The organism is Achromobacter marplatensis, from assembly GCF_002209535.1.
GTDB lineage: Bacteria > Pseudomonadota > Gammaproteobacteria > Burkholderiales > Burkholderiaceae_B > Achromobacter > Achromobacter marplatensis.
Map to the genome: position 1 here is coordinate 1 of NZ_NJIG01000010.1, position 56,143 is coordinate 56,143.

The 56,143-nt window shown below is 66.7% G+C and carries 51 protein-coding genes (1 of these 51 cut by a window edge); 32 read left to right on the forward strand and 19 right to left on the reverse strand.

All coding sequences use genetic code 11. The features are described from left to right. Positions 1 to 358: 358 nt before the first annotated feature. From CEY09_RS21800 to CEY09_RS21830, 7 genes are all read left to right on the forward strand, one after another. Positions 359 to 2,710 (forward strand): bifunctional salicylyl-CoA 5-hydroxylase/oxidoreductase, encoded by a 2,352-nt coding sequence (locus CEY09_RS21800; protein ID WP_088590251.1) that lies wholly within the window; start codon positions 359 to 361, stop codon positions 2,708 to 2,710. Then, positions 2,707 to 3,498, forward strand: a complete 792-nt coding sequence (locus CEY09_RS21805) for an SDR family NAD(P)-dependent oxidoreductase (protein WP_088590252.1) — start codon at positions 2,707 to 2,709, stop codon at positions 3,496 to 3,498. The genes CEY09_RS21800 and CEY09_RS21805 overlap by 4 nt, the downstream gene beginning before the upstream one ends. 44 nt (positions 3,499 to 3,542) lie before the next feature. Beyond that, the gene (locus tag CEY09_RS21810) at positions 3,543 to 4,400 is read left to right on the forward strand and encodes an enoyl-CoA hydratase family protein (RefSeq protein ID WP_006226610.1); all 858 of its coding nucleotides are present in this window, start codon (positions 3,543 to 3,545) and stop codon (positions 4,398 to 4,400) included. 2 nt (positions 4,401 to 4,402) lie between these two features. Further along, positions 4,403 to 5,572 carry an acyl-CoA dehydrogenase family protein gene (locus tag CEY09_RS21815; RefSeq protein WP_006226611.1) on the forward strand — a complete coding sequence of 390 codons (1,170 nt, stop codon included), beginning with the start codon at positions 4,403 to 4,405 and terminating at the stop codon, positions 5,570 to 5,572. Positions 5,573 to 5,643: 71 nt separating this feature from the next. After that, complete coding sequence (locus tag CEY09_RS21820; RefSeq protein ID WP_088590253.1) at positions 5,644 to 7,284, forward strand: AMP-binding protein; 1,641 nt, start codon at positions 5,644 to 5,646, stop codon at positions 7,282 to 7,284. 21 nt (positions 7,285 to 7,305) lie between these two features. Further along, a complete protein-coding gene (locus CEY09_RS21825; protein ID WP_006226613.1) occupies positions 7,306 to 7,731 on the forward strand; it encodes an acyl-CoA thioesterase in 426 nt (141 codons plus the stop codon). A 50-nt stretch (positions 7,732 to 7,781) separates the two neighbouring features. Further along, complete coding sequence (locus CEY09_RS21830; RefSeq protein ID WP_050447060.1) at positions 7,782 to 8,189, forward strand: RidA family protein; 408 nt, start codon at positions 7,782 to 7,784, stop codon at positions 8,187 to 8,189. 368 nt (positions 8,190 to 8,557) lie between these two features. Here the strand turns inward: CEY09_RS21830 and CEY09_RS21835 are convergent, their stop codons facing one another. After that, positions 8,558 to 9,538, reverse strand: coding sequence for an AraC family transcriptional regulator (locus CEY09_RS21835; RefSeq protein WP_088590254.1), 981 nt, complete (start codon positions 9,536 to 9,538; stop codon positions 8,558 to 8,560). Positions 9,539 to 9,767: 229 nt separating this feature from the next. On the opposite strand from CEY09_RS21835, the gene CEY09_RS21840 reads away from it, so the two are divergent. From CEY09_RS21840 to CEY09_RS21865, 6 genes are read left to right on the forward strand one after another with little or no spacing between them, the layout of a single operon-like run. Further along, a complete protein-coding gene (locus CEY09_RS21840; RefSeq protein ID WP_088590255.1) occupies positions 9,768 to 10,946 on the forward strand; it encodes an ABC transporter substrate-binding protein in 1,179 nt (392 codons plus the stop codon). 47 nt (positions 10,947 to 10,993) lie between these two features. Then, positions 10,994 to 12,238: a dienelactone hydrolase family protein gene (locus CEY09_RS21845; RefSeq protein ID WP_088590256.1), complete on the forward strand. Its 1,245-nt coding sequence runs from the start codon at positions 10,994 to 10,996 to the stop codon at positions 12,236 to 12,238. A 9-nt stretch (positions 12,239 to 12,247) separates the two neighbouring features. After that, positions 12,248 to 13,591, forward strand: coding sequence for an aromatic ring-hydroxylating dioxygenase subunit alpha (locus tag CEY09_RS21850; RefSeq protein WP_088590257.1), 1,344 nt, complete (start codon positions 12,248 to 12,250; stop codon positions 13,589 to 13,591). Next, entirely contained in the window at positions 13,582 to 14,115 is a 534-nt protein-coding gene (locus tag CEY09_RS21855) for an aromatic-ring-hydroxylating dioxygenase subunit beta (RefSeq protein ID WP_088590258.1), read from the forward strand. Before CEY09_RS21850 ends, CEY09_RS21855 begins: the two co-directional genes overlap by 10 nt. Next, a complete protein-coding gene (locus CEY09_RS21860; RefSeq protein ID WP_088590259.1) occupies positions 14,115 to 14,723 on the forward strand; it encodes a cysteine hydrolase family protein in 609 nt (202 codons plus the stop codon). The genes CEY09_RS21855 and CEY09_RS21860 overlap by 1 nt, the downstream gene beginning before the upstream one ends. Before the next feature lie 13 nt (positions 14,724 to 14,736). Continuing rightward, the gene (locus tag CEY09_RS21865; protein WP_088590260.1) at positions 14,737 to 15,543 is read left to right on the forward strand and encodes an SDR family oxidoreductase; all 807 of its coding nucleotides are present in this window, start codon (positions 14,737 to 14,739) and stop codon (positions 15,541 to 15,543) included. A gap of 67 nt (positions 15,544 to 15,610) precedes the next feature. Here the strand turns inward: CEY09_RS21865 and CEY09_RS21870 are convergent, their stop codons facing one another. Next, positions 15,611 to 17,362, reverse strand: coding sequence for a DUF342 domain-containing protein (locus CEY09_RS21870; RefSeq protein ID WP_088590261.1), 1,752 nt, complete (start codon positions 17,360 to 17,362; stop codon positions 15,611 to 15,613). Between the two features lie 240 nt (positions 17,363 to 17,602). On the opposite strand from CEY09_RS21870, the gene CEY09_RS21875 reads away from it, so the two are divergent. Further along, a complete protein-coding gene (locus tag CEY09_RS21875) occupies positions 17,603 to 18,355 on the forward strand; it encodes a lytic transglycosylase domain-containing protein (protein WP_088590262.1) in 753 nt (250 codons plus the stop codon). 57 nt (positions 18,356 to 18,412) lie between these two features. Here CEY09_RS21875 and hemL read toward each other — a convergent pair whose 3' ends face one another. Genes hemL through CEY09_RS21890 form a run of 3 tightly spaced genes read right to left on the reverse strand, consistent with a single transcriptional unit; the run spans position 18,413 to position 21,167 of the window. Continuing rightward, positions 18,413 to 19,690: a glutamate-1-semialdehyde 2,1-aminomutase gene (gene hemL, locus CEY09_RS21880; RefSeq protein ID WP_006226625.1), complete on the reverse strand. Its 1,278-nt coding sequence runs from the start codon at positions 19,688 to 19,690 to the stop codon at positions 18,413 to 18,415. Positions 19,691 to 19,695: 5 nt separating this feature from the next. Beyond that, a complete protein-coding gene (thiE, locus tag CEY09_RS21885) occupies positions 19,696 to 20,361 on the reverse strand; it encodes a thiamine phosphate synthase (protein ID WP_088590263.1) in 666 nt (221 codons plus the stop codon). After that, complete coding sequence (locus CEY09_RS21890; protein WP_085946971.1) at positions 20,358 to 21,167, reverse strand: hydroxymethylpyrimidine/phosphomethylpyrimidine kinase; 810 nt, start codon at positions 21,165 to 21,167, stop codon at positions 20,358 to 20,360. The genes thiE and CEY09_RS21890 overlap by 4 nt, the downstream gene beginning before the upstream one ends. 156 nt (positions 21,168 to 21,323) lie before the next feature. On the opposite strand from CEY09_RS21890, the gene CEY09_RS21895 reads away from it, so the two are divergent. The 6 genes from CEY09_RS21895 (at position 21,324) to CEY09_RS21920 (ending at position 25,615) form a co-directional block, all read left to right on the forward strand. Continuing rightward, complete coding sequence (locus tag CEY09_RS21895; protein WP_003814980.1) at positions 21,324 to 21,488, forward strand: rubredoxin; 165 nt, start codon at positions 21,324 to 21,326, stop codon at positions 21,486 to 21,488. 153 nt (positions 21,489 to 21,641) lie between these two features. Further along, positions 21,642 to 22,229 carry a YqgE/AlgH family protein gene (locus tag CEY09_RS21900; protein ID WP_006226628.1) on the forward strand — a complete coding sequence of 196 codons (588 nt, stop codon included), beginning with the start codon at positions 21,642 to 21,644 and terminating at the stop codon, positions 22,227 to 22,229. Further along, positions 22,222 to 22,623 carry a Holliday junction resolvase RuvX gene (gene ruvX / locus CEY09_RS21905; RefSeq protein ID WP_006226629.1) on the forward strand — a complete coding sequence of 134 codons (402 nt, stop codon included), beginning with the start codon at positions 22,222 to 22,224 and terminating at the stop codon, positions 22,621 to 22,623. Before CEY09_RS21900 ends, ruvX begins: the two co-directional genes overlap by 8 nt. Before the next feature lie 21 nt (positions 22,624 to 22,644). After that, positions 22,645 to 23,568 carry an aspartate carbamoyltransferase gene (locus CEY09_RS21910; RefSeq protein WP_088590264.1) on the forward strand — a complete coding sequence of 308 codons (924 nt, stop codon included), beginning with the start codon at positions 22,645 to 22,647 and terminating at the stop codon, positions 23,566 to 23,568. Then, positions 23,565 to 24,875, forward strand: coding sequence for a dihydroorotase (locus CEY09_RS21915; RefSeq protein ID WP_088590265.1), 1,311 nt, complete (start codon positions 23,565 to 23,567; stop codon positions 24,873 to 24,875). Before CEY09_RS21910 ends, CEY09_RS21915 begins: the two co-directional genes overlap by 4 nt. After that, complete coding sequence (locus tag CEY09_RS21920) at positions 24,872 to 25,615, forward strand: lysophospholipid acyltransferase family protein (RefSeq protein WP_088590266.1); 744 nt, start codon at positions 24,872 to 24,874, stop codon at positions 25,613 to 25,615. Before CEY09_RS21915 ends, CEY09_RS21920 begins: the two co-directional genes overlap by 4 nt. A 1,126-nt stretch (positions 25,616 to 26,741) precedes the next feature. Here the strand turns inward: CEY09_RS21920 and CEY09_RS21925 are convergent. After that, positions 26,742 to 27,635 carry a LysR family transcriptional regulator gene (locus CEY09_RS21925; RefSeq protein ID WP_088590267.1) on the reverse strand — a complete coding sequence of 298 codons (894 nt, stop codon included), beginning with the start codon at positions 27,633 to 27,635 and terminating at the stop codon, positions 26,742 to 26,744. A gap of 213 nt (positions 27,636 to 27,848) precedes the next feature. Here CEY09_RS21925 and CEY09_RS21930 point away from each other — a divergent pair, with 213 nt between their 5' ends. Genes CEY09_RS21930 through CEY09_RS21955 form a run of 6 tightly spaced genes read left to right on the forward strand, consistent with a single transcriptional unit; the run spans position 27,849 to position 32,786 of the window. Beyond that, positions 27,849 to 28,523: an RraA family protein gene (locus CEY09_RS21930; protein WP_006226634.1), complete on the forward strand. Its 675-nt coding sequence runs from the start codon at positions 27,849 to 27,851 to the stop codon at positions 28,521 to 28,523. Continuing rightward, positions 28,520 to 29,737, forward strand: a complete 1,218-nt coding sequence (locus tag CEY09_RS21935) for an aminotransferase class I/II-fold pyridoxal phosphate-dependent enzyme (RefSeq protein ID WP_088590268.1) — start codon at positions 28,520 to 28,522, stop codon at positions 29,735 to 29,737. Before CEY09_RS21930 ends, CEY09_RS21935 begins: the two co-directional genes overlap by 4 nt. Positions 29,738 to 29,788: 51 nt before the next feature. Then, a complete protein-coding gene (locus CEY09_RS21940; RefSeq protein ID WP_006226636.1) occupies positions 29,789 to 30,616 on the forward strand; it encodes an ABC transporter substrate-binding protein in 828 nt (275 codons plus the stop codon). A gap of 28 nt (positions 30,617 to 30,644) precedes the next feature. Next, positions 30,645 to 31,346, forward strand: a complete 702-nt coding sequence (locus CEY09_RS21945; protein WP_006226637.1) for an amino acid ABC transporter permease — start codon at positions 30,645 to 30,647, stop codon at positions 31,344 to 31,346. A 1-nt stretch (position 31,347) separates the two neighbouring features. Next, positions 31,348 to 32,064 carry an amino acid ABC transporter permease gene (locus CEY09_RS21950; RefSeq protein WP_088590269.1) on the forward strand — a complete coding sequence of 239 codons (717 nt, stop codon included), beginning with the start codon at positions 31,348 to 31,350 and terminating at the stop codon, positions 32,062 to 32,064. Continuing rightward, positions 32,061 to 32,786, forward strand: a complete 726-nt coding sequence (locus CEY09_RS21955) for an amino acid ABC transporter ATP-binding protein (protein WP_088590270.1) — start codon at positions 32,061 to 32,063, stop codon at positions 32,784 to 32,786. Before CEY09_RS21950 ends, CEY09_RS21955 begins: the two co-directional genes overlap by 4 nt. A 1,133-nt stretch (positions 32,787 to 33,919) precedes the next feature. Here the strand turns inward: CEY09_RS21955 and CEY09_RS21960 are convergent. From CEY09_RS21960 to mpl, 13 genes are all read right to left on the reverse strand, one after another. Beyond that, positions 33,920 to 34,753, reverse strand: coding sequence for a symmetrical bis(5'-nucleosyl)-tetraphosphatase (locus CEY09_RS21960; protein ID WP_088590271.1), 834 nt, complete (start codon positions 34,751 to 34,753; stop codon positions 33,920 to 33,922). Next, on the reverse strand, positions 34,750 to 35,928 hold the full coding sequence (lptG, locus tag CEY09_RS21965; RefSeq protein WP_035213885.1) for an LPS export ABC transporter permease LptG: 1,179 nt from the start codon (positions 35,926 to 35,928) through the stop codon (positions 34,750 to 34,752). Before lptG ends, CEY09_RS21960 begins: the two co-directional genes overlap by 4 nt. A 91-nt stretch (positions 35,929 to 36,019) precedes the next feature. Further along, a complete protein-coding gene (mtgA, locus tag CEY09_RS21970; RefSeq protein WP_006226642.1) occupies positions 36,020 to 36,742 on the reverse strand; it encodes a monofunctional biosynthetic peptidoglycan transglycosylase in 723 nt (240 codons plus the stop codon). A gap of 5 nt (positions 36,743 to 36,747) precedes the next feature. Further along, positions 36,748 to 37,611 carry a shikimate dehydrogenase gene (gene aroE, locus CEY09_RS21975; RefSeq protein ID WP_088590272.1) on the reverse strand — a complete coding sequence of 288 codons (864 nt, stop codon included), beginning with the start codon at positions 37,609 to 37,611 and terminating at the stop codon, positions 36,748 to 36,750. Next, positions 37,608 to 38,540, reverse strand: a complete 933-nt coding sequence (locus CEY09_RS21980) for a TonB family protein (protein WP_088590273.1) — start codon at positions 38,538 to 38,540, stop codon at positions 37,608 to 37,610. Before CEY09_RS21980 ends, aroE begins: the two co-directional genes overlap by 4 nt. A gap of 117 nt (positions 38,541 to 38,657) precedes the next feature. Then, positions 38,658 to 39,746, reverse strand: coding sequence for an ABC transporter ATP-binding protein (locus CEY09_RS21985; RefSeq protein WP_088590274.1), 1,089 nt, complete (start codon positions 39,744 to 39,746; stop codon positions 38,658 to 38,660). Further along, a complete protein-coding gene (locus tag CEY09_RS21990; RefSeq protein ID WP_006226646.1) occupies positions 39,739 to 41,517 on the reverse strand; it encodes an ABC transporter permease in 1,779 nt (592 codons plus the stop codon). Before CEY09_RS21990 ends, CEY09_RS21985 begins: the two co-directional genes overlap by 8 nt. Before the next feature lie 150 nt (positions 41,518 to 41,667). Next, entirely contained in the window at positions 41,668 to 42,765 is a 1,098-nt protein-coding gene (locus tag CEY09_RS21995; RefSeq protein ID WP_088590275.1) for an ABC transporter substrate-binding protein, read from the reverse strand. A 129-nt stretch (positions 42,766 to 42,894) separates the two neighbouring features. After that, positions 42,895 to 45,378, reverse strand: a complete 2,484-nt coding sequence (locus CEY09_RS22000) for a sensor histidine kinase (protein WP_088590276.1) — start codon at positions 45,376 to 45,378, stop codon at positions 42,895 to 42,897. Continuing rightward, positions 45,365 to 46,036, reverse strand: a complete 672-nt coding sequence (locus CEY09_RS22005) for a response regulator transcription factor (protein WP_088590277.1) — start codon at positions 46,034 to 46,036, stop codon at positions 45,365 to 45,367. Before CEY09_RS22005 ends, CEY09_RS22000 begins: the two co-directional genes overlap by 14 nt. A gap of 963 nt (positions 46,037 to 46,999) precedes the next feature. Next, the gene (locus CEY09_RS22010) at positions 47,000 to 48,904 is read right to left on the reverse strand and encodes a ribonuclease catalytic domain-containing protein (RefSeq protein WP_088590278.1); all 1,905 of its coding nucleotides are present in this window, start codon (positions 48,902 to 48,904) and stop codon (positions 47,000 to 47,002) included. 73 nt (positions 48,905 to 48,977) lie between these two features. Then, on the reverse strand, positions 48,978 to 49,580 hold the full coding sequence (locus CEY09_RS22015; protein WP_088590279.1) for a YqiA/YcfP family alpha/beta fold hydrolase: 603 nt from the start codon (positions 49,578 to 49,580) through the stop codon (positions 48,978 to 48,980). A 29-nt stretch (positions 49,581 to 49,609) separates the two neighbouring features. Continuing rightward, on the reverse strand, positions 49,610 to 50,980 hold the full coding sequence (mpl, locus tag CEY09_RS22020; RefSeq protein WP_088590280.1) for a UDP-N-acetylmuramate:L-alanyl-gamma-D-glutamyl-meso-diaminopimelate ligase: 1,371 nt from the start codon (positions 50,978 to 50,980) through the stop codon (positions 49,610 to 49,612). A gap of 136 nt (positions 50,981 to 51,116) precedes the next feature. Between mpl and CEY09_RS22025 the strand changes: the two genes are divergently transcribed. From CEY09_RS22025 to CEY09_RS22050, 6 genes are all read left to right on the forward strand, one after another. Continuing rightward, positions 51,117 to 51,650: a TlpA family protein disulfide reductase gene (locus CEY09_RS22025; protein WP_006226653.1), complete on the forward strand. Its 534-nt coding sequence runs from the start codon at positions 51,117 to 51,119 to the stop codon at positions 51,648 to 51,650. An 89-nt stretch (positions 51,651 to 51,739) separates the two neighbouring features. Further along, positions 51,740 to 52,174 carry a type II 3-dehydroquinate dehydratase gene (aroQ, locus tag CEY09_RS22030; RefSeq protein WP_006226654.1) on the forward strand — a complete coding sequence of 145 codons (435 nt, stop codon included), beginning with the start codon at positions 51,740 to 51,742 and terminating at the stop codon, positions 52,172 to 52,174. An 87-nt stretch (positions 52,175 to 52,261) separates the two neighbouring features. Next, the gene (gene accB, locus CEY09_RS22035; RefSeq protein ID WP_006226655.1) at positions 52,262 to 52,717 is read left to right on the forward strand and encodes an acetyl-CoA carboxylase biotin carboxyl carrier protein; all 456 of its coding nucleotides are present in this window, start codon (positions 52,262 to 52,264) and stop codon (positions 52,715 to 52,717) included. Between the two features lie 9 nt (positions 52,718 to 52,726). Continuing rightward, on the forward strand, positions 52,727 to 54,073 hold the full coding sequence (gene accC / locus CEY09_RS22040) for an acetyl-CoA carboxylase biotin carboxylase subunit (protein WP_006226656.1): 1,347 nt from the start codon (positions 52,727 to 52,729) through the stop codon (positions 54,071 to 54,073). 138 nt (positions 54,074 to 54,211) lie between these two features. Then, positions 54,212 to 55,138, forward strand: a complete 927-nt coding sequence (gene prmA / locus CEY09_RS22045) for a 50S ribosomal protein L11 methyltransferase (RefSeq protein ID WP_006226657.1) — start codon at positions 54,212 to 54,214, stop codon at positions 55,136 to 55,138. Between the two features lie 23 nt (positions 55,139 to 55,161). Next, positions 55,162 to 56,143, forward strand: the 5' portion of a protein-coding gene (locus tag CEY09_RS22050) for a DUF3426 domain-containing protein (RefSeq protein ID WP_088590281.1). Its footprint extends 458 nt past the window's final position; 982 of the gene's 1,440 nt are visible here — the first part of the coding sequence; its start codon is at positions 55,162 to 55,164; its stop codon lies off the right edge, out of view.

A 56,143-nucleotide genomic window follows, 5' to 3' on the forward strand; every position in this document is an offset into this window, starting at 1 on the left:
CCGGCTGATGGATGACGACGTCCCATACCCCAGCGCCCTCCCCACTGCAGAGGGCGCACCCTCACCATACAAGGATGACGACGGGGCAGTCCGGAGCGAAGGCTCCGGACCGCAATCGTGGGCGCGCGCCGTCACGCCGACAGCGCCGATGGGCGACCTACGAAAACTTGCAACGCCGTTAACCGCCCCGCACCCCGCACCCCGTCCCCCATTCCCAAAAGCACTAATAGATTTCCCCCATTTGCGATCCCCCCACTTCAGGTATATATTTCAAGCCTAAACTATCCAGACCTAAATATCCGCGGCGCCCCGCTCCCGATAAACGAGCGACTGTCGCGTACCTCGGAGCGTTACGGCAATGAAAATAGTCTGCATCGGCGGTGGTCCCGCCGGCCTGTATTTCGGTCTGCTGATGAAATTGCAGAACCCCGCGAACGAAATCACCGTCATCGAACGCAACCGGCCGTATGACACGTTTGGTTGGGGCGTGGTGTTTTCGGATGCCACCATGCAGAACCTGCGTGAAGCAGACCCCGTTTCCGCCCAGACCATCGGCGATGCGTTCAACCATTGGGACGACATCGACATCAACTTCAAGGGCCGCAGCATCCGCAGCAGCGGCCATGGCTTCATCGGCATCGGTCGCAAGAAGCTCTTGAACATCCTGCAGGCGCGTTGCGAAGACGTCGGCGTCAAGCTGGTGTTCGAGAACTTCGTCCAGGATGACCAGGCCATCGCCCGCGAATACGACGCTGATCTTGTCATCGCTTCCGACGGCATCAACAGCCAGATCCGTACCCGTTACGCCGACACCTTCCACCCCGACATCGACCAGCGCCGCTGCCGCTTCGTCTGGCTGGGCACCAAAAAAGTATTCGACGCGTTCACCTTCGCCTTCGTGCAGACCGAGCACGGCTGGTTCCAGGCCCACGCCTACCGTTACGAAGACGGCATGTCCACCTTCATCGTGGAAACGCCCGAGGAAACCTGGCAGGCTGCCGGCATCGAGCAGATGAGCCAGGAAGAAGGCATCGCCTACTGCGAAAAGCTGTTCGCGCCCTGGCTGGACGGCAATGCGCTGATCAGCAACGCCTCGCACCTGCGCGGCTCGGCCATCTGGATCCGCTTCCCGCGCGTCATCTGCAACACCTGGGTGCACTGGAACACGCTGGAGACCGCCCGCGGCCAGCGCCGCGTGCCCGTCGTGCTGATGGGCGACGCCGCTCACACTGCCCACTTCTCCATCGGATCCGGCACCAAATTGGCGCTGGAAGACTCCATCGAACTTGCCCGCTGCTTGAGCGGCGCGGAAGGCAGCGTGGAAGCCGGCCTGAAGCACTACGAGGAAGTGCGCAGCGTGGAAGTGCTGAAGATCCAGAACGCCGCCCGCAATTCCACCGAATGGTTCGAAAACGTCGAGCGTTACGCGGAACTGGAACCCGAGCAATTCGCCTACTCGCTGCTGACTCGTTCGCAGCGCATCTCGCACGAAAACCTGCGCTTGCGCGATCCCGCCTGGCTGGAAGGCTTCGAACGCTGGATCGCGGAGCGCGCCGGCGCACCGGCGGCAGCCGGCAAGCGTCCCGCCATCCCGATGCTGACGCCGTACCAGGTGCGTGGGGTGCGCCTGAAGAACCGCATCCTGGTGTCGCCGATGGCCATGTACTCCTGCACCGACGGCGTCCCAGGCGACTTCCATCTGGTGCACCTGGGCGCGCGCGCCATGGGTGGCGCCGGCCTGGTCATGGTTGAAATGACCTGCGTGTCGCCCGACGGTCGCATCACCCCGGGCTGCCCGGGGCTGTGGAACGACGAGCAGACCCAGGCCTTTGTCCGCATCGTCAATTTTGTGCACGGCAACAGCGACGCCCGCATCGGCGTGCAGTTGGGCCACGCCGGGCGCAAGGGTTCCACCCAGCTGGGCTGGCAGAAGATCGACCACCCGCTGGCTGAAGGCAACTGGCCGCTGCTGTCGGCGTCCGCCTTGCCCTACATCGAAGGCGTGTCGCAGACGCCGCGCGCGATGACGCGCGCCGACATGGATGCGGTGCGCGACAACTTCGTGGCCGCCGCCCGCCGCGCCACCGAAGCCGGCTTCGACTGGCTGGAACTGCACTGCGCCCACGGCTACCTGCTGTCCAGCTTCATCTCGCCGCTGACCAACCGCCGCGAAGACGAATACGGCGGCAGCCTGGAGAACCGCCTGCGCTTCCCGCTGGAAGTCTTCCACGCCGTGCGCGCCGTGTGGCCCGAAGACAAGCCCATGTCCGTGCGGATTTCCGCCAGCGACTGGGTCGAAGGCGGCATCACCGCGGACGACGCGGTAGAGATCGCGCGCTACTTCAAGGCGGCCGGCGCCGACATGATCGATTGCTCGTCGGGCCAGGTCAGCAAGGAAGAAAAGCCCGTCTACGGCCGCATGTTCCAGACCCCGTTCGCCGACCGCGTGCGCAACGAAGCCGGCATCCCCACCATCGCGGTGGGTGCCATCTTCGAAGCCGACCACGCCAACGGCATCATCGCTTCGGGCCGCGCCGACCTGTGCGCCCTGGCGCGTCCCCATCTGGCCGACGCCTCCTGGACGCTGCGCGAAGCGGCGCGGGTGGGTTATACCGACGTGGCCTGGCCCAGCCAGTACTTCGCCGGCAAGCGCCAGCTGGAAACCAATTTCGAACGCGCCGCCGCCATGGCGCAACTGGATATCAAATGATGACTTCCCCGCAACCCCTTGCCGGGCGCCATGCGCTGGTGACGGGCGGCGCCCGCGGCATCGGCCTGGCCAGCGCGCGGTCGCTCCTGGCGCGCGGCGCGCGCGTCACGCTGCTGGGCCGCGACGGCGCGTCCCTGGAGGCGGCCGCCGACAGCTTGGCCAGCCTGGGCCAGGTGCAGACCGTCAGCGCGGACATCGCCGACGAAGCGTCGGTGCGCGCGGCGTTCGCGCAGGCCGAAGTGGAATTCGGCCCGGTGCTGGTGCTGGTGAACAACGCCGGCCAGGCGGTGAGCCAGCGCTTTGACCGCACCGACGCGGCGCTCTGGCAGCAGATGATCGCCGTCAACCTGACGGGCACGTTCCACTGCATCCAGGCGGCGTTGCCCGGCATGCTGCAGGAAAAGTGGGGGCGGGTGATCAACGTGGCCAGCACGGCAGGCCTGATCGGCTATGGCTATGTCAGCGCCTACTGCGCTGCCAAGCACGGCGTGATCGGCCTGACCCGGTCGCTGGCGCTGGAAACGGCGCAGAAGGGCGTCACCGTGAATGCGGTGTGCCCCGGCTACACCGAAACCGACATCGTGCGTGGCGCGGTGACCAATATTGTGGACAAGACCGGCATGACGCCGGAAGCCGCCCGGGCCAAGCTGGCCGAGCGCAACCCGCAGGGCCGCCTGGTGCAGCCCGAGGAAGTGGCCGAGACGGTGGCCTGGCTGGCGCTGCCGGCGTCCGCCTCCATCAACGGCCAGGCGATCGCCGTGGACGGCGGCGAAGTGATGACCGGCTGAGGCCGGCGCGTCCCATCAACCCCAGGATAACGAACGGAGACACCATGAGCACCCAGTCCGAAGAGCACACCATGAAGCACCACAAGCGTCCGTTGGCCGGCTATCAGGCCAAGACGTTCCTGTGGCAGGTGTCGGCCGACGGCAAGATCGGAACCGTCACCTTGAACCGTCCGGAACGCAAGAACCCGTTGACGTTCGACTCCTACGCCGAACTGCGCGACCTGTTCCGTTCGCTGGTGTATGCCACCGACGTCAAGGTCGTGGTCGTGACGGGCGCGGGCGGCAACTTCTGCTCGGGCGGCGACGTGCACGAGATCATCGGTCCGCTGACCAAGATGACCATGCCGGAACTGCTGGACTTCACCCGCATGACGGGTGACCTCGTCAAGGCCATGCGCGCCTGCCCGCAGCCCATCGTGGCCGCGGTGGATGGCGTTTGCGCCGGCGCGGGCGCGATGGTGGCGCTGGCGTCCGACATGCGCCTGGGCACCCCGGCCGCGCGTACCGCCTTCCTGTTCACGCGGGTGGGCCTGGCAGGCGCCGACATGGGCGCGTGCACTTTGCTGCCGCGCATGATCGGCCAGGGCCGCGCCTCTGAACTGCTGTACACCGGCCGCGCCATGACGGCCGACGAGGGTGCCAGCTGGGGCTTTTTCAATGCCCTGCATGACGCCGACAAGCTGGGCGAAGCCGCCCAGACGCTGGCCGCGCAACTGGCCGCGGGCCCGACGTTTGCGCACGGCGTTACCAAGAAGTTGCTGCATCAGGAATGGAACATGGGCGTGGACGAAGCCATCGAGGCCGAAGCCGAGGCGCAGGCCATCTGCATGCAGACGCGCGACTTCCACCGCGCCTACGAGGCCTTCGTGGCCAAGCAGAAGCCGGTCTTCGAGGGGAACTGATGATGCGCGACGCTAGCTGGCTGGACTGGCCTTTTTTCGACGACGCGCACCGCAAGCTGGCGCATGACGTTGACGCCTGGTGCGAAAAATCGCTGGGCGACGTCGATCACCACGACGCGGATGCGGCCTGCAAGAAACTGGTGAAGGCCATGGGCCAGGCCGGCTGGCTGCGCTACGCGGTCGCGGGCGGCCCCGGCGGCGCCTGGGGAGGCGCGTTGCCGGAAGTGGATTCCCGCGCCGTGTGCATCCTGCGCGAGACGTTTGCCCGCCATGAAGGGCTGGCCGATTTCGCGTTCGCGATGCAGGGCCTGGGCAGCGGCGCCATCTCGCTGATGGGCTCGGACGAGCTGCGCCAGCGCTACCTGCCGCGCGTGGCAAGCGGCGAGAAGATCGCCGCCTTCGCGCTGTCCGAACCGGACGCCGGGTCGGACGTGGCCGCCTTGGCCTGCGAAGCCAGGCTGGACGGCGACCACTATGTGCTGAACGGCGCCAAGACCTGGATTTCCAACGGCGGCATCGCCGACTTCTACGTCGTCTTCGCCCGTACCGGCGAGGCGCCGGGCGCGCGCGGTATCAGCGCGTTCGTCGTGGATGCCGACACCCCGGGTTTCGAGGTCAGCGAGCGCATCGAACTAATCGCACCGCATCCGCTGGCCACGATCACCTTCGACAACTGCCGCATTCCGGTGTCGCATCGCCTGGGCGACGCGGGCCAGGGTTTCAAGCTGGCCATGATGACGCTGGACATCTTCCGCGCATCGGTGGCGGCGGCCGCGCTGGGCTTTGCCCGCCGGGCGCTGGATGAAGGGTTGGCGCGCGCCAAGTCGCGCCGCATGTTCGGCCAGACCCTGGCCGACCTGCAACTGACGCAAGCCGCGCTGGGCGACATGGCGACCGCCATCGACGCCTCGGCGCTGTTGACGTACCGCGCCGCGTGGATGCGCGACGTGCAGAAACTGCGCACCACGCGTGAAGCGGCGATGGCCAAGATGATGGCCACGGAATCGGCGCAGACCGTGATCGACCGCGCGCTCCAGATGTTCGGGGGCGCGGGGGTAGTGTCGGGGATGCCGGTGGAGAAGCTTTACAGGGAAATCAGAGCGCTGCGTATCTACGAAGGCGCCACCGAAGTGCAGAAGTTGATCATCGCCCGTGAATTGCTGAAGGCATAAGGGACCATCGAGCCCTCGCCATTTTGCAACGCCAACCACACCGCACCGCATCGCATAGCAAGGGGAATCTTATGGAAGCATCCGCCCACATCGACACTTTCGCCCGGGACAACCTGCCCCCGGGCGACCAATGGCCAGAATTCCTGCTGGACGGCCCCGACGTGGCCTATCCGAAGCGGTTCAATTGCGCCGTCGAACTTGTGGACGCCATGGTCGACCGCGGCTTTGGCGAGCGCGTCGCGCTGCGCTGGCGCCAGGACGGCAAGCCGGCCACCATGACCTACCGCGAACTGGCCGCGCTGACCAACCGCATCGCGCGCGTGCTGACCGAGGACATGAAACTCGTCGCCGGCAACCGCCTGCTTTTGCGCGGACCGAACAACCCGATGATGGCCGCGTCCTGGCTGGCCGCGATCAAGGCGGGCCTGGTGACGGTGCCGACGATGCCGTTGCTGCGCGCCAAGGAACTCAAGCAGATCATCGAGAAGGCCCAGATCCAGGCCGTGCTGTGCGACGCCCGCCTGAAGGAAGAGGCGCAATTCTGCGCCCAACCTGATCATGAACACCATTGCCCCGGCCTGTCGCAGGTCATGTATTTCAACGACACGGCGCCGGACGCGCTGGATGCGTTGGCGGCCGCCAAGCCGGACGATTTCGCCGCCTGCGACACGGCGTCCGATGACGTGTGCCTGATCTCCTTCACCAGCGGCACCACGGGTTCACCCAAGGGCTGCATGCACTTTCACCGCGATGTGCTGGCGATGTGCGACCTCTTTCCCAAGCACGTCATCAAGCCGGGCCCGGACGACATTTTCTGCGGCACGCCGCCGCTGGCCTTCACGTTCGGCCTGGGCGGCCTGCTGTGCTTCCCGCTGCGCGTGGGCGCCAGCACCGTGCTGGCCGAAAAGCTGACGCCGGAAAGCCTGCTGGAACTGATCCAGGACTTCCGCGCCACCATCGTCTTTACCGCGCCCACGTTCTATCGGCAGATGGCGGCGCTGGTCGGCAAATTCGACCTGTCGTCGCTGAAGAAGAGCGTGTCGGCCGGGGAAGCCCTGCCGGACGCCACCCGCCAGCTTTGGAAGCAGGCCAGCGGCATCGAGATGATCGACGGCATCGGCGGCACCGAAATGATCCACGTGTTCGTGTCCAGCCCGCCGGAATCGGTCAAGCGCGGCGCGATCGGCAAGGTGGTGCCGGGCTACGTGGCGCAGGTGGTCGACGACGACATGAAGCCGGTGCCCAACGGCACCGTGGGCCGCCTGGCGGTCAAGGGCCCGACCGGCTGCCGCTACCTGGCCGACGAGCGCCAGCGCCGCTTCGTGCAAAGCGGCTGGAACCTGCCCGGCGACACCTTCATGCAGGACGACGAAGGCTATCTGTTCTACCAGGCGCGCAATGACGACATGATCGTGTCGGCGGGCTACAACATCGCCGGTCCGGAAGTCGAGGACGCGCTGCTGCGCCACGAGGCCGTGGCGGAGTGCGGCGTGGTGGGCGCGCCGTGCGACGAGCGCGGCCAGCTGGTCAAAGCGTTTGTCGTGCTGAAACCGGGCTACACGCCCAGCGATGAACTCGTGGCGGCGATGCAAACCTTCGTGAAGGCCAGCATCGCGCCGTACAAATACCCGCGCGCGATCGAATTCGTGGCGGCGCTGCCCCGTACCGAAACGGGCAAGCTGCAACGTTTCGCGCTGCGCAAGATGGCTTGAACTGGCAACCGGGAAATCATCATGGCCGCTCCTTTCATCAGCCAGGTAGAAGTCCGCTTCCGTCATTGCGACCCGGCGGGCATTGTCTTCTACCCGCGCTATTTCGAGATGATCAACGACTTTGTCGAAGAATGGTTCGACAAGGGCATGGGGTTGCCGTTCCACGCGCTGCACGTCGAGCGCCACATCGGCACGCCGATGGCGTCAGTGACGTGCGATTTCAGCGCGCCCAGCCGTTGGCACGAGCGCCTGCGCCAGACGCTGGAAGTGCAGCGTATCGGCGGGGCGTCGTTCAAGGCGCTGGTGCGTTTCGAGGGGCCTGACGGCCAGTTGCGCTTGTCGGCGACGCTGACGATCGTGACGGTGGATTTGCGGACGATGAAGTCCATGCCGCTGCCTGCGGACTTGCGGGAACGCATGCAGGCTTATCTGGCTGCCGCGGCGTAAGCGGCGGGGCCACCCTGTAGTTTGTTTTTTTAAAAATAGGATGAGACGTTATGAAGATTCTGCAACCGCCGGATTGGATGGCGCCCCGGGGCTATTCGAATGGCGTGCTTACCGAAATGACGGTGGGCAGCAAGCTCGTGTTCGTGGGCGGGCAGGTGGGGTGGAATGGCCAGCAGCAGTTCGAATCGGATGACCTGGCGGACCAGGTCCGCCAGACGCTGTCGAACATTGTCGCCATCCTGGCCGAAGGCGGTGCGAAGCCCGAGCATATTGTCCGGATGACGTGGTACGTCACGGATAAGGATGCGTACGTGGCGGCGTATCCGGCGATCGGCAAGCACTACCGGGAATTCATCGGACGGCATTTTCCGGCGATGACGGCGGTGGAAGTGGCGGATCTGGTTGAGGATCGGGCTAAGGTGGAGATTGAGGTGACGGCTGTGGTGCCGGCGGCTTGATTGTTTTGCGAGCGGTGATAGGTTCTTTTGACGCCCGGCGCGGTGGTGGCCTGGGGTGACTCGGGTCAACGATTGCGGTCCGGAGCCTTCGCTCCGGACTTCCCCTTCGTCATCTTCGTCACTGCCTGCGGCAGTTCCTTCAGATTCCCTCGGGCTTATCGACTCCCCTCGCACCCCAGGCCACCACCGCGCCGGGCTGCATGATTTGCAATCTGGCGTTCGCCGGGGCGGGTAGTGTGCTTAGGGCTCGCACCAACGTCGGGGCGTGGTTGAAGATCTTGCGGGGCCCGCGCCATGCCGGCCGCGCGGGCGGCCTCGTGGCGCTTACGCATCGTCTTGCGTCGTGGCGTTGCTGGCTTCGCTGCGCATCACCCGCGCCGTGTCTCTCGCGGCAGTTCGCCGAACCGTTCGCGGTAATACTCCGAAAACCTTCCCAGATGTCCGAATCCGACGCCCAGCGCGACTTCGGTGACGCTGGCGGTGGCGTTCGTCTTCAATTGTTGCCTTGCCCTGTCCAGCCGCAGGGCGCGTAGCGCGTTCATGGGGGTGGTGTCGCGGTGTTCCTGGAACAGGCGGGTCAGGGCGGTGGCGCTGGCGCCGGCGTGGCGGGCGATGTCGGTCAGGGTGAGGGGGGCGGACAGGTGGTCGCGCATGTAGGTCTCGGCCAGCGTCAGGCGGCGCGGGACGGCCGGGGTTTGGCCGGACTGGGTCTGCCAGGTGTTGGGCTGGTTGTAGAGCAGGTGCAGGATCAGGCTGTCTTCCATGTGTTCCAGCCACGCGGCGGGCGGGCGGGGGGCGCCGTCGTCCAGGGTGGGCAAGAGGTGAATCAGGCCCGTCATCATGCTGCGCCAGACGGCGCCGATGGGGTTGTCCAGGCGTAGCGCGGGGCTGAAGTCCAGCGGGCGGGTGGCGGCGTCGCCGAAGGCGCGTTGGCCGATGGCTTCCAGTTTGCCGCGGGGGATCTTCAGCAGCAGCTGTTCGCAGCCGGCTTCCCAGTGCAGCCGCAGCGGGCGGTTGGGGGCGATGACGGCGGCGCAATCGGGGTTGGCGTTGACGCGCTCGTCGCCGCATTCAATACAGGCGCGGCCGCGCAGCGGCACCTGCACCAGCATGAAATCCTGCAGGCGGTCGGGTTCGATGTGGACTTCGGCGCCGTAGCGCAACGTACAGACCGTCAGCGAGCCGAAGCGGCCCCGGTTCAGTTCGGCGTCCACGCGGCCGCCTTTCCACGTCAGGCGGTGTTCCTTCAGCGCTTCGGATACGCGTGTGCGCGTCTCGTCCTGGTGGGTGGAACTGAACACGCGCCGTTTGAGCAAGGGCGCAAGCGTGAGTCGGGACCAGCCGTGCATGGATGCCTCCGGGACGGGAACGCTCCCGTATCTGCGGCCAGAGTAATTTAATCGTCCCGGCTTGGGAATTAAGTGAATCCCGGATAAAACTGACCGTATTCGGATAGAGCGGCGCCGCCCGGCGGCATACGCTAGGTGGCGACGTGGATCGGCAGCATGCGTAAACCGACGGCAGACGGGTTCTGTCAGCTTTCCGCCAGCGCGGCTGGCGGTGCAAACGGGGTGGCTCATGAATCGAAATCTCTGGAGCCGGCGTGCGCTGGCGGCGCTGGTCTGTATGGCGGCCGCGGCGGGGGCCTCGGCGGCCGACAAGGTCAAGGTGGGCTTGCTGACGACGCTGTCCGGACCCGGTTCGGCGTTGGGCAACGAGATCCGCGACGGCTTCAATCTGGCGCTGCAGCATACCGGCGGCAAGCTGGGCGGCCTGCCGGCGGAAGTGGTGGTGGCCGACGACCAGCAGAAGGCCGACACGGGCCGCCAGGCGGTGGAGCGGCTGCTCAAGCGCGATCGCGTGGACATCATGACGGGGATTGTGTTTTCGAACGTGCTGCTGCCGGTGATGCCGGCCATCCTGCAGTCGGGCACGATCTATCTCAGCACTAATACCGGCCCGGAAAACTACGCCGGCGCGGGCTGTAATCCGAATTTCTTCGCGGTGGCCTGGCAGAACGAGGACATCCCCGCGGCCATGGGCAAGTACGCCGCCGACCAGGGCTACAAGCGCGTGGCGCTGATCGCGCCGGACTATCCGGGCGGCCGCGAATCGCTCAATGGCTTCAAGCGCCTGTACAAGGGCGGCCTGTCCGAAGAGATCTACACCCAGCTCGGCCAATTGGACTACGGGGTCGAGATCACGCGGCTGCGCGCCAGCAAGCCGGATGCGGTGTTCTTCTTCCTTCCCGGCGGCATGGGCGTGAATTTCATCAAGCAGTTCAACGGTGCGGGCCTGTCAAAGGACATCGCGCTGCTGGCCCCCGGCTTCTCGGGCGACGAGGACACGATCGCGGCGGTGGGCGCGCCCATCCAGGGCTTGCGCAACACGTCGCAGTGGGCGGCAGACCTGGACAACCCGGCCAACCGCAAGTTCGTTGAAGACTTCAAGAAGACCTACAACCGCAGCCCGACGCTGTACGCCTCGCAGGGCTATGACGCGGCCATGCTGCTGGACAGCGCCGTGCGCCAGACGGGAGGCAAGCTGGAAGCGGACGCCTTGCGCCCGGCGCTGCGGCGTGCGGACTTCAAGTCGGTGCGGGGTGACTTCACGTTCAACCGCAACCAGTATCCGGTCCAGAACTATTACCTGCGCGTCGTCGAGGCGGGCGCGGATGGCAAGCTGGCCAACAAGCTGTCGGGCATCGTGCTGACGCAGTACCAGGACCCGTTCGCCGCCGCTTGCCAGATGAAGTAAGGCGGCGTGCCTCACGCAATACGCATCACGCATTACAGGAGAACCGCATGACCCAGAACATGACGACGCGCGAGATCACGATCCCTTCGCACGATGGCAAGTCCTTTGGCGCCTACCTGGCCGTGCCGGCCGCGGGCCACGGCCCCGGCCTGGTGCTCTGCCAGGAGATCTTCGGCGTCAACGACTTCATGCGCCGTGCGGCGCAATTGCTGGCCGAAGAGGGCTACGTGGTGCTGGTGCCCGACCTGTTCTGGCGGCAGCAGCCCGGCATCCAGCTGACCGATGGCCCCGCCGACATGCCGCGCGCGTTCGAACTCTATCAGGGCTTCGACGTGGAGCTGGGCCTGAAAGACATCGCGTCCACGATCGCCGCGCTTCGCGGTTTGCCCGAGCAGCAGGGCGGGGTAGGCGTGCTGGGCTACTGTCTGGGCGGCAAGCTGGCGTATCTGGCCGCGTGCCGCACCGATGTGGACGTGGCCGTGGGCTACTACGGGGTGGGCATTGAAAGCAGCCTGGAAGAGGCGGCCAACCTGCGCGGCCGCCTGGTTCTGCACATTGCCGAGCAGGATGGCTTCTGTCCGCCCGAGGCACGCCAGCGCATCCTCGCCGCGCTGGGCGGCAAGCTGGGCGTGGAGCTCTACGTGTATCCGGGCATGGACCACGCGTTCGCGCGGACCGGCGGGGATCACTACGACAAGCCGTCCGCCCTGATGGCGCACCAGCGCAGCATGGCGGCCCTGCAGCGCGCCATCGGCCCGGAGTTCGATTATTCGGCCTTGTGGGACAAGCACTGCGAATATGAATTCGGCACGCGCGACGTGGCCGCCACCATGGCCACGATGGTGGCCGAACCCTACGTGAACCACATCCCGACGATGACGGGCGGCGTGGGCCACAAGGAGCTGTCGCGCTTCTACCAGCACCATTTCGTCAACAGCAACCCGCCGGATACGCGGCTGATCCCGCTGTCACGCACCGTCGGCGCGACCCAGATCGTGGACGAACTGCTGTTCTGCTTCACGCATACCACCGAGATCGACTGGCTGCTGCCTGGGGTGGCGCCTACGGGCCGGCCGGTGGAGATCCCGCTGATCGCCATCGTGAAATTCCGGGGCGACAAGCTCTACCACGAGCACATCTACTGGGACCAGGCCAGCGTGCTGGTGCAGGTGGGCCTGCTGGACCCGAAGGGGCTGCCCGTGGCGGGCCGTGAAACCGCCGCCAAGCTGCTGGACGAGACCTTGCCGTCCAACACGCTGATGGCGCGTTGGAAAGACAGCGCGAACAAGTAGGAGGCCGACATGTCTTACTCGCAGGAACAACTGGCCGCGATGGTACGCGGCGACAGCGTGCACCGCGGCGTCTACACCGACCCCGCCATTTTCGATCTGGAGATGCAGCGGATCTACGGCCGCGCCTGGATCTACGTGGGCCACGAAAGCCAGGTGCCCAAGACGGGCGACTATCACACCACCCGCCTGGGCGACCAGGACGTGCTGATGGTGCGCGCTTCCGACGGCAACGTGCACGTGCTGTACAACCGCTGCCCGCACAAGGGCGCGAAGGTGGTGGCCGACGGCGAAGGCTGCGTGGGCAAGTTCTTCCGCTGCCCGTATCACGCCTGGACCTTCAAGCTGGACGGCAGCCATCTGGGCGTGCCGCTCAAGCAAGGCCTGGAGGGTACGGCCTACGACCCCACCGACCCCACGTTTTCGATGCGCCGGCTGGCGCGCGTGGAAAGCTACCGCGGCTTCGTGTTCGCCAGCCAGGCGAAGGAAGGCCCGGCACTGACGGACTTCCTGGGCGGCGTGCGCTCGTCCATCGACAATCTGTGCGACCGGTCCCCGGTGGGCGAGGTCGAGGTCGCGGGCGGCATCTTCCGGGTGATGCAGCGCTCGAACTGGAAGGTGTTCTACGAGAACCTGCACGACACCATGCATGCCCGCGTGACGCATGAATCGTCCTATGCCGCGGCCCGCGACGAGGCCAAGGAGATAGGCGAAATGCCGCTCGAGCTGCACATCATGGACGGCAACGGCGAACCCTACGAGTTCTGGGAAAAGCTGGAACTGCGCGCCTACGACAACGGCCACGGCTATATGGAAGGCATCTTCAACCCGGGCGCCGCCGAGCGCGATCCGGTGTCGCGCGCGCACTTCGAGACGCTGACGGGCGCCTATGGCGAAGAACGCGCCCGCGAGATCCTGGGCATGAACCGCCACAACACGGTCATCTACGGCAGCGGCTCGCCCCATACCGTGTTCCAGCAATTCCGCGTGATTCGGCCGATCGCCGTGGACCGCACCTTGATCGAGATCCAGACGTTTCGCTGCAAGGGGGCGCCGGACGGTGTGTTCAAGCGCGCCATGCTGTATGCCAACGTCATCAATTCGCCGTCGTCCAACGTCATGCCGGACGATATCGAACTCTATAACCGCTGCCAGGAAGGCAACGCCACGCGCGGCGGAGAATGGGTCAGCATGCACCGCTACCACGGCAGCGACCGCAGCGACGCAGACGGTCTGGTGTCGGTCAACGGCACCAGCGAATTGCCCATGCGCAATCAGTTCCGCGCCTGGAAGACCTATATGGAAGCCGGCGCGGCGTCGACCGCGCCCGCCACGGGAGAAGGCGCATGTTGCTAGACCTGGATTTCGACGTCGGCACCACGGACCTGTCGCCGGCTGATGTACCGGCGGATGCCTACCACCGCATCGCCCAGTTCCTGTACCGCGAGGCGCGGCTGCTGGACGAACGGCGCTACGACGACTGGCAGTCGCTGTGGACGCCGGACGGCATGTACTGGATGCCGCGGGTGCCGGGCCAGCAAAGCCCGTACGACCACATTTCGCTGTTCTGGGAAGATCGCATGCTGCGCGACGTGCGCATCCGGCGCCTGGAGCATCCCCGCAACTGGTCGCAGCAGCCGCCCACGCGCAGCGTGCGGCTGGTGGGCGGCGTCCAGGTTGAAGGCGTGGATACGGGCGGCAACCTGGTGGTGCACTCCGCCTTCCAGATGACGGAATGGCGCAAGCGCCAGCCACGCCAACTGGCGGGCCGCTACACCCACAAGCTGGCCGCCGAAGGCGACGGCTGGCGCATCCGGATGAAGCGCGTGGATCTCGTCAACTGCGACGACGCGCACGACGTGTTCGAGGTGTTCGTTTGATGACGGCGGACACCGCGGTTCTGGCGTTGCACTATCAGAACGACGTGCTGCATCCCGAGGGCAAGATCCGCGTCGGGCTGGATGCCGACAGTGGGGCGCGTCAGCGCCTGCTGGACGGCGCCGCCGCCTTGCTGGCCGGCGCGCGGGCGCAGTCGTTGCCCATCGTGCACGTGCGCATCGCCTTCCGGCCCGACTACGCCGACCTGCTGCCCAACTGCGCGATCTTTCGCAATGTGGCGACGATCGGCGCGGTGCCCGAAGGGCAGTGGGGCAGCGCCTTCTACGACGGCCTGCAGCCGCTGGCCGGCAGCCCGCGCGAGTTCATCGTCAAGCACACCCGCATCAGCGCGTTTTACGGCACGCCGCTGGAAGAGACCCTGCGTGTGGTCGGCGCGCGCCGGCTGGTGGTGGCCGGCGTTGCCACGCATTCCGTGGTGGAGGGCACCGTGCGCCACGCCGCCGACATCGGCTTTGACGTGATGGTGGCCGAAGACGCCTGCGCCTCGGCCGACGAAGCCGTGCACCAGGCCTCGCTTGCCAGCATGCGATTGATTGCGCAAACCGGCTCGGTGGCCGATGCTGTGCGCTGGGCCGCCGCGCCGCACTGATCAAGGACTAGCCATGGATTTTTCAGGCTTTCCCGGTTTGGCCGGCAAGACCGCCATCGTCACCGGCAGCACGCAAGGCCTGGGGGCCGACATCGCGCGCGGCCTGGCCGCGGCCGGCGTGAACGTGGTGCTGGTCGGGCGCAACGCCCAGGCGGGCCAGGCGCTCGCCCAGGAGCTGGACGGGCGCGCCCTGTTCTGCGAGACCGACATCGGACAAGACAGCCAGATCCAGCATTGCATCGACGCCGCGCTGGCGTGCTTCGGCCGGCTGGACATCCTGGTCAACAATGCGTGCCAGTACGCGGACCGCGGGTTGGCGTCTTCGCGCGAGGAATGGCACAGCACCCTGGACACCAACCTGGTGTCGGCCGCGATCTTCACGCAGTTCGCCGCGCCGCACCTGCCGCGCGGCGGCGTGGTGGTGAACCTGGGCAGCACGGGCGGCAAGTTCGGCGCGGCCGGACGCGCGCTGTATCCGGCGTCCAAGGCGGCGCTGCTGCAGATCACCAAGAATTTCGCGGTGGAACTGGCGCCGGCCGGCGTGCGCGTGCTGGCGGTGTCTCCGGCCTGGACGTGGTCGCCGTCGGTGGAACAGTTGTCGGGCGGTTCGCGGGCAGCGGCCGACGCGGTGGGGGCGCACTTCCATCCGCTGGGCCGCGTGGGTTCGGGCAGCGAGATCGCCGCCGCCGTCTGCTTTGCGTGTTCGGATGCCGCGTCCTGGATGACGGGTGTGGATATCCCGGTGGACGGCGGGTTTTCCATCCTGGGGCCAGACCGCGGCATTTCACCGCGGGTCTGGTTCAAGGAACTGGCGCCCTGATCCGGGCGGGGGCGTGGCTGCCCCATTGCCTTGGCCGGCGCCTTGACTGGCGCGCCGGACTGCCGCGTCAGCGGATGACGATCTCGCCTTCTTCCAGCCCGGCTTTGCCGCCGACCTGGTCTTCCAGGAACTCCTGCATCTTGTTGCCCAACTGGATCTTCGCGCCGCTGCAAAAGCGCCGCGTCGCAGTGATGACGGCGGTGTGCAGCGGCAACAGGTCGCGCACCAACTGCGCTTCTTCCGCGTCCAGCGCCAGCAGTTCGCCGCTGAGCTTGCCGTGGGTGTTGCGGGCGCGTTCCACGACGTCGCCCGGGGCGCGCTGAGGGTTGGCCTTCAGGAACATCAGCAGCTGTTCCAGCTTGGCCTTCTCTTCGTTCATCTTCAGGCGCTTGCGCGTCAGCGCCGACCGCTTGATATCCGCGTGGGGGTCCAGCCCGGCCTGCACCAGGGTGGGAATGCCCGACGGCGAGCCGATGGTGCCCGCGCGCACGGCATTCAAGGCGCGGGTCTGCCCGCCGGTGATGGCGCTTTGCTGCGTGTTCGGCGGGCCGACCAGCACGCTGCCGCCGGCGGCGATGCTGCTTTGCCGGATCTCGCGTTCGACTTCCACATCCTGCCCGGCGCTGATGATCGCGTTTTCAATGAACTTCGCTTTCAGCGCGCCGCCACAGACGATGTGGGCGGTGCGGGCGGTGGCTGCGGCGTCCTGCAGGGCCTCGGCCATGCCGATGATGCCGCCCTTGACGGTCACGCTGCCGCCGGCTTCCACCAGCGCGGCTTCGATGGTGCCGTTGACGACCACGTCGCCCGTCACGCGGACTTCCATGGTGGCGGCGATGTCGCCGCGCACTTGCAGCGACCCTTCAAAGGTGATGTTGCCCGTGGACAGGTTGACGGCGTCGACCTCCACCATCGGATTGACCTGCACGCCCTGGCTGATCAGCTTGGGCGTGCCGGCGATCGTGGCGCGCAGCAGCAGCGGATGTTCCGGGTCGACTTCCACGCCCGAGATGTCCTTGGAGAACGGCGTGTCGGGCATTTCGTCCGGCAGCACGGGTTCGCCCAGCACGTTGGTGCCGTCCACGCCGGGTAGCGGCGGAACGCGCCGCATCAGCGGCGTGCCGGGCGACACTAGCAACAGGCTGCCCAGGTCGCGGTAGTCCACCTGGGCCAGTTCGTCGATCTCCTGGGCGCGCGGCTTCAGGCGGTCCAGCAGGCTTTCAAAGCGGGTCGGCGTGCCGCGGGTGGGCGGCGTGCCCTGGGCGATCATCACGGTGGCGCTGCGGCCTTGCTCGACGGCTTCAGCCATGGCCGCTTCCAGCACGCCATGCACGATGCCGCGGTCAGCCACCGCGTGGCGCAGCATGTCCAGCGTGACCGGCTGGCCGCCTTTGGGCGGGTGCAGGGTCAGCAGCGCGGCCATGCGGGTGGGGTCGAGTTCCAGTTCGAACGAGCCGTCCACCACTTGCCCGATCGGAAACTGCACGGGTTCGGCGGCGCTGCGGCACTGGTCGATGAAGGCCAGCACGGCGTGGTTGTCCAACGCATCGGCGGTCCAGCCTTGCGCCACGACGGCGGCGGTCAGCGCATCCCAGGTGGGCAGGTCAAGGTTGATGTGGGGCGCCGTGTCGACGGCGACGTCCGTGTCGGCGTCCAGTTCCGGGGCGGCGTCACCGCCGGCGCTGCCCGATGCCTCGGTAGCGGGGGCGTCATCGTCGTCCGCCGGCGCCGCGTCCGGGCGTGTAGGCGGCGTATAAATGGCCGTCAGGACGTTGGTATTGGCATCCAGCACCAGCTGGAGCGTGTTTTCTGCGTCCATCTCAGCCTCTCCCGCCTGGCGCTCAATGGCTGCCAGGTTCATTCATTTGGTAAATAAACGAAATATTGCGACATATTCTATCGTACTCGTCCGACATATGCCGTAGTTTCGGCCCTGTTTTACATAGGGAAACCCACCGCCCGCGCGGGACTAGGGCGTAGGACCGAGCGACAAACCGGGATCGTCGCCGCAGCATAGGGGCTCGCCAACCCGTCTTCGGACGCTACCTTCGCCCCGACCATGCGCCGACAACCCTCATCCTTCCTACCAGCCCTGCGCGCCTTTGCGGCGCGGGCCGGGGGCATGGCGGCGGTGGCGGCCCTCGCGGCGGCCGCGCTGACCCTGGCGCCCGCCCGTCCCGCCCAGGCGAGCGAGATCTACCGTTACAAAGACCCGTATGGCGTCTGGCGCGCCATGAAAGTGCCCACGGGCTACGCCAAGTATTACAAGCGAGCACAGGCGCGCACGGTATGGCGCGGCAATGGCATCAAGGCCTGTCTGGACTGTCCGCCGCAGGCGGGCGACGGGGCGCGGCTGGCATCGCTTGCGCCCACTTCCCGCGCCCTGCGCTGGGGCGATGCCAAGCCGTCCACCGCCCACGACGGGCTGATCGCCCGCGCGGCGCAGGATTCCGGCGTGGATGGGGCGTTGCTGACCGCCGTCATTGCGATCGAATCGGGGTTCCGCAGCGATGCGCGCTCGCCCAAGGGGGCGCTGGGCCTGATGCAGCTGATGCCGGCGACGGCGGCGTCGGTATTGTCCGTGGACGATATCGAGCGGGCGCTGGTGGACCCGGCAACGAACGTGCGGGCGGGGTCGCGCCATCTGCGCCGGCTGATCGACCAGTATCCCGGCCGATTGGACCTGGCGCTGGCCGCCTACAACGCTGGGGAAGGAGCGGTGCGCAAGTACGACGCTGTGCCGCCCTACGCGGAAACCCAAGCCTATGTCAGGGATGTGACGGCGCTCTACGAGCGCTACAAGGCGCCCTGAACCGGTACGCGCCAGCCGGGCGCCTTGTAAGGCATCCCAGGCCGGCACGCCCGCCGCTTACATCGCGGCGAAAACCTTTTCGGCGATGTCCAGGGTGGACTTGATCACGGCGTCGTCGTGCGTGGCCGAGACGAAGCCCGCTTCGAATGCGGACGGCGCGAAATGCACGCCGTGGTCCAGCATGGCGTGGAAGAAGCGGTTGAACGCCGCCGTGTCGCACTGCGAGACTTCTGCGAACGAGGTGGGCACCTGGTTGCTGAAATAGATGCCGAACATGCCGCCCACGGAGTCGGCCGAGAAGGCCAGGCCGGCGGCGCGGGCGCGCTCTTGCAGGCCTTGGGCCAGCTTGGCCGTCTGGGCCGACAGCTTGTCGTAGAAGCCGGGCGCGGCGATCAGGCGCAGCGTGGCCAGGCCCGCGGCAACGGCGACGGGGTTGCCCGACAGCGTGCCCGCCTGGTACACGCCGCCCAGCGGGGCGATGTGCTTCATGACTTCGGCGCTGCCGCCGAAGGCGCCCACCGGCATGCCGCCGCCGATCACCTTGGCCAGCGTGGTGATGTCCGGCTTCACGCCGGTCAGGCCCTGCACGCCCTGCGGGCCCACGCGGAAACCGGTCATCACTTCGTCAAAAATCAGCAGCGCGCCATGCTGCGTGCAGACCTCGCGCAGGCCTTCCAGGAAACCCGCCGCCGGCTTGATCAGGTTCATGTTGCCGGCCACCGGCTCCACGATGATGCAGGCGATGTCGGCGCCGTGCTGGGCAAAAGCCTGGCGCACGGCGTCCAGGTTGTTGTATTCCAGGGTCAGCGTGTGCGACACGAATTCCGGCGGCACGCCCGCCGAACTGGGGTTGCCGAAGGTCAAGAGGCCCGAGCCGGCCTTGACCAGCAGGCTGTCCGAATGGCCGTGGTAGCAGCCTTCGAACTTCACGATCTTGGCGCGGCCCGTGGCGCCGCGCGCCAGGCGGATGGCCGTCATGGTGGCTTCGGTGCCCGAGCTGACCAGACGTACCTGCTCCAGCGAGGGTAGGCGCGCAATCAGCACTTCGGCCAGTTCGATCTCGGCTTCGGTCGGGGCGCCGAACGACAGGCCGTTGACGGCGGCTTCCTGCACCGCGCGCACCACTTCAGGGTGCGAGTGGCCCAGGATGGCCGGGCCCCAGGAGCCCACGTAATCGATGTACTGCTTGTCTTCCGCGTCCCACACGTACGGGCCTTGCGCGCGCTTGATGAAGCGCGGCGTGCCGCCCACGGAGCGGAATGCGCGCACAGGCGAGTTGACGCCGCCGGGGATGCTGCGGCAGGCGCGTTCGAAAAGCTGTTCGTTACGGGACATGGCGTTCAAGGCTTGCGGTTGAGGTTGGCGGAAAAGGGCGCGGAGCAGGCCGCTGCGGCGGCCCGGATGCTGGGCGCTTCGAAAAGCCCGGTGATGACGGCGATGGAATCGGCGCCCGCCTGGGCCAGCAGCGGCGCGTTGTCGGCGGTGATGCCGCCGATGGCGACCACCGCGGGCCGGGGCGCGTCGCGCTCTTCGACCAGGCGGCGGGCTTCGGTCAGCACCGACAGCGGCGCGCGCACGGTGTCCGGCTTGACGGTGGAGGCGAACATCGCGCCGAAGGCGATGTAGTCGGCGCCGGCATCCAGCAGTTCGCGGGCACGGACCAGATCGTCGTAGCTGGAGCCGCCCAGGATCAGATCGGGGCCGGCTTCGGCGCGGATGCGCGCCAGGCTTTCGTCTTCGCGGCCCACGTGCGCGCCGTCGGCGCCGACCTCCAGCGCCAGGCGCCAGTCGTCATTGATCAGGAATACCACGCCCAGTTCGCGGCACAGGGGCGCCAGTGCACGCGCCTGTTCGGCGCGCACCGAGTCGGGCACGTTCTTGCGGCGCAGCTGCAGCGAACGCATGCCGCCGTCGGCGGCTTTGCGCACGGCCTGCATCAGGCGTTCGGTATCGTCCCATTCAGGGGTGACGCCATACAGGCCGGCGGGAAAACGCAGCGGTTTCATTGCGGTTGGATCCGGTTGGGAATGCGCCGGCCCATGCCCGGCAGGAAGCTGGCGGCGACCGAGGCGTCGGCATGCGCCAGGCCCTGGCGCACGGCTTCGGGCATTTCCAGCCCGCGGGCCAGCATGGCGGTGATGGCGGTGGCGGCCAGGCCGCCGGCGTCGCCGTTGCGGTCCGGGGGCGTTTGCCACGGCCAGGTGTGGGTCTGGCCGCTGGGGCCCAGCAACACGTTGGCGTAATGGCCGGGCCGCTGCGGGCTGCCCAGCACCAGGACCCATTCGGCGCCGGCCGCCACCAGGGCGTGCATGGGCGTCGGTGCGTCCCCGATATCGATGTCGCCGTCGGCGTGCCACTGCGCCAGGCGCAGGTGCTCGATGACCAGCAGGTCGGTCTGCGGCAACACCAGTTCCAGCGTGGCAGCCAACAGATCGTCGGCATCGTCCTCGTCCGCGGCGTCCGCCGGCAAGGGGGCGCGCTGGCCCAGGTGCAGCACCAGCGGCACCTGGCTGTAGTCGGCGGCGACCTGGGCGGCAACGCTTGCCGTTTCAGCGGTGTATAGTCCGCCCACCTTGATGGCCTGCACGGACATGTCTTCCAGCAGGCAGCGGGCCTGGTCGTCCAGCAGGTCGGGCGAAACAGGATGGATTTCTTCGATGCCGGCAGTGTCCTGCACGGTCAGCGCGGTCACGGCCGCCAGGCCATGACAGCCCAGGCGGGCGCAGGTGACGGCATCCGCGGGCAAGCCGTCGGATCCCGAGGGATCGAGCGGGCCGAAGACCAAAACGAGAGGGGGAGTAACGGGGGCCACGTGGACAGCGCTTGAGTGAGGGTACCCGGACTCATTTTGAGGTGAATCAGGGGAACCCCTATTGGGTTTCGGTAAGATTGTCCCCATTCTAATGGAAGCCCCCCACCTTTGCCCCGCCACGGGGACCACGGTCGGGAATTGATGTAAGAGAGAACTATGCGTACTTGGATGTGTCTGATTTGTGGCTGGGTCTATGACGAAGAGGCCGGCCTGCCCGACGAAGGTATTGCTCCCGGCACCCGCTGGGAAGATGTGCCGCCGAACTGGGTCTGTCCTGAATGCGGCGCCCGCAAAGAGGACTTTGAATTGATGGAAATCTGAACTCGATCCGCTGACCTATTCCGCCAGGGCTCGTAAGATGGGGCAAGCCCCCATCCCTCGTAACCGCAGGACGGTCTGCCGCCAGGCAAGCAGGGCCGCGCATGACGCGCGCCCCGTCCACGGTTCTTTCAGACTACCCATGAAGGGGTTGCCATGACGGAAAAACACCACGAAGCCGCCTCGACGCAGGCGGCCAACTTTGCCAACCAGTTCCTGATCGCCATGCCGGGCATGGTCGAAGGCAGCCTGGCCGGTTCTGTCATCTACGTATGCGAACACACCGAGCGCGGCGCGCTGGGCCTGGTCATCAACCGGCCCACCGACCTGACGCTGGGCACCCTGTTCGAGCGCATTGAACTGACGCTTGAGATCGGCCCGGTCAAGGACACGCTGGTTTTCTTTGGCGGCCCGGTGCAGACCGACCGCGGCTTTGTGCTGCACGCGCCTGCGGGCGACTACAGCTCCAGCATCAAGATGGGCGCGATGGCGCTGACGACCTCGCGCGACGTGCTGCAGGCCGTGGCCGACGGCAACGGGCCCGCCCGGATGCTGGTCACGCTGGGGTATGCCGGCTGGGGCGCAGGCCAGCTGGAAAGCGAAATGGGCCAGAACGCCTGGCTTAGCGTCGGCGCCGACGACCACATCATTTTCGACGTGCCTCCGGAAGACCGTTACCCTGCCGCCTTGAAGCTGCTCGGCATCGATCCGGTCATGCTGGCGGGCGACGCGGGCCATGCCTGAAGAGACGCTGCTTGCCTTTGACTTCGGCGAAAAGAAGATCGGCATTGCTATCGGCAACACGCTGACGCGCCAGGCGCGTCCGCTGGAAATCATCTTCAGCGAAATCCGCGACGCGCGTTTCAACCGCATCGCGGCGCTGCTGCAGGAATGGCAGCCACATCGCGTGGTCGTGGGGCTGGCGCTGGATGCCGATGGCGGCGAACAGCCCGCCACCGCGCGTTGCCGGCGCTTTGCCAACCAGCTGCATGGCCGCTTCGGCGTGGCCGTTGAACTGGTGGACGAACGTGGCTCCAGCATGGAGGCCCAGCGCCTGCTGGGCACGCATGCGGCCGATGACGCGATGGCCGCGGCTGTTATCCTGCAACGATACTTGGACACCCTGCCTGCGTCCTGAAGCACGCGGCCCGGCCTGCCTATGCTCAATCCGCAACTTGATCGCCGCGGCGAACTCATTCATCTGCTGACAACGGAAGGGTTGCCGCGACGCCACGTCGAGCGCCTGCTCGAGGCGGCCCGCACGTGGGCCGCGGGCGAGGCGCCGATCGCCACGCCGCAGCCCGTATTCCTTTCCCTGCCCGACGACCCAGCCTGCCGCGACGCCTACGCCGACGCGGCCACGCTGCTGTCCCTGCTGCCTGTCGTCCTGGATAAGCAAGACGCCGGCGCCGAGCCGGGCGATGCGCTGGCCCAGACCGTATCAGGCCTGGCGCCGGGCATCCTGGTGCTGCGCCATGCGGCCAGCGGCGCGGCGCATTGCGCGGCCGCCCAGGCGGCGCCGGGGCTGCATGTCGTCAATGCCGGCGACGGCCAGCATGCGGACCCGCTGCCGGCCCTGGCATTGCTCCAGGCGATGCAGGACATCAAGCAAGACCTGACGAACCTGGCCGTGACGCTGGTGGGCGACGTTCGCCATTCGCCGGTGGCGCGTTCGGTCATCCACGCGATGACGACGCTGGGCGTGCCCGAAGTGCGCGCCGTCGCGCCGCGCACGCTCTTGCCGGACAGCCTGCCGCAATTGGGCGTGCGCGCCTGCGCCAGCCTGCACGAAGGCCTGCAGGGTGCCGACGTGGTCATCGTGCTGCCCCTGGGCGTTGAACGGATCAGCGGCGCGCTGCTGCCGTCGGCCCGGGAATACGCCCAGGCCTATGGCGTGACGCCCGCCACGCTGGCGGCCGCCAGGCCCGATGTGCTGCTGCTGCCCGCCGGCGCGTTGACGCCCGGCGTGGAAGTGGATGGCGACGTGGCCGCCAGCCTGCCGCCCATCGAAGCCCGATTGGCCGGCTTGCTGCAACATTTGCGCCTGGCCGCCTTGGGCGTGCTGGCCGGAGACGCGCCATGAGGCTGCACATCGCCAACGGCCGCCTGATCGATCCCGCCAACGGCGTGGACGGGCGGCACGATATTTACACGGCCGACGGCCACGTGGTGGCCGTGGGGGCGGCGCCGGACGGCTTCCAGGCCGACCGCGTGCTGGATGCCGACGGGCTGGCCGTGCTGCCGGGCCTGGTCGATTTGTCGGCCCGGGTCTTGCAGCCCGCAGGGGCGGGCAGTATGGCCACGGGTTCCGCGTTTGCGCCCGCCGAGTTGCGCGCGGCGCTTGCCGGTGGCGTGACCCGCCTGGTGTTGCCGCCGGATGCCGATGCCGCGCTGGACGAGCCGGGCAAGGTCGACGCGCTGATGCGTCAGGCCGACGCCGGCACGGTCCGTGTTCACCCTCTGGGCGCGATGACGGTGGGTCTTGCCGGCGAGACGCTGGCGGAAATGGGCCTGCTCTCCCAGGCGGGCTGCATCGCCTTTGCCCAGGGCGAGCACGGCATTGCCGATACGCGGGTGCTGTGGGGCGCCATGCGCTACGCCAGTGGCATGGACCGCACGTTGTGGCTGCGTCCGCAGGATCCCTGGCTGGCGCGCGGCACGGTCGCGGCCAGCGGCGCCTACGCCGAGCGCCTGGGGCTGGAAGGCCTGCCGCCGCAAGCGGAAACGGTGGCGCTGCAAACGATCTTCGAACTTCAGCGCGCTACCGGCGCCCGCGTGCACCTGACCCGGCTGTCCACGGCGGCGGGGCTGGAACTGCTGCGCGCGGCCAAGCGCGAAGGGCTGCCCGTCACCGCTGACGTGTCGGCCCACAACCTGCACCTGACCGACGTCGACATCGGCTTTTTCGATACGAATTTCCATCTGTCGCCGCCGCTGCGCGGCCAACGCGACCGCGATGCCATCCACACGGCGCTGGCCGAGGGGCTGGTCGACGCCTTGTGTTCGGATCACACGCCGGTCGACAGCCAAGCCAAGGCGGTGCCGTTCCCGGCCTCCGCGCCGGGCGCGACGGCGCTGGAACTGCTGCTGTCGCTGACGCTGAAGTGGGTGCGCGACCGTCGCTGCCCGCTGATCGACGCGCTGGCCCGCGTGACATCGGGCCCGGGCGCCGTGCTCGGCCGCATGACGCCGGACGCCGCGCGGGCGGGCCAATTGGGCGTGGGCGCGCCGGCGGACCTGTGCCTGGCCGACCTGGACGCCGAATGGCTGGTGATGCCGGCAGCGCTGCAAAGCCGCAGCGCCCACACCCCGTTCGCGGGTATGATGCTGCCCGGTCGGGTACGCGCCACCGTGGTCGGTGGCCGGCTGGCCTGGGAGACTTCAGTTTGAAGCTGCTGCGCTTTGTCCTACGGCTGGCACTGGTGCTGCCCTTGATTGTTTTCGGCCTGTTTTGCGTGGGAGCGGTCTACCCGTTTCTTCGACCCCAATCCCGAGCCTGGTTGAACCGCACCTGGTCGCGGGCATTGATGGCGGCCTGTGGGCTGCGGGTCGTCTTCAAAGGCGAACCGCGCATGACGGGGCCCGTGCTGCTGGTGGCGAACCATGTTTCCTGGATCGACATCTTCGTCCTGAATTCCGCGCGCGCGACGTCTTTCGTGGCCAAGAGCGAAATCCGCAGCTGGCCGGTGATCGGCTGGCTGGTGGCGGGCGCAGGCACGCTGTTCATCGAACGCGGCCAACGCCACGCAGTGCATGCCATGGGGGAGTCGATGCAGGCCCGCTTCAAGCAGGGCGATGCGGTGGGACTGTTCCCCGAAGGCACGACGACCGAAGGCTTCGACCTGCTTCCTTTCCACGCCAGCCTGTTCGAACCGGCGCGTTCGGCGGCGGTGGAAATCCAACCCGTCGCGTTGCGGTTTTTGCGTGACGGCAAACGGGACGGCTTCGCCGCGTTCGTCGGCGAAGAAAGCCTGGTGGCGAATCTGTGGCGGGTCATGGGGACGACGGGACTGTCAGTCGAGGTGGTGTTTTTGCCTGCGCTGGCGGCAAGACAGCCTGATGGGAGTTTGCCTACTCGGCTGGAGTTGTCGCATCAGGCGCGGGATGCGATTCTTGGGGTGCTTGCTTAGGTTTTTTTTGGCGGTTTGTTGTGCTTCGTAGGTCGCCCGTCGGCGGTGTCGGCATGACGGCGCGCGCCCACGATTGCGGTCCGGAGCGTTCGCTCCGGACTGCCCCTTCCTCATCCTCGTCCGCCTTCGGCTCCCTTCGGATTCCCTCGGGCGCATCAAGGTTGCGCGCCGTCATGCCGACACCGCCGACGAGCTGCCGCCGTCTGGGCCTGGGGCGCTGCTAGATCCTCGATTAATGACGAGTGCTGCGTTGCCCGCCGAATTGCAGCCGCGCGGGCGGCTGCAATTGGCATACGTGGTGTGAGGCGTCGGGGCTGTGGCCGCTTGCGCGCTTGCCAGGAATTGTTTGCTAATGACCTCGCAGTCACTGGGTGGGGTGGAGCGACGGGTGGCGCGCGGCAGGTAGCCGCTTGCTGTTTGAGACCTGTGCGCGCGCCACCCGTCTAATGGGGAGACTGTCGTGTGGTGAGGCACGGTCTTTGTCATGTATTGGGCGCTTGCGCATGCGCGCAAACCCATCTGTTGGCGTGCATCGATGATGGGTTCCGTGCGGCAGACACCCGTGTGCTTGTGTCGACCGGAACGCACTCCACCCATCCTACGAAGGTGAACGACGCCGCCACCCACATCAATCGCCTACGTAGGATGGGTGGAGCGCGGCAAATCCGTCATAAAAACGGGAACGTCCATCGCGCGCAACCCATCATGGTCACTCAACGGCGATAGGGTCTACATGCGACACGCAACCAGCATCCTCACGACGCAAGACGATGCGTAAGCTCCCAAAGGCCGCCCGCGCGGCCGGCCGGGAGCGGGCCCCGCAAGATCCTCCACCAATCAAAACTGTTGGCGAGAACCCTAAGCACACCGCTCTACCCAGCTGACGTGAAATTGCCGCTGGCAGAGCCCTTCGTGGCGGTCCCCCGGGGTGTGCGGGGAGTCGATAAGCCCGAGGGAATCTGAAGGCAGTTGCCGTAGGCAACAACGAAGATGACGAAGGGGGGGGCCGCCGAGGCACGTCCGGAGCGAAGGCTCCGGACCGCAATCGTTGACCCGCACACCCCGGGGGACCGCTGCGAAGGGCGTCTCAAGAACCCCCCACCCGTCAATCACGCAAACACCCCTCCTACTGCCACCCCCCAGAAAACTCACAACAACTCTCCGCCAGTTCCGCCACGCTTTCACAAAACGCCACGTCCGCGTCTCGCCGGAACATCGCGCTGTACATCGATTGCGGCGGCGCCGTGCTGGTTCTTGCAATCACCAGCTGCCGCTTGCTCACCATATCCGCGAAGTAATCCCTTGGCAGGCAACTCACTCCGAAACCGGCCGCGGTCAGGCCTGCCATTGCGATCAGGCTGTTGATCGTGAAGATGTTGCTGGCCGGCGTGTGCGGGCGCAGCCAGCCGTCGTAGATCATGTTCAAGCCGGACTCGCGGCTTTGGCGCAGCAAGGGCAGGCGCGCGATGTCGGCGGGCGTGTAGATGCGGCTGGCGTCGATCATGTCGGGGCTGCCCATCCAGGCGAACTCCAGGCGTTGCAGCGCCACCACCTGCAAGTTCGGTTCGGCGAATTCGCCGTGCAGGAACGCCATGTCCAGCTGGCCGGCCTGCAGGCGCTTGAGCAGGTCGGCGCCCAGGTCGATGTGCGGCTCCAGCGTGATGCGCGGATAGTGGGCGCGCAGCAGGCGGATGAGGGCGGGCAGCCAGGTCATTGCCGTGATCTCGGTAATGCCGAAACGGAACGTGCCGGTCAGCGTGTGCTGGCCTTTCAGGCGGACCAGCAGGCGGTCGCGGTGGCCCAGCATCTCTTCGGCCAGTGCATAGACTTCGTGGCCACGCGCGGTCAGTTCGGCGCGGTGGCCGGAGCGGTCGAAGAGGGCCACGTCGAAGTCCGCCTCCAGCTCCTGGATGCGCTTGGTGATGGCCGATTGCGTGGTGTGCAGCTTCTGTGCGGACGCCGAAAACGTGCCCAGCCGGACGGTCCAGTACAGGGCCTCGATTTGTTTGAAAGTCAGCATGCGGCGGGTCCGCCCAAGGTCAGGTTCATTCCGAAATTTCGCTAAGGGCTAACCCTTATATTCCTAAAAGCGATGAGGTTCGTGGAAATTTAATCCCTTTTTCCCAAACCGAAAAGCTCGCACCATGCGATCTGATTCATCTCCCGCCTGGCCGGGGCCTGGACAGGGTTCCGGGCTTGCGGCGGCTTTCGACTCAGGAATTTGCAGATCGTCATGGCCACTATCCTTACCGGCGCACGCCAATTGCCGGCTTCCCCCGTTGCTCCCGCCGCCATCCTTGAAGCGCTGGCTGGTATCGTCACGCCCCACCTCAGCGACAACCTCGCGCGCCGCGAAGGTATCTCTGGCCTGCGCCGCTACAACGGACGCGGCAAGCTGGTGGGCACCGCGCTGACGGTGAAGACCCGTCCGGGCGACAACCTGATGATCTACAAGGCGATGATGCAGATCCAGCCCGGCCACGTGCTGGTGGTGGATGCGGGCGGCGACCTGTCCAACGCCGTGCTGGGCGAGATCATGAAGCGCTACCTGCAGATCCACGGCTGCGCCGGCGTCGTCGTTGATGGCGCCATCCGTGACGTGGCCGCGTTCGAAGCCGACAGCTTTCCCTGCTATGCGCGTGGCCATATCCACCGCGGTCCCTACAAGGACGGCCCGGGCGAAGTCAACGTGCCCGTGTCCATCGGCGGCCAGGTCATCCAGCCTGGCGACATCCTGGTGGGCGACGAAGACGGCCTGGTCAGCTTTCCCGCCAGCGACGCGGAAAGCCTGATCGCCGCGGCGCACGCGCATGCCGCCAAGGAAGAACGCATCATGGCCGAGATCGCGGGAGGCGACCGGACGCAAAGCTGGATGCAGGCCGCGTTTGCCGCCAAGGGGCTGGCATGAGCGCCGTAGTCCCCGAATTCCTGGCCGACCGCGCCCGGGCCATCAAGCCGTCGCCCAGCATGGCGGCCAAGACGCGCGTTGACCAGTTGCGCGCCCAGGGCCGCGACATCATCGACTTCACGGTGGGCGAACCCGACCTGCCCACGCCCGCCCACATCGTGCAGGCCGGCATCGACACGCTCAACAGCGGCGACATCCGCTACACGGCCTCCGCCGGCGCCAAGCCGCTGCTGGAAGCCGTGCGCGCCAAGTTCCAGCGCGAAAACGGCCTGGACTACGGGTTGGACGAACTGATCGTTGGCGTGGGCGCCAAGCAGTTGATTTTCACCGCGCTGGCCGCCACCGTGCAGGCCGGCGACGAAGTCATCATCCCCGCGCCGTACTGGGTGTCGTACCCGGACATGGTGCTGGTCAACGACGGCACGCCCGTCGTGGTGGCTTGCCCGGAGGCCGACGGCTTCAAGCTCACGCCGCAGGCGCTGGAAGCGGCCATCACGCCGCGCACGAAGTGGGTGCTGCTGAATACGCCCAGCAATCCCACCGGCGCGATGTACGGCGCAGACGAACTGCGCGCGCTGGGCGAGGTGCTGGCGCGCCATCCGCATGTCTGGCTGATGACCGACGAGATCTACGAGCATCTGGCTTACGGCCAGGCGCGCCACGCATCGCCCGCCGCCGTGGTGCCGGCGCTGGCCGCCCGCACGCTCACGATCAATGGCGTGTCCAAGGCCTATGCGATGACGGGCTGGCGCCTGGGCTATGCCGGCGGTCCCAAGCCGCTGATCAAGGCCATGGCGACGCTGATCTCGCAAAGCACCAGCTGCGTCAGCGCCATCAGCCAGTCGGCCGCGCGCGTGGCGCTGACCGCCGACCAGCGTTGCGTGAGCGATGCCGCGGCCATTTTCCATCAGCGCCGCGACCGCATCGTCTCGTTGCTGAACGCCGTGCCGGGCATCCGTTGCCCGCAACCGCAGGGCGCGTTCTATGTCTATCCGTCGGTCGACGGCCTGCTGGGTAAGCGCACGCCGGCCGGCCGCTTGCTGGCCAATGACCTGGACGTGGTGATGTTCCTGCTGGACGAGGCGGGCGTCGCGGTGCTGGACGGCGCGGCCTATGGCCTGTCGCCCTATTTGCGGCTGAGCTTCGCCACGTCCATGGAAAACATCGAAGAAGGCTGCCGCCGCATCCATGAGGCGTGCGCGGCCTTGCGTTGACGCGCAGGTTTTGCGGGCAGCACCCATACCTATACTCCAAGGGGAAATACCATGAAGACCACCATCGCCACTTTCGTTGCCGCCGTCGGCCTTGCCGCCACGCTGGCGCCCGCCGCGCATGCGGACACCGTGCAGGACATCAAGGCCCGTGGCAAATTCATCTGCGGCACCATGGGCACGGCCGAGCCCTTCAGCTTCCAGGACCCCAAGACCCGCGCCGTCGTGGGCTATGAGGTCGACATGTGCCAGGCCATTGCCGACAGCCTGGGCGTGCCGCTGGAATTGAAGCTGATCGCGGTCGAAGCCCGCATCCCTGAACTGATCGCCGGCCGCGTCGACGTGGTGGCGGCCAACCTGGGCTGGAGCCCGGAGCGCGCGCAGCAGATCGATTACTCACACCAGCACTTCGTGAGCCTGCAGAAGATCCTGGCGCGCGATTCGGAAAAGGACTTGAAGGCGCCCGCTGATCTTGCCGGCAAGCGCGTCAGCGCCGTGCGCGGCTCGTCGTCGGAGCAGGGCGCGCGCAAGAACATCCCCAATGTCGAGCCCGTGACCTTCAAGGATCCCAGCGGCGCGTTCCTGGCATTGCAACAGGGCAAGGTCAGCGGCTTCGTGGGGTCTGAGCTGATGCTGGTGAAGCTCAAGCAACAGGCGTCGGCAAGCGCGGTGCCGGTCAAGATCCTGGAGCCGGCGCTGTTCGTCGAGCCTTGGGGCATGGGCGTGCGCAAGGGCGACACCGCCATGCTGGCCCAGGTGAACAAGGTGCTGGACGGCATGGAGGCATCGGGTGAGGCCACCAAGACGTTCGACAAGTGGTTCGGCGCGGGCACGCAGTTCAACATGAAGCGCGATTTCCGCATCGAAGCCATCAAGGGTTGACGCGCCGCGCGCGCTGGAGCCTGTCTCGATGCATTACGTTTTCGACTTCAGCGCCATTTTCCAGGGCGAGTATCCGTCATGGCTGCTCAGGGGGTTCATCACCACCCTGGCGCTGGCCGGACTGGCCTGGATTCTGGCGTTCTTCGTGGGCAGCCTGCTGGCGGTGATCCGCCTGACGGGCTCGCCCGTAGCCAACGCGGTGATCGCGGTGTACGTCGCGTTCCACCGCAACGTGCCCATGCTGGTGCACATCCTCTTCTGGTACTTCGGCGTGCCGGCGCTGCTGCCGCAATTCGCGACCGACTGGCTCAACAGCCACGGCAGTGAATTCATCATGTCGTGCATCGCGATCTCGCTGGTGATGTCGGCCTATATCTGCGAAGACCTGCGCAGTGCCGTGCGGGGCATCCCGCCGGGGCAGGTCGAGGCGTCGCGGGCGCTGGGCCTGAGCTTTCTGCAGACCATGCGCAAGGTCATCTTGCCGCAGGCCTTCCGCATCGCGATTCCGCCGTTGCTGAACCAGACCCTGCTGCTGTTGAAGAACACCAGCCTGGCGATGGCGATCGGCGTGACGGAACTGACTGCCGCGGGGCGCGAGGTCGAGAACTACACGTTCCGCACCTTCGAGGCCTATGCCGTGGTGACGGTCATCTATCTGGTGCTGTCGTTCATCATCATGGGGGGCGGGGCGCTCTTGCAACGACGTTACCGTCCGCTGGGGGCGCGCTGACATGTGGGACATACTGAAAGACAACTGGCTGCTGCTGCTGATCGGGCAGTACCCGCACGGGCCGGTGGGCGGCCTGGTCGCCACCTTGGGCCTGGCCGCGATCAGCCTGGCCCTGGCGCTGCCCTGCGGCGTGCTGCTGGCGCTGGGCCGCATCAGCCCCTACCGCATCTTCTACTGGCCGTCCTCGGCGGTGGTCTACCTGGTGCGCGGCCTGCCGCTTCTGATGTTCATCTTCTGGGCGTATTTCTTCGTGCCGCTCATCATCGGCCGCCCCGTCGCGGGCACCACGACGATGGTGGTGGCGCTGGTCTGCTACGAGAGCGCGTACCTGGCCGAGATCATCCGCGCCGGCATCCAGGCGCTGCCCCCCGGCCAGCAGGAGGCCAGCCGCGCGCTGGGCCTGTCGTACCTGCAGACGATGCGGCGCGTGATCCTGCCGCAGGCGCTCTACAACATGCTGCCCAGCATGCTGAGCCAGTTCGTGTCGACGGTGAAGGAGACGTCGCTGGCCTATGTGATCAGCGTGCAGGAACTGACTTATGCCGCGAACCAGATCAACAGCGTGCTGCTGACCAAGCCGTTCGAAGTGTTCGGCTTGCTGGCGATGACCTATTTCATCCTGAATTTTGGCCTGAGTTCATTGGTGCACCTGACCGAACGACGTATCGGCAGACGGCGCGCCGGGCTCACGGCCACCCCTAAAGTGGTGCCGACATGATCCGATTTTCCCAAGTGCAGAAGTGGTACGGCGAATACCAGGCGCTGGCCGATGTGACCGAGCAAGTGACGCAAGGCGAGGTCGTGGTGGTGTGCGGCCCGTCCGGTTCCGGCAAGTCCACCCTGATCCGCACCGTCAACCGCCTGGAGCCCATCCAGAAGGGCGTGATCGAGGTCAACGGCCAGGACATCTACGGCCCCAAGGTCCACCTGGACCAGTTGCGCAGCCACATCGGTTTCGTGTTCCAGCAGTTCAACCTGTTCCCGCATCTGTCGGTGCTGGAAAACCTGATGCTGGCCCCGCTGCAACTCAAACGCGCCCGCCGCCCCGAAGCCCGCGACCGCGCGATGCAGCTGCTGGAGCGCGTCGGCCTGGCGCACAAGGCCGACGCCTATCCGACCCAGCTGTCAGGCGGCCAGCAGCAACGCGTGGCCATCGCGCGCGCCTTGGCGATGAACCCGCCGGTGATGCTGTTCGACGAGCCGACCAGTGCGCTCGACCCGGAAATGGTGGGGGAAGTGCTTCAGGTGATGAAGGGCTTGGCAAAGGACGGCATGACGATGGTGTGCGTGACGCACGAAATGGGATTCGCGCGAGAAGTCGCGGATCGGGTGTGGTTCATGGATGCCGGGAGGATTGTGGAGACGGGGACGCCGGAGGGGTTCTTCAGTCGACCGGGGACGGCGCGGGCGCAGAAGTTCTTGGCCGAGATTCGGCATTAAGGGTGGTTTTTTTGCGGGCGGTTGGGGCTTCTTAAGACGCCCGTCGCGTGGGGGGCCTGGGGTGCGCGGGGCAACGATTGCGGTCCGGAGCCTTCGCTCCGGACTCCCCCTTCGTCATCTTCGTCACGGCCTTCGGCCGTTCCTTCAGATTCCCTCGGGCTTATCGACGCCCCGCGCACCCCAGGCCACCCCCGCGCCGGGCTCTGGTGGCTGAATCCTGACGGTCGCCGGGGAGAGTTGAGTTTTTTAGGTTCTGCTCTCCGGAGGTGAGGGAGAGGAAGATCTTGCGTTGCCCGCTCCCGGCCGGCCGCGCGGGCGGCCTTTGGGAGCTTACGCGTTGTCTTGCGTCGTGAGGATGCGGGTTGCATCTCGCGTGTGACCTATCGCCGTTGTAATGACCCATGATGGGTTGCGCGCGATGGACGTTCCCGTTCTTATGGCGGATTTGCCGCGCTCCACCCATCCTACGCAGGCGATTGATGTTGGTAGCGGCGTCGTTCACCGTCGTAGGATGGGTGGAGTGCGTTCCGGTCGGCCTAAGCACACGGACGTGTATCGCACGTAACCCATCATCGATGCATGCCACCACGATGGGTTACGCGCGATCAAGTTTCCCTTCCTAATGCCGGATTTACCGCGCTCCACCCATCCTACGGACATGAGATGACGAATAACCATCAACTCGTCAAATGAGAGACAGTGCCGCGCGCCACCCGTCGCTCCACCTCTCCCCGAGTGAATACGGCGCCCCTAGACAACAACTCCCTGCAAGCGCGCAAGCGACCACAGCCCCGACGCCCCACATCACGTATGCCGATTGCAGCCGCCCGCGCGGCTGCAACTCGGCGGGCAACGCAGCACTCGTCACTAATCGAGGATCTAGCAGCGCTCCAGGCCCAGACGGCGGCAGCTCGTCGGCGGTGTCGGCATGACGGCGCGCAACCTTGATGCGCCCGAGGGAATCTGAAGGCAGCGGCCGCAGGCCGCAACGAAGATGACGAAGGGGCAGTCCGGAGCGAACGCTCCGGACCGCAATCGTGGGCGCGCGCCGTCATGCCGACATCGCCGATGGGCGACCTACGAAGCGCCAAGACTCGCCAAAAAAACGAGCCACTAAATCAGCAGCTTCCCAATCACTCAGACAACGGATTCTGAAACTGCGAACACTTCACCTGCACCAGTTTCCGATCCTGCAACCGCAAAGCCGTCAACGCTCCCCCCCACACGCACCCGGTGTCCAGGCATATCACGTCCGGCCGCTGCAATAACCCCAGCGTCGACCAGTGCCCGAAAACCGTCGTGATGTCCCGGGTGGCCCGGTTCGGGACGTCGAACCATGGCACCAGGCCCGGTGGCCAGGCGCCCGGGGCGACCTTGGTTGCGAACTCCATGTGTCCGTTCGGCGTGCACAGGCGGATCCGCGTCAGCGCGTTGATGATCACCCGCATCCGCTTGCCGCCCTTGTGGTCTTCTTTCCACGTGGCCGGCTCATTGCCGTACATCTTTTGCAGCGCCTTCTGCCAGTTCGGGCCGCGCAGGGCATCCTGGACTTCGCCGGCCAGGGACAGCGTCTTGGCGACATCCCATTTTGCCAACGTGCCGGCGTGCACCAGCAGGTGGCCTTGTTCGAAATGGGCCAGCGGGCGCAAGCGCAGCCAGTTGATCAGGTCGGCCGCGTCCGGCGCGCGAAGAATCTCTTCGAGCGTGTCCGATTTCGACGGCTTGCGCACCCCGGCCGCGGCGGCCAGCAGGTGCAGGTCATGGTTACCCAGCACCGACGTCGCGCGGTCGCCCAGGTCGATGATGCGACGCAGGGTCTCCAGCGACTGCGGGCCGCGGTTGACCAGGTCCCCGGCGAACCAGAAGCGCGACTGCGGGTCGCCGACCAGATCGGGGTGGGACAGCAAGCGGTCCAGCGGCGAGCAGCACCCCTGCACGTCGCCGATCATCCAGATACTGCCGTTCATGCGGGACTTTTGCTCCAAGGCCAGCGTTGTTGGACGAACCGGGTAAAGGTGTGGCGGTATTCCATGTAGGTCATCGCGCCCAGCGCCAGGGCCATGGCGCCCAGGTTCGGACCCAGGGCGGTCAGCCAGGGCGGCCACTTGCCCAGCATGCCCACGTTCAGGGCCAGCTGGTTTAGCATGAAGAAGCCCACACCCAGCAGGATGCCGATGAAGACCTTGGCGCCCACGCCACCGCGGCGCGTCTGCATCAGGCCGATCGGGGCCGCAATCGTGATCATCACCAGCAAGGTGAACGGATACGCCAGTTTGCGCCACAGGGCGACGACCTGTCGACCATATTGCAGCTGGTTGTCGCGCAAATACTCCACATAGTCCAGCAACGTGACGATGGACATGCGTTCAGGGGTCAGGACGCGGGCCAGCAGGCGCTCGGCGCTGAGCGTGGTGTCCACCGTGCGCTCGGGCACCTTCACCACGGCCGCGGGCGGGTTCTTCGGCGGGCGGGCATTGGCCAGCGCTTCGGAGGCCTCGTCGTCCAGCCGCGTCTCGGCCACGTCCTTGAGGACCAGGTCGCCATGGGCGAACAGGCCGGTGGGCGCGGTGGACAGGACGGACAGCGTCAGGTCTTTCTTGAATTCGTACAGGGTGATGTTGGCCACCTGGCCGTCGCCCTTGAGTTCGCCGATATTGATGATGCGGGTGCCGCCGTTGGCGGTGGGTTCCTTGAACCAGTAACCGCTCTTCAAGCGGTCGCCGCCGGCCTTGCCGCGAAACAGCAGGTTGGCTTCGCCGCTTTTGATCTCGGCCCAGGGGGTGACGTATTCGGACAGCAGGGCCGCGCCGATCATCAGGGGGATGGTGACGATCCACAGCATGCGCAGCAGGCGCATGCCGCTGACGCCCGAGACCCGCAGGATGACGAGTTCGTTACGCTGCGCCAGACCCGCCAGCGCAAGGATCGCGCCGATCAGCAGCCCGATGGGCAGGAGGTCGTACAAGCGGGTGGGAATGGCCAGCGCCTGCATGTAGAGCAGGGCCATCATGGAGAACTTGTCGCCCACGTTGTCCAGGTCGTCCACCAGCGCGAAGAACGTGAAAAGACCCAGCAGGGCCATAAGGACCACTGCACAAGAGCGATAGATCTCGCGGGCCAGGTAGCGACGTGCGGTACGCATGAAAAGGAAAGGGAGCGCGTAAACGTGAAAGCTTAACAAATCCCGCCGCTAAGGGTGGGGAAGGCCTGACGGAATGGCGTGGATTTGGGTATCAGGGGATGTCAACCATCTGCATCCGGCGGGTCAGCACGCCGACGCGGGAGTTCAGGTAGTTGGAATTGCGGCGGCTGTCATAGAAGCGGGGGTTGGGCAGCATGGCGGCAAGCCGGGCAGCCTGGCTTGCGCCCAGGTTGGCGGCCGTGGTGTTGAAGTAGTGCTTGGAGGCCGCCTGCGCCCCGAACACGCCCACGCCCCATTCGGCCACGTTCAGATACAGCTCCAGGATCCGTTCCTTGGTCATGACGTGTTCGATCATATAGGTCAGGACCAGTTCCTGGCCCTTGCGGATATAGCTGCGCGAACTGGACAGGAACAGGTTCTTGGCCAACTGCTGGGTGATGGTGGAGCCGCCCCGCATCTTGCTGCGGCCGGCTTCTTCCTGGCGCTGGTTGTACTCCCAGGCCTTGCGGATGGCGTCCCATTCGATGCCGTCGTGGACGGTGAAGTTGGAGTCTTCCGAGGCGACGACCGCGCGCTTGAGGTTGCGGTTGATCTTGTCGTAGGGTACCCATTCGTACTGCAGCTTGAAATCGGGGTTGCCCTCGCGCAGGCGGGACAGCTCTTCGCGCATGATCGCGCTGCTGCCGGGGTCGCGGTAGTTGTACCAGACCACTTGGGCGAAGAGCCAGAATTGGTACAGCAGGACCAGGCACACCAGCGCCATCAGGACGCCGGTGGTGATCCGGAACCACGATCGGCCCTTGCGCGCCGCCATGCTGCTTAGCGTCCCGCCATGAGCGCCTCGCGCAGCGCCGCCAGCACGGGCGCCGGGTCGGGGCGCACGCCGTGCCAGATGTAGAAGCTCTCGGCGGCCTGGCCCACCAGCATGCCCAGGCCGTCGGCCGTCAGCGCGGCGCCGTCGGCCTGCGCCTGTTGCATGAACGCGGTGGGCTGGGCGCCGTACATCATGTCGTAGCCGGCCGCGCCGTCGGCGTACAGGCCGGCGGGCAGGTCGGGGGCGGCATCCTGCAGGCCGCTGGCCGTGGCGTTGATCACCAGGTTCCAGCCGCCTGCGAGCGTGGCGTCGGCCAGCCCACCGGCCGTGACCCGGGTCTGCGGCGACACGCCGGTATCGCGCCAGGCATCGGCCAGCGCCAAGGCCTTGGCTGCCGTGCGGTTGACGATGTGCAGGCGGGCGCAGCCGGCTTCCGCCAGCGGTTGCAGCACGCCGCGGGCGGCGCCTCCCGCGCCCACCAACAGCACCGAGGCGCCGTTCAGGCGCACGCCCAGTCGCAGCAGGTCGGACACCAGGCCTACGCCGTCCGTGTTGCAGCCGTGCCAGGCGCCATCGCGCCAGGACAGGGTGTTGACCGCCCCGGCCAGCCGGGCGCGGGTGGACAAGCGGCCCGCCGCCAGGGCGTAGGCGTCCAGCTTGAAGGGCACCGTGACGTTCAGGCCCAGGCCGCCCTCTGCCACGAAGGCCGCGGTCGCCTCGGCAAACCCGTCCACCGGCGCCAGCAGGCGCTCGTAGCGCAGCGGTTTGCCGGTCTGTTGGGAGAACAGGGCGTGGATCTGGGGCGAGCGGCTATGCGCGATGGGATTGCCGATGACGGCGTAGCGGGCAAGAGGGGTCGCCTCGGTCATGGGGCTTGTGTTTCCAGGGTGTCGTTGACGAAATGCCAGGTGCGGGTGATGACCAGCACGTCCGTATCGCGGGCGATATCGGGAGGGAATGGGGGGAAGGGGGCCGCCAGCTGGACGATGCGGCGCGCGGCCTGGTTCAGCACCGCGTGCGGCGAGGGCTGATCGATTTCCACGTTGGCGATGCTGCCGTCGCTGCGGACCGACACCGTGATGCGCAGCGTGCCGTAGATGCGCCCGCGCGCCTCGTCCGGGTAGTGCTGGGTGCCGACCGCCTCGATCCGTGTGCGCCAGGCGTCCAGGTAGGCGGCATAGCGCGAGGCCTCGGCCGACGGGGCCACGAATTGCTTGCGGGGTTCGGCGCTGTATTGCTGCACCCGTGCGGCCAGGGCCGCCACCTGGGCATTCTGGATCACGCTGGCCTGGTCCTGGGCGTCCTGCCCAATGTCGGTGCCGTCCGGCCAGGGGTTGACGGCCTGGCGTTCGACGCCGGCTTTCTCTTGCGAGCGCAGCTGGGTCATCAGGCGGGTCTGTTCGGCTTCCAGCTGCACCTGGCGGCGGCGCATGGCTTCCAGCACGATGGTTTCGGCGGAGGCGCCGGTCTGGGGCAGCGGGGTGGTCGTCATGCCGCGGTCGGCGTTGCCGCCGCCGCTCATCTGATTCTGCGCCTGGGCACGGGGCGTGTCCGGCGGCGTCTCGCTGCGGGCGTTGAGCAGCACGACTTCCAGGCTGGTTACCGGCGGGCGGGTAAAGGCGGGCGCGCCAAAGCGCCACGCCAGCGCGCCGGCGTGCACCAACAGCGATATTGCGATGCCGATTCGCAGGTAGTGCTGGGCGGGAGCGCCCAGCCACCGCAGGTAACGGCTTAGCGGGGAGGGGGAATCAGGGCGTTGCACGGACGCATTGTAAGTCGAGTCCACGTTGCCCGGCATGCGGGCCAACGGCTTGTAACAGCTATCGGACGGCAAGACGGGCGGCCGCCCGGGCCCGGGACTCGTCCGGCCGTGCGCGCGAAGGGCGGGCCCCCGCGTGCAGACGGCCGGGGTGCGTCACGCCGTCTTGCGCGGGAAGACCCAGACCTTGCTGGCGGGCAGCGCCAGGCGGCAGGGGCCGGGTTCGCGGCCTTCCGGCCCATAGGCGCGCAGGGCCAGCGTGTGGGCGGGATCCGCGTCCGGGGTGCGGAACAAGTATTCCCACCGGTCGCCCAGGTACATGCTGGTCAAGAGCGGCATGTCCAGATGGTTGCCGTCCGGGTCGTCCGCCAGGCGCACCTGCTCCACCCGGATCACCGCCGTGCCGTCCTGGCCTTGGGTCACGCCTTCGCCCGCCTTGCCCCACAGGGCCCAACCGCGGCCTTCGATGCGGGCGCGGCCGTCGCGCACTTCGGTGACCTTGCCTTCCAGCCGGTTGTTGCTGCCCATGAATTCGGCAGTGAACAGCGTGGACGGCGAGCCGTACATTTCCTGCGGCGTGCCCTGCTGTTCGATCTTGCCGTTGTTCAGCAGCAGGATGCGGTCGGAAATCGCCATGGCTTCGCTCTGGTCATGCGTCACCATCAGGGCCGACAGCCCCAGGCGGATGATCAGTTCGCGCAGGAAGGCGCGGGCCTCTTCGCGCAGCTTGGCGTCCAGGTTGGACAGCGGCTCGTCCAGCAGGATGACGGGCGGGCTGTACACCAGCGCGCGGCCGATGGCCACGCGCTGCTGCTGGCCGCCGGACAGCGCGTGCGGATGGCGCTGGCCCAGCTTGCCCAGGCCCAGCTGGTCCAGCACGGCCTGCACGCGTTCGCGCACTTCGGCCGACGGCACCTTGCGCAGCTTCAGCGGGTAGGCCACGTTTTCGAAGACGGTCTTGTGCGGCCACAGCGCATAGGACTGGAACACCAGGCCCAGGTTGCGCTCTTCGGCGGGCATCTCCTTGCGCGCGCCGCCGTCGTAGACGATGCGGTCGCCAATCGTGATGCGGCCGCGCTTGGGGCCTTCCAGACCGGCCACGGCGCGCAGCAAGGTCGTCTTGCCGCTGCCCGACGGTCCCAGCAGGGACACCACTTCGCCCTGGCGCAGTTGCATCGACACGCCCTTGAGCACCGGGTTGTCGCCGTAGTCCAGGTGCAGGTCTTCTACAGAAAGCTCAATCATGAAGTTTGACTCCGAATCGCAGGGCGATGCCCAGGCCGATCACGACCAGAACGATATTGATGAAGGAAAGCGCGGCCACGATGTCGATGGCGCCCGAGGCCCACAGCGACACCAGCATGGAACCGATGGTCTCGGTGCCGGGCGACAGCAGGTAGACGCCCGTGGAGTATTCGCGCTCGAAGATCAGGAACATCAGCAGCCACGAACCGATCAGGCCGTACTTGGCCAGCGGCACCGTGACGTGGCGCGTGACCTGGCCGCGGCGCGCGCCGGCGCTGCGGGCGGCCTCTTCCAGTTCCGGCCCGACTTGCAGCAGGGTCGACGAGATCAGGCGCAGGCCGTAGGCCATCCACACCACGGTGTAGGCCAGCCACACGCTGAAGATGGTGCTGCGCATGGCGCGCAGCCATTCGATGAAGTTCTCGCGCAGCCATTCCGCGAACGGCAGGGCGGACAGCCAGCCGTTCTCGTCCACGTCCAGCGCGTTGTCCAGCCACATCGGCACGAACAGGAACACCCACAGGAATGCCAGGCCGGCGAGCAGGCCGGGCACGGCGCGCGGCACCAGCACGCTGTAGTCCATGAAGCGCGTGACGTTGTCGGGCTTGCGGTGCATCGCCAGGCCCACGAACATGTAGCACATCACGGCCAGCGCGCCGCCGAACACGCCGATGGCCACCGAGTTCACGATGGCGCGCATCAGGTTGGGCTGCGCGAACACGGTGCGGAAGGCGTCCAGCGACAGCACGTCGAACAGCGACACGCCCATGCCCCAGTTGGACACGAAGGCCCGCAGCAACACGCCCAGCAGCGGCACCACGATGGTGACCAGCAGCCAGAACGCCACCACGGCACCCGCCACCCAGCGCCACTTGCCCAGCGGCAGCGGACGGGCGCGCGAGGCCTTGCCCTTGACGGTGACGAAGCGGTTGGCGGTGCGCATCAGGCGGCGCTGCAGCATGACCAGCGGGATCGTCATGCAGATCAGGATCACGGCCACGGCCGCCATCAAGTGGTAGGACGGAATGCCCAGCTTGTTCGTCAGCTTGTACAGGTACGTCGCCAGCACCAGGTTGCCTTCGGGGTCGCCCAGCACCAGCACCAGGCCGAACACCTCCAGGCCCAGGAAGAACAGCAGCACGGTGGCGTACAGCATGGCCGGGCGCACCATGGGCAGGCTGACCGACACCATCACGCGCAGCGGCGAGGCGCCGGTGACGCGGGCGGCTTCTTCCACGTCGGAACCCATGCTGCGCAGGGCCGACGAGATGTACAGGTAGGCGTGCGGCACGTGCGTCAGGCCGGCGATGATGACGATGCTGGTCAGCGAATAGACGTTCCAGGGCACGAAGCCCAGGATGTTCTGCGCCCAGATCGAAAAGAAGCCCACGGGGCCGGCGGCCACAACGTAGCCGAAGCCCAGCACCATCGGCGACACGAACACCGGCACCAGGATCAGCGGTTCGATCCAGCGGCGGCCGGGCAGGTCGGTACGGATCATCAGGAAGGCCAGCATGCCGCCCAGCGGGATGGCGATGATGGCCAGCCCGAAGGCCAGGATGAAGCCGCTTTTCAGCGCCTTGTAGAAATCGGGGTCCGCGAAGATGAAGCGGAACGCGTCCAGGCTGAAGACCTTGGATGGGGCAAAGAAAGGCGCGGAGAGAAAGCTCTGGATGATGATGAACGACAGCGGCACGTAGATGGCCAGTGCCGTGATCAACACCACCACGCCGCGCGGCAGGGACTGCCATTTTCTGCGCAATGACTGCATGGGGAAATCCTGTTGTCGAAAATGACGCGACGGTCGCGCCGCCCGGGCAGGGAAGAGCCCGCCCGGGGGCGGTCAGGCGGGCGGCGCCGTGCCGCCCGCTACGCGTTGTGGCGGTTCAGGCCGGGTGCGCCGTCCTGAACCCGCGCGGCATTACTTGCCCGCCGCGGCGCGCCAGTCCTTGATGAACTGCAGGCGCTTGGTCTGTTCCAGGTAGTCCAGCAGCGTTTCGTTGACCGGGATCGGCTTGAGCGAGGCGCCCAGCTTCTTGGTCATGCCGTCCACGTCGTTGTCGCCTTCGATGTCGTCGCGCACCGAAGCCAGGTCGGCCTGGTTGGCCATGATTTCCTGGCCCTTCTGCGACAGCAGGTAGTCCATCCACAGCTTGGCCGCGTTGCGGTTCTTGGCCTTCTTGCTGATGAACGCCACGCGCGACAGCACCAGCGCGTAGTCGGTCGGGTAGGCCACGCCCAGCGACGGGTCCGACTTGGCGCGGGTTTCGGCGTACGAACCCAGGATGTTGTAGCCGATCAGGTTTTCGCCCGACGACACGCGTTCCATCATGGTGCCGGTGGACGACTGCACGATCAGGCCGCCCTTGGCAATGTCCTTGAGCGTTTCGAAGTACTTGGGGTCATTGGCCTTGTCCTGCACGGCCAGCATGAAGCCCACGGCCGACTTCTCGATGTCGTAGGTGGTGACCTTGTTCTTGAACTTGTCCGGCTGGCTGGCGATCAGCTTGGCCAGGGCGCCGTGCGTGGTCGGCACTTCGTTGGCGGGGATCAGGCGCTTGTTGTAGATGAACACGGCCGGCTCGTACGTCGTGCCGTAGGCCGAATCCTTCCACACGGCCCAGGCCGGCAGCTTACTGATTTCGGGCGACTTGTACTGCAAGGCGTAGTCGGTGGCCAGCTTCAGCGCCGAGTCCATCGACGAGCTCCAGACGATGTCGCCGCTGCCGCCGCCCGCTGCTTGTTCGCTGATGTAGCGGTTGTAGAGCTCGGTGCTGTTCATGTCGTTGTATTCGACCTTGACGCCCGGGTACAGCGCTTCGAAGCCCTTGATGATGGGGCCGGCGGCCTTGGTGTCGGTGGTCGAATAGATGACGACCTTGCCTTCCTTCTTGGCGCCGTCCAGGATCTTCTGATAGTCGGCCGGGTAACCCGCGGGCACGGCCTGCGCAAAGGCGCTGCCGGTGGCAATGGCGAATGCAGCGGCGCAGGCGGCCGCCAGTTGGGACTTGGCAAGCATGGGTGTTGTCTCCGATTGGAATTGGTCTGAGCAGGATCTTGGTCCAGCCTGCGCCCATCTTAGGAGGCGGCGTCTGTCGTCGTCCTGTCATGGAGACAGGTTGCGGCTAGGGGTAATCCCTGGGCGCAGCTACGGTCGCTTGGGCGTATCCGTCACCAGCCGCACCCAGTTCTGCACGAAGCGCGAGTGCCGTCGCTGATCCAGCCCCACCAGGAGCGCGGGGCTCAGCACCACGGGCTGCACGATGCCGCTGGAACGCGCCAGCACGGCCTCGGACGTCCAGCGCCCGGGCGTGTCTTCCATGATGGAACCCAGCGCCGCATGGCTGGAGGCCACCTGCTGGCCGGCGGGCGACAGGAGCCAGTCCACCAGCGCGCGCGCCAGGTCCGGGCTGGGGGCGCGGCGCGATATCAGCACGGAACGCGCCAGCACCAGCACATAATCCTGCGGGAACACCACGCCGATCTTGCTGCCGGAGGCCTGGCGCGACAGCGCGTACGACCCCAGGATGTTGTAGGCCAGGTCCATCTCGTCGTTCTCGATGGCGTCCAGCAACTGGGCGGTGGTGGGCGACAGGCGCACGCCGACCTGCCCCATGGCGTTGGCCAGCCCCCAGAAGTTCGACGACACCAGCTCATCCTGCTCGGCCAGCAGGTAGCCCACGCTGCTGGCGGCAATGTCGTAGGTGCCGACGCGGCCCTGCAGGCTGGCCTGTTCGCGTTCCAGCAGCCGCAGCAGGTCCTGGCGCGACCGCGGCACGGTGGCCTCCGTATAGCGCTTGGGGTTGTAGACGATCACGGCCGGTTCGAACGTGAAGCCATAGACCTCGTTGCGCCAGACGGCCCACGAAGGCAGCTTGGGGGCGTAGGGCGACGCGTAGCTTTGCGCATAGCCGTCGTTGGCCAGCCTGATCTGCAGGTCCGACGCCGAGCTCATCAGTACATCCACCTGCGTCAACCGCCCGTCGATCGTGGCTTCGTACAGATCCCGGCTGCCGATTTCACGGTAGGTCACCGAGACGTCAGGCCGCAGCGACTGGAAGCCCTGGATCAGCGGCGCGACGACCGGCGTGTCGGTCGGCCCCGCGATCACCAGCGTGCGCGATGAGGGCTGCGGCGCGGGGTAGTGCGTGACGATCTCTTCCAGGTCGGCCGCCTGCACGTCGTTGGGGGCCGACACCAGCAACATCGCCGCCGTGCAGAGCGCGCCCAGCCAGGTGGCCAGATGGCGGCCCGATGGCTGCGCCAGCGGCAGGATGACTCGTGCCGACAGCCCGCCGCCGGGCCGGTCGTGCAGCCACAGCGACCCGCCGTGGGCCAGGGCGACCGAGCGCACGATGGCCAGCCCCAGGCCGGAGCCCGATTGCGACTGCCCGGCACGGCCCCGCGTGAAGCGCTGTTGCACGGCTTCTTTCTCGTCGTCGGAAATGCCGGGGCCCCGGTCGGACACCGTCAGCGCCACGCGGAATCCCGCAACCGGCGTCGCCTGGATGTCCACGGTGCCATCGGGCGCGTAGCGCAGCGCGTTGTCCACCAGGTTGCGCAGCATTTCGCGCAGCGCCACGCGGTCGCCAGCAATGCGGGCGCGGCGCACCTCAGGGGCGATCTCGATACGCAGCCTTCCGGCTTCCACGGGGCCGATGCGGCGGCGGGTTTCGTTGATGGTTTCGGCAACCCCGACCGGTTCCGGGGGGCCTTTGCCCAGGCGGTGCGTGATGGTGGCGTCCATCAGCAGCTGATTGATCAGCTGGCTGGCATGCGTGGCGTTCAGGTGGATGCGGCCGATGCGTTCGCGCAGGCGTGTCGGATCGGTCTCCTCCAGCGCCACCTCGGCTTGCGCGCGCAGGGACGCCAGGGGCGTGCGGACCTGATGCGTGGCGTCGGCCACCAGCGTGTTCAAGGTATCCATGATGATGGAAAGGCGTTGCATGAAGGCGTTAAGCGCTTCGACCAGGCGGCGCACCTCGCGGGGCACCGGGGTGGCAAGCGGCGTCAGGTCTTCCGGCGCGCGGGTGCGCAATTCACGTTCCAGCACGGCCAGCGGCGCAAACGCGCGCTGCACCCCGAACCACAGCAAGCCCAGCGCCACCAGCGAGACGACCAGCAACGGCAGGACCCCGCGGCCCAGGATTTCGCTGGCCAGTTCTTCGCGCGAGCCCAACGTTTCGGCCACGCGCACCGTCACCCAGCCGGCATGCTGGCTGGCGGACACGAGCCTGCCCACGGTCGCCACCCGGACCGGCTCGTCGTGATAGGTCACATAGGCGAACACCGGCGTTGCCGCCTGCGCCAGCGGCAGCCTGGGCGCCAGGTCGGCGTAGCCGGTGATCAGCCGGCCGTTGGAGGTGCGCGCTTCGTAGAACACGCGTTCGCTGCCCGACAGCATCGCCAGGGACGACACGGGCGGTTCGACGGTCACGCCATCGTCCTCGATCTGTACCGACCCCGCGATGGTCAGCGCCGACGCGGCCAGCAGCCGGTCGAACGCCTGCTCGGCGGCCCGGTGCGCATAATCGCGCAGGAAGAACACCAGCCCGATCAGCGCGCACGCCAGCAGCGCCGCGCCCAAGGTGAAGACGCGGCGGCGGATGGAGGCGCTTTCAGGGATGCTCATGGCTACGGGCCTGATAGCCGACGCCGCGCACGGTAACGATATCGATCGACGCGCCCGCCAGCTTCTTGCGCAGGCGCGAAATCAGGAGTTCCAGCGCGTTGAGCGACCCGTCATCCAGGTCAAACAACTGGTTCATCAGCCGTTCCTTGGCAACCGTCTGCCCGATCCGGCCCACCAGGATCTCCAGCAAGCGGAATTCGCGCCGCCCCAATTCCAGCGGCGCACCCGATAGCGTGACGCTACGCCCCGCCAGATCCAGGCTGAGATTGCCGTACTGGGTGGTGCTGCTGGTCTGCCCGGCCGGCCGCCGCATCAGCGCCCGCAGCCGCGCTTCAAGCTCGCGCAGGTCAAAGGGCTTGACCAGATAGTCATCGGCGCCCAGATCCAGCATGTCGATCTTGTCTTCGATTTCCGCACGCGCGGTCATGACGAGGACGGGCGCCTCCAGCCCGGCCGAGCGCAATTCGCGGATGACCGAAAACCCGTCCTTGCCCGGCAGGTTGATGTCCAGCACCAACGCATCCCAGGTCTCGTCCAGCCCCCAACGCAAAGCCGCCAGCCCATCATGCACCCATTGCACGCTATGGCCCGCCAGACGCAGTTTGCTTTCCACGGCATCGCCTAGATCAAGGTTGTCCTCGACCAGCAAAATGCGCATGTTGTTCCTCCGGATGTTGTGTTTTTTTGGGGAGTGTACGGGGTTCAGGGGGGATGGGGGAGGCGTTTTGGTTTTTGAGGCGCTCGGGGTTGAGTTCTTTAGACGCCCGTCGGGTCGGCGGCCTGCGGGGCGCGGGGCAACGATCGCGGTCCGGAGCCTTCGCTCCGGACGTCCCCGTCGTCATCTTCGTTGTTGCCTGCGGCAACTGCCTTCAGATTCCCTCGGGCTTATCGACGCCCCGCGCCCCGCAGGCCGCCGCCCCGCCGGGCTCTGCTGGCTGAATCCTGACGGTCGCCGGGGAGATTAGAGTTCTTCAGGTTCTGCTCGCCGCAGGAGAGGGAGAGGAGAATCTTGCGGGGCCCGCTCCCGGCCGGCCGCGCGGGCGGCCTTTGGGAGCTTACGCATCGTCTTGCGTTGTCGCGCGATTCGCTTCGCGTGTGGGTTGCCGTGTTGGCGTTCTGCTTGAGCTTGGGCTTGGCTCGGAGTATTTTGCGGGGTCGTCCCTTGTCGGCCGCGCGCCACCCGTCGCTCCACCTCTCCCACCTGACGGCGGGGACCAGCAGAAAGCCATTCTCTATCCGCGCGCAAGCGACCAGTGCTCCGACGAACAGCAACGCGTATGCCGAATGCGGCCGCCTGCGCGGCCGCTTGAGGCGGGCCACGCGAGAATCGTCACTGAGCCGCGCTCTAGCAGCGCATCAAGCCAAGACGGCGCAGCCCGTCGGCGGGGTTGGGCTGATGGCGCGCAACCTTGATGCGCCCGAGGGAATCTGAAGGCAGCGGCCGTAGGCCGCAACGAAGATGACGACGGGGACGTCCGGAGCGAAGGCTCCGGACCGCAATCGTGGGCGCGCGCCATCAGCCCAACCCCGGCGATGGGCGTCCTACGAAGTCACCCCAACCGCACCGACGAAGCCCCCCAGACGCACCAACGAGGCAACCTCAGTCACCACGCCGACGAAGCTACTCCTCAGATCCCGCAGCCGGACTCACTTCCCCCAGATACCGGCAATCCAGCTCCAGGCTCAACTCGTCCATCCCCAGGATATCGATCTCCACCGCAGTCCCGCGCTCCAACTCGGGCATTCCGCCCACCCGGGTCACCAGCGGCGCATTCGCGAATCGCACCAAGTCGTCGCGCAACACGTGCGCCACCGTCCGGGTCACGCCGTGCTGCTTCAGCCAGCGCAGGCACCAGTAGCGCTCCATCGCGCTCTGGAACTCCGCCCACGCCGCGTACTGCGCGTCGAACGCGCCGATGATCGCGAAGAGGTCCGCGTCGCGCGGCTTGAACGGGGCCACCAGGCGGGCTGATACGCCATGCTCCACTGCGGCGATCAGCTGCCATTGGTTGACCAGGTCGACATAGCGGCGCAGCGGCGACGTGCTCCAGGCGTATTGCGGTACGCCGATAGCCTCGTGCGGCAGCGCCTGCGTGCTCATGCGCACGCGGCCCGCCTGTTGCGAACGGTAGATGCCCGGCACGCCGTGCTGGTGCAGCAAGCCGCCCCACTGGTTGTTCGCCAGGATCATGTATTCGGCCACCATGCGGTCCAGCGGCGCGTTGCGCTGGCGGGGCACCAGGCGCACGGGCGTGTCCGGGTCGTCCGGGTTACCGTCCAGATAGAAGCTGTATTCCACCCGCGAATTGTTCTCGGGCTTGCCGCGCACCTTCTCGCGTTGCGCCGACAGCGCCTGCGCCAGCTTCCACAGCGGGCGCAGCCAGTGGCCGTACGGCATGTCCGCCGACGGATCGGCCAGGCTGGCCTCCGTGACCTGGGCATCCAGCATGTTGTGGCGCAGGTTCTCGCGCACCACCACGCGCTCAAGCCGCGTTTCGGATTCGAAGATCTCGCCCGTCTCCGGGTCGGCCACCACATACAGCGACAGCACCGGCACTTCGCGGCCGGCGTCCAGCGAGAACGCCTTGATGACGTTATCCGGCTGCATCGGGATCTTGTCGCCCGGCATGTAGACCGTGGACAGGCGGGCGCGGGCCAGCTTGTCGAATTCGCTGTCGCGGGTCACGGTCAGGCCGGGGGCGGCTACGTGCACGCCCACGCGCAGGCGCCCGTCGGGCAGCTCGGTGACGGACAGCGCGTCGTCGATTTCGGTGGTGGTGACATCGTCCACCGAATAGATCTCGGCGTCCGACAGCGGCAGTTCGCGGTCGACGGGCGGCAGTTCCAGGTCGGGGAAAGCCAGCCCGCGCGGGAAGTTCACCGCCAGGAAGCGGCGCTTGTGCAAGGCCAGGGCATGCGGCCAGGCGCCCAGCTCAAGCAGCAGACGGTCCGGCGTCTTGCCCAGCTTGGTGCAGGCGGCGTCCAGGGCCTTCCATTGCTGCGTATTCTTGTCCGGGCGGATCAGCAGGGACTCGGCGGCCTGGGCGATGGGTTCGGGCAGACGGCCGGCGGCCATCTCGTCGACCCACTCCTGCTGCTGCTCGGCCTGGCGCTGCTTCTTGTCCAAGGCGGCCAGCGCGGCGGCCAGGATGTCGGGCGGAGCAGGGCGGTAGCGGCCCTTGCCGCGGCGATGGAAGTACGCCGGCGCGCCGTGCAGGCGCATCAGCAAGGCGGCTTGCTCCACGGGCGTGGGGGCGTGGCCGAAGTAGTCGGCGGCCAGGGCGGGCGTGTCGAATTCTTCCTGCGGCGCGCATTCCCACAGGAACTGCAGGTCCAGCGCCTCGGCGGCCGCGGCCGCCTGGCTCATCAGCGCCGCCGGCTCGGGCGACGCGAAATTGAACAGGGTGTTGGCGCGCTTGATCTTGCTGCGCTTGCCCGACTCCGACTCCACCTGCAGGCTGGCGTCGGTCTCGGACAGGATATTGCCGGCCTTGAAGCTGCCGTCGTCTTCGTAAAACACATACATGGTGGGGATCGTCCTGGGCGGCGCGCACGCGCCGCCTTGCGCAGCTATATAGAGTGTTGAGGTCTGATACTGATTATTGGGGGCGAACGTGCCTGGCGCCAAGGGCGAATTCAAGCACCTCGGGCATCCATTGCGCGAAATCGGATAAACCGTGGTCGCTTCCCTGCACGATACGCTGGCGGCAATCCGCATAGCGATCGCGCATTTCACGCCAATCCAGCACCTCGTCGCCGGTCGCCGCCACCAGGAAGTACCGGTCGGGCTGCGTGATGCGAGGGGCATGGATGGCCGCCAATTCGTCCACGTATTCGGGCAAAAAGACGAACGGCGCGTCGGAATGATACATGTGGTGTTCGCCGACCTGGGTGGCCAGGTCGCGCGCGGCCTGCACGGCCGGGTTCAGCAGGACCGCCTTGCAGCCCAGCTGTTCGGCCAGCCACGTGGCGTAGAACCCCCCCAGCGACGAGCCGATCACGGTCAGTGCGCGGGGCGTGTCGGCGCCTTCCAGCTGGCGTCGGGCTATGCCCATGGCCAGGTCGATCGCTTCCCGGGGGCTGGCGGGCAGCTGCGGGCACGCCCAGTCGGCGGCTAGGCCAAGCTGGGTCATGGCGTCGGCCATCATCCGGGCCTTCATCGAGGTGGGCGAGGAGCGAAATCCGTGCAGGTAGAGAATCATTTCGTGCTCGTCCGGTATCGGTCCGCCGTTCAGCCGCGCGCCTGCAAGGCGTCCAGCAGCTTGCCGTGGATGCCGCCAAAGCCGCCGTTGCTCATGACCAGCACCTGGTCGCCCGGGCGGGCGGCGGCGGTCACGGCGGCAACGAGCGCGCCGATGTCATCGTAACTGGAAGCCCGGTCGCCCAGAGGCGCCAGGACGTCCGCCGGGTTCCAGCCCAGTGCATGCTTGCCGCTGTGCGCGCCAAAGCAGAACACCAGGTCGGCGTCGGCCAGCGCCTCGGGCAGGCGGGCGGCCATGGTGCCCAGCTTCATGGTGTTGGAACGCGGTTCCAGCACCGCCAGGATGCGCGCCGACCCGACCTGGCGGCGCAGCCCTTCCAGGGTGGTGGCGATGGCGGTGGGGTGGTGGGCGAAATCGTCGTAGACCTTCACGCCGTTGACGGTGCCGCGCAACTCCATGCGGCGCTTGACCCCGGCAAAGCGGGTCAGGGCCTCGATGCCCTGTTCCGCGGACACGCCCACGTGCTCGGACGCCGCCAGCGCCGCCAGCGCATTCATGCGGTTGTGCTCGCCCGTCAGGTTCCAGCGCACGGTGCCGACCGTAACGCCATTGCGCAGCACGCCGAAGGCGCCCTCGGCATCGGGTGGCGTGGCCTGCCAGGCGCCATCGGCGCCGAACGTGACGGTTTCCGACCAGCATCCGCGGGCAATCACACGGTCCAGCGCGTCGGAGTGCGACGGGCGCACGATGCGGCCAGAGCCGGGGATGGTGCGCACCAGGTGGTGGAATTGGGTCTCGATCGCGGCCAGATCCGGGAAGATGTCGGCATGGTCGTATTCCAGGTTGTTCAGGATGGCGGTGCGCGGGCGGTAATGGACAAACTTGGAGCGCTTGTCGAAGAACGCCGTGTCGTACTCGTCCGCCTCGATCACGAAGGGACGGCGCGCCGGGTCGTAGCGGGCAGACACGTGCAGGTCCTGGGCTACGCCGCCGATCAGGAAGTTGGGCGCCAAGCCCGCGGCTTCCAGCACCCACGCCAGCATCGAGCTGGTGGTGGTCTTTCCATGGGTGCCGGCCACCGCCAGCACGTGCTGGCCGGGCAGGACGTTGTCGCCCAGCCATTGCGGCCCGGACACGTAGCGCGCGCCCGATTCCAGGATGGCTTCCATCAGCGGGTTGCCGCGGCTGACCACGTTGCCGATCACGTACAGGTCGGGCTTCAGCGCCATCTGCTCGACGCCGAAGCCTTCGATCAGTTCGATCCCCTGTTCGGACAGCTGCGTGCTCATGGGCGGGTACACGCCCGCATCGCAACCAGTGACCTTGTGTCCGGCGGCCCGCGCGATCAGCGCCAAGCCACCCATGAACGTACCGCAGATGCCAAGAATGTGCAGGTGCATTGAAAACTCTCCTGTCCTGCATTGTATATATAGCGGACCTGCGTTCCGCGCGGGCGGATTGCCCTCCTTGGAGGGGCCGTATTCGTCCTGGGGCGGCCGAACGACAAAAAACAGCGGCAGCGGTTATGATCGCGCCATGAATCGACGCCTACTTCTTTCCGCCGGCGTGGCGGTTGCCGCCACGGTTGCGGGCGGCTTGACCTTGCTGGGCCGCAAGTCCCAGAACCCCGCAGCGCCGGCCGACGCGGGCGATCCCGTCGCCGGACTGATGCAATTGCAGATGCCTGATCTGAACGGCGCGACTCAGTCGCTCTCCGGGTGGAAGGGGCAGCCGATCGTGGTCAATTTCTGGGCAACCTGGTGCGCGCCTTGCGTCAGGGAAATGCCGGAGCTCGACGCGCTGCAGAAAAAATACCCGCACGTCCGTTTTGTCGGCATCGGTGTTGATTCAGCGGCGAATATGCAAAAATTTGTCGAGAAAGTGCAAGTTTCCTACCCCCTGTGGGTGATCGGCGCCGGGGCAATCGATACCCTGCGCAAGCTCGGAAACCCCAGCGGTGGCTTGCCTTTTACCATCGTGTTCAACGCCGATGGCGGGATTAACCGGAAGATATTGGGTGAAATCCAGCCCGATGACCTGAATCAAACCCTGTCTGGTTTGAAGGCGTAAGTCTGTTGGACAAATAGTAGGAATTGGCGTAAAAAGCTGGTTTATCGGCTGTTTTGCCAACAATTGGCAATCCACTCATTGGCAAGCGCATGGCGCAAAACATACTGGTATTGCATGGCCCGAACCTGAACCTGCTTGGCACCCGGGAACCTCATATCTACGGCAGTCTGACCCTGCCCCAGATCAATGAGCGCCTGGAACTGCTTGCAGGCGAATTGGGCGCCAAGCTGACTGCTTGGCAAGGCAATCACGAAGGTGCGCTGGTTGACCGCATTCAGGCGGCCCGGCAAGACGGCACGGACTTCATCATCATCAACGCGGCGGCATATACGCACACCAGCGTCGCAATTCGCGATGCGCTGGCTGGGGTCGCGATCCCATTTATTGAAGTACATTTGTCCAATCTGTATAAGCGAGAGCCCTTCAGGCATCACTCTTATCTGTCCGACTTGGCGATAGGCCTTATCAGCGGCCTCGGCGCGGACGGCTACGAGGCGGCTCTGCGTTACGCAGTGCGGCACTGATCTCGCACCAACTCACAGCTTTTACATCTTATACGGCGCGGACCCCACGCTGGGACGTCGTCGACACTATCTCGGGAAGCAGCTTCTATGGACCTTCGAAAACTCAAAACCCTGATCGACCTGGTGGCTGAATCGGGTATCGCCGAGCTGGAAATCACCGAAGGCGAAGGCAAGGTACGCATCGTCAAGTTCTCGCAGACCTTGCAGCCGGTGGCTTACCACCAGCCCGAAGCCGGCGCGCACGCCGCACCGGTGGCCCCGGCCGCGGCACCCGCCGCCCCGGCCGCCGAAGCCGCCCCGGTCATCCAGGGCCATGTCGTGAAGGCGCCGATGGTCGGCACGTTCTACCGTTCGCCGAACCCGGGCGCTGCCCCGTTCATCGACGTGGGCGCCACCGTCAAGGAAGGCGATCCGCTGTGCATCATTGAAGCCATGAAGCTGCTCAATGAAATCGAAGCCGACAAGTCCGGCGTCATCAAAGAAATCCTGGTCGAAAACGGTGAGCCCGTCGAGTACGGTCAACCCCTCTTCGTCATTGGCTGATAGCTGAAAATGTTCGAAAAAATCCTGATCGCCAATCGGGGCGAAATCGCCCTGCGCATTCAGCGCGCTTGCCGTGAGCTGGGCATCAAAACCGTGGTCGTGCACTCCGAGGCTGACCGCGAAGCCAAGTACGTGCGCCTGGCCGATGAATCCGTGTGCATCGGGCCCGCGCCGTCGCGTGACAGCTACCTGAACATGCCTGCCATCATTTCGGCGGCCGAAGTTACGGATTCCGAGGCAATCCACCCGGGTTACGGGTTCTTGTCCGAAAATGCCGACTTCGCCGATCGCGTCGAAAAGAGTGGCTTCGTCTTCATCGGTCCGCGTCCCGACACCATTCGCCTGATGGGCGACAAGGTCAGCGCCAAGCGCGCCATGATCGAAGCGGGCGTGCCGGTGGTGCCGGGTTCCGAGGGCGCGTTGCCCGAAGATCCGCAGGAAATCATCCGCATTGCGCGCGAAGTCGGTTATCCGGTCATCATCAAGGCGGCAGGCGGCGGCGGTGGCCGCGGCATGCGCGTGGTGTACACCGAGGCCGCGCTGCTGAACGCCGTCACCATGACGCGTTCGGAAGCAGGCGCCGCGTTCAACAACCCGGAAGTCTATATGGAGAAGTTCCTCGAGAACCCTCGCCATGTGGAAATCCAGGTGCTGGCCGATGGCGGCCGCAACGCCGTCTGGCTGGGCGAACGCGACTGCTCCATGCAGCGCCGCCACCAGAAAGTCATCGAAGAAGCGCCGGCGCCGGGCATCCCCCGCCGCGCGATCGAGCGCATTGGCGACCGTTGCGCCGATGCTTGCCGCAAGATGGGCTACCGCGGCGCCGGCACGTTCGAATTCCTGTTCGAGAACGGCGAGTTCTATTTCATTGAAATGAACACCCGCATCCAGGTCGAACACCCGGTGACCGAACTGATCACCGGCATCGACCTCGTGCAGCAGCAGATCCTGGTGGCCGCAGGCGAGAAGTTCACGCTGCGCCAGCGCGACGTGCAGTTCAAGGGCCATGCGATCGAATGCCGCATCAACGCGGAAGATCCTTTCCGCTTCGTGCCCAGCCCCGGCCGCATCACCAACTGGCACACGCCGGGTGGTCCGGGCGTGCGTATCGATTCGCATGCTTACAACGGCTACTTCGTGCCGCCGAACTACGATTCGATGATCGCCAAGGTCATCACGTACGGCGATACGCGCGACCAGGCGCTGGCCCGCATGCGCATCGCGCTGTCGGAAATGGTGGTGGAAGGAATTTCGACCAACATCCCGCTGCATCGCGAACTGCTGCAGGACGCCCGTTTCATCGAAGGCGGCACCAGCATCCACTATCTGGAAAACAAGTTGGCTCAGCGTCCCTGACCGACCACTAGGGGCCTCACGGCCCCTTTTTGCCTTTGGGCCTACCGAAGGCAACCCCCTCAGGGGCCTTTTTAATTGTTTTACGGTCATCGGGCCGCGGCATCAGCCGCGGCCCGATGACCAGATGGAAGAATAATCATGCGTGAACTCGTGCTCCATTGCCTAGAGGCGCAGGCCGAAGCCTTGTCGGATGCGCTGCTGGAAGCGGGCGTGCTGTCCGTCTCCGTGGAAGACGCCGACTTCGGCACCGACGACGAACGTCCCCTGTTCGGCGAACCCGGCACCGAGCCCGATGTGCAGGCCTGGGACCGCAACCGCGTCGTCGCCTTGCTGCCCGACGGAGCCGATCCCGCGCAGATCATGGAAGAGGCCGCCGCGGCGGGCGAACTGGATCCGGCGCTGTTCGCCGGCTGGAGCCTGCGCGACGTCCCGGACGCCGATTGGGTGCGCCTGACGCAATCGCAATTCGGCCCCATCCACATCGCCGAACGGCTGTGGATCGTGCCCAGCTGGCACCGCGACAGCCCCGACGTGCCCGGTTTCGACCCGGCCGCCACGGGCGACGGCGCGATTCATATCGAACTGGATCCCGGCCTGGCCTTCGGCACGGGCAGCCACCCCACGACGCACCTGTGCCTGGCGTGGCTGGAAGCCGAGCTGCCGGCCGGCGCCACCTTGCTGGACTACGGTTGCGGCTCGGGCATCCTGGCGATCGCCGCCCGCAAGCTGGGCGCGGGCCCGACGCTGGCCGTGGACATCGACGCGCAGGCCGTGCAAAGCACGGCCTACAACGCCGAGGTCAACGGCGTTGAACTGCAGGCGATGCTGCCGGACGCGCTGGCGGACGGCACCTTCCAGGTCGTCGTCGCCAACATTCTGTCCAATCCGCTGAAGGTGCTGGCGCCGATGCTGGCTGGCCGCGTCGCCGCGGGCGGTCATCTGGTGCTGTCCGGCGTGCTGGAACGCCAGGCCGAAGAAGTGGCCGCCGCGTATGCGCCCTGGATCGCCATGTCGGTCTGGCGCGCGCGCGACGGCTGGGTCTGCCTGCACGGCCAGAAGGCCTGAGCGCCGTTCGGCAGGATCGCGACATGGCTCTGACCACCCGCTGCCCCCAGTGCGGCACCTCGTTCAAGGTGGTGCCTGACCAGCTCCGGGTCCGCAATGGCCTGGTGCGTTGCGGCGCCTGCTCGACCGTCTTCGACGGCCGGGCCTGCCTGCTGCCGGACGCCGGCGTACCGGCGACGCCGCCCGCCGCACCCGCCGTGCCGCCCGTGATGGCGCCCGCAGCAGCGGCCGCCGCGCCGGTGCTGGCGACGCCGGTGGTTCCGCCGCCGGTTGCCGACGTACCGCCGCCGCTATCGCGCCCGTCAGCCGAGCCACCGCGACAGATCGCCCCGTGGGAAGATGAGCCGGTTTACACGCCGTCTGTTCCCGCTCCTTCCGTTTCCGCTCCTTTCGTTCCTGCTCCGCCAGCTCCCGCCCTGGCCGCGCCCGCCGTGCCGCCGGCCGTGCTGCGCGGGCGCGAAGCCATCCGCCAGCGCGCCGAGCCTGAGGCGGACCTGCCCGAAGACGATGCCGAGGACGAAGGCGAAGACAACAGCGATCTGCGCGACAGTGACCGCCACGCCGCCTTCGCCCGCCCGCCCGCGCCGCGCTGGGAGCCGCCGGTAGCGCCTCCCTTGCGCAGTGAACCCATCATCGCGTCGCGCGACAGCGAGCCCGTCATCGATTGGGATGCCCGCCGCCGCGCCGCCGCCCAAGCCGAGCCGTCATTCACCGCCGACGACGCCCGCGATGACGCCCGTGATGACGAACATGACCGCTACCTCGACGACGACGACGGCGCCGACGACCCCGTCGATCCGCGCACCCGCCATCACCGCATTCGCGACGACGGCGATTACGACGACGAGCCCGAAGACGACGACACGCGTGAGCCGGTGCTGGGTGAAACGCGTACCCGCTACTCCAGCGCCACCGATGTGGGCCGCGCCCCGCCCGAGTTCCTGGACCAGGACCGGCAGGAGCGCCGCGGCCTCCTGCGCAAAGTGTGGGGCTACGCCTGCCTGC

What these genes read in the sequence shown, in the direction of transcription:
- CEY09_RS21800 (WP_088590251.1), top strand. Translation starts at nt 359, where the DNA reads ATGAAAATAGTCTGCATCGGCGGTGGTCCCGCCGGCCTGTATTTCGGT.
- CEY09_RS21805 (WP_088590252.1), top strand. Translation starts at nt 2,707, where the DNA reads ATGATGACTTCCCCGCAACCCCTTGCCGGGCGCCATGCGCTGGTGACG.
- CEY09_RS21810 (WP_006226610.1), top strand. Translation starts at nt 3,543, where the DNA reads ATGAGCACCCAGTCCGAAGAGCACACCATGAAGCACCACAAGCGTCCG.
- CEY09_RS21815 (WP_006226611.1), top strand. Translation starts at nt 4,403, where the DNA reads ATGCGCGACGCTAGCTGGCTGGACTGGCCTTTTTTCGACGACGCGCAC.
- CEY09_RS21820 (WP_088590253.1), top strand. Translation starts at nt 5,644, where the DNA reads ATGGAAGCATCCGCCCACATCGACACTTTCGCCCGGGACAACCTGCCC.
- CEY09_RS21825 (WP_006226613.1), top strand. Translation starts at nt 7,306, where the DNA reads ATGGCCGCTCCTTTCATCAGCCAGGTAGAAGTCCGCTTCCGTCATTGC.
- CEY09_RS21830 (WP_050447060.1), top strand. Translation starts at nt 7,782, where the DNA reads ATGAAGATTCTGCAACCGCCGGATTGGATGGCGCCCCGGGGCTATTCG.
- CEY09_RS21835 (WP_088590254.1), bottom strand. Translation starts at nt 9,538, where the DNA reads ATGCACGGCTGGTCCCGACTCACGCTTGCGCCCTTGCTCAAACGGCGC.
- CEY09_RS21840 (WP_088590255.1), top strand. Translation starts at nt 9,768, where the DNA reads ATGAATCGAAATCTCTGGAGCCGGCGTGCGCTGGCGGCGCTGGTCTGT.
- CEY09_RS21845 (WP_088590256.1), top strand. Translation starts at nt 10,994, where the DNA reads ATGACCCAGAACATGACGACGCGCGAGATCACGATCCCTTCGCACGAT.
- CEY09_RS21850 (WP_088590257.1), top strand. Translation starts at nt 12,248, where the DNA reads ATGTCTTACTCGCAGGAACAACTGGCCGCGATGGTACGCGGCGACAGC.
- CEY09_RS21855 (WP_088590258.1), top strand. Translation starts at nt 13,582, where the DNA reads ATGTTGCTAGACCTGGATTTCGACGTCGGCACCACGGACCTGTCGCCG.
- CEY09_RS21860 (WP_088590259.1), top strand. Translation starts at nt 14,115, where the DNA reads ATGACGGCGGACACCGCGGTTCTGGCGTTGCACTATCAGAACGACGTG.
- CEY09_RS21865 (WP_088590260.1), top strand. Translation starts at nt 14,737, where the DNA reads ATGGATTTTTCAGGCTTTCCCGGTTTGGCCGGCAAGACCGCCATCGTC.
- CEY09_RS21870 (WP_088590261.1), bottom strand. Translation starts at nt 17,362, where the DNA reads ATGGACGCAGAAAACACGCTCCAGCTGGTGCTGGATGCCAATACCAAC.
- CEY09_RS21875 (WP_088590262.1), top strand. Translation starts at nt 17,603, where the DNA reads ATGCGCCGACAACCCTCATCCTTCCTACCAGCCCTGCGCGCCTTTGCG.
- hemL (WP_006226625.1), bottom strand. Translation starts at nt 19,690, where the DNA reads ATGTCCCGTAACGAACAGCTTTTCGAACGCGCCTGCCGCAGCATCCCC.
- thiE (WP_088590263.1), bottom strand. Translation starts at nt 20,361, where the DNA reads ATGAAACCGCTGCGTTTTCCCGCCGGCCTGTATGGCGTCACCCCTGAA.
- CEY09_RS21895 (WP_003814980.1), top strand. Translation starts at nt 21,324, where the DNA reads ATGCGTACTTGGATGTGTCTGATTTGTGGCTGGGTCTATGACGAAGAG.
- CEY09_RS21900 (WP_006226628.1), top strand. Translation starts at nt 21,642, where the DNA reads ATGACGGAAAAACACCACGAAGCCGCCTCGACGCAGGCGGCCAACTTT.
- ruvX (WP_006226629.1), top strand. Translation starts at nt 22,222, where the DNA reads ATGCCTGAAGAGACGCTGCTTGCCTTTGACTTCGGCGAAAAGAAGATC.
- CEY09_RS21910 (WP_088590264.1), top strand. Translation starts at nt 22,645, where the DNA reads ATGCTCAATCCGCAACTTGATCGCCGCGGCGAACTCATTCATCTGCTG.
- CEY09_RS21915 (WP_088590265.1), top strand. Translation starts at nt 23,565, where the DNA reads ATGAGGCTGCACATCGCCAACGGCCGCCTGATCGATCCCGCCAACGGC.
- CEY09_RS21925 (WP_088590267.1), bottom strand. Translation starts at nt 27,635, where the DNA reads ATGCTGACTTTCAAACAAATCGAGGCCCTGTACTGGACCGTCCGGCTG.
- CEY09_RS21930 (WP_006226634.1), top strand. Translation starts at nt 27,849, where the DNA reads ATGGCCACTATCCTTACCGGCGCACGCCAATTGCCGGCTTCCCCCGTT.
- CEY09_RS21935 (WP_088590268.1), top strand. Translation starts at nt 28,520, where the DNA reads ATGAGCGCCGTAGTCCCCGAATTCCTGGCCGACCGCGCCCGGGCCATC.
- CEY09_RS21940 (WP_006226636.1), top strand. Translation starts at nt 29,789, where the DNA reads ATGAAGACCACCATCGCCACTTTCGTTGCCGCCGTCGGCCTTGCCGCC.
- CEY09_RS21945 (WP_006226637.1), top strand. Translation starts at nt 30,645, where the DNA reads ATGCATTACGTTTTCGACTTCAGCGCCATTTTCCAGGGCGAGTATCCG.
- CEY09_RS21950 (WP_088590269.1), top strand. Translation starts at nt 31,348, where the DNA reads ATGTGGGACATACTGAAAGACAACTGGCTGCTGCTGCTGATCGGGCAG.
- CEY09_RS21955 (WP_088590270.1), top strand. Translation starts at nt 32,061, where the DNA reads ATGATCCGATTTTCCCAAGTGCAGAAGTGGTACGGCGAATACCAGGCG.
- CEY09_RS21960 (WP_088590271.1), bottom strand. Translation starts at nt 34,753, where the DNA reads ATGAACGGCAGTATCTGGATGATCGGCGACGTGCAGGGGTGCTGCTCG.
- lptG (WP_035213885.1), bottom strand. Translation starts at nt 35,928, where the DNA reads ATGCGTACCGCACGTCGCTACCTGGCCCGCGAGATCTATCGCTCTTGT.
- mtgA (WP_006226642.1), bottom strand. Translation starts at nt 36,742, where the DNA reads ATGGCGGCGCGCAAGGGCCGATCGTGGTTCCGGATCACCACCGGCGTC.
- aroE (WP_088590272.1), bottom strand. Translation starts at nt 37,611, where the DNA reads ATGACCGAGGCGACCCCTCTTGCCCGCTACGCCGTCATCGGCAATCCC.
- CEY09_RS21980 (WP_088590273.1), bottom strand. Translation starts at nt 38,540, where the DNA reads ATGCCGGGCAACGTGGACTCGACTTACAATGCGTCCGTGCAACGCCCT.
- CEY09_RS21985 (WP_088590274.1), bottom strand. Translation starts at nt 39,746, where the DNA reads ATGATTGAGCTTTCTGTAGAAGACCTGCACCTGGACTACGGCGACAAC.
- CEY09_RS21990 (WP_006226646.1), bottom strand. Translation starts at nt 41,517, where the DNA reads ATGCAGTCATTGCGCAGAAAATGGCAGTCCCTGCCGCGCGGCGTGGTG.
- CEY09_RS21995 (WP_088590275.1), bottom strand. Translation starts at nt 42,765, where the DNA reads ATGCTTGCCAAGTCCCAACTGGCGGCCGCCTGCGCCGCTGCATTCGCC.
- CEY09_RS22000 (WP_088590276.1), bottom strand. Translation starts at nt 45,378, where the DNA reads ATGAGCATCCCTGAAAGCGCCTCCATCCGCCGCCGCGTCTTCACCTTG.
- CEY09_RS22005 (WP_088590277.1), bottom strand. Translation starts at nt 46,036, where the DNA reads ATGCGCATTTTGCTGGTCGAGGACAACCTTGATCTAGGCGATGCCGTG.
- CEY09_RS22010 (WP_088590278.1), bottom strand. Translation starts at nt 48,904, where the DNA reads ATGTATGTGTTTTACGAAGACGACGGCAGCTTCAAGGCCGGCAATATC.
- CEY09_RS22015 (WP_088590279.1), bottom strand. Translation starts at nt 49,580, where the DNA reads ATGATTCTCTACCTGCACGGATTTCGCTCCTCGCCCACCTCGATGAAG.
- mpl (WP_088590280.1), bottom strand. Translation starts at nt 50,980, where the DNA reads ATGCACCTGCACATTCTTGGCATCTGCGGTACGTTCATGGGTGGCTTG.
- CEY09_RS22025 (WP_006226653.1), top strand. Translation starts at nt 51,117, where the DNA reads ATGAATCGACGCCTACTTCTTTCCGCCGGCGTGGCGGTTGCCGCCACG.
- aroQ (WP_006226654.1), top strand. Translation starts at nt 51,740, where the DNA reads ATGGCGCAAAACATACTGGTATTGCATGGCCCGAACCTGAACCTGCTT.
- accB (WP_006226655.1), top strand. Translation starts at nt 52,262, where the DNA reads ATGGACCTTCGAAAACTCAAAACCCTGATCGACCTGGTGGCTGAATCG.
- accC (WP_006226656.1), top strand. Translation starts at nt 52,727, where the DNA reads ATGTTCGAAAAAATCCTGATCGCCAATCGGGGCGAAATCGCCCTGCGC.
- prmA (WP_006226657.1), top strand. Translation starts at nt 54,212, where the DNA reads ATGCGTGAACTCGTGCTCCATTGCCTAGAGGCGCAGGCCGAAGCCTTG.